Below are 54969 nucleotides of genomic sequence, written 5' to 3' on the forward strand. Positions count from 1 at the left end.
CCTTCGTCGGCGTGCAAACCCATCAGGCGGTGATCTCTGAAGTGATCCGGCGCTACGCCCTGACCATCAACATTCTGCACGGCAAGATCAGCCACACCCTCAACGGTTCGTTCGGCGAACTGTACATCTACGCCGAAGGCAACGAACAACAAGTCGCCGACATGCTCAAGTTGCTGAACGAAAGAAACATCGCCGTCGAGGTTATCCAACATGATTGAATCCCTGTTCCCCCACCTGTGTCTGGACCAACTGTGGGACGCCACCTGGGAAACGCTGTACATGACCGGCATCGCCGGTTTGGCCACGCTGGTGCTGGGCATCGTGCTCGGCGTGCTGCTGTTTTTAACCTCGAAGGGCCAGCTGTTGCAGAACCGGGCGGTCTACTCGCTGATCTCCGTGTTGGTCAACGTCTTCCGCTCCATTCCGTTCATCATTCTGATCGTGCTGCTGATCCCGTTCACCAAGTCGCTTATCGGCACCATTCTCGGCGCAGATGCGGCCCTGCCGGCGCTGATCGTCGGCGCGGCGCCGTTCTATGCCCGGCTGGTGGAGATCGCGCTGCGCGAGGTCGACAAAGGAGTGATCGAAGCGGCGCGCTCGATGGGCGCCAAAAACCGCACCCTGATTTTCCGCGTATTGCTGCCGGAAAGCTCGCCGGCGCTGGTTTCCGGCATCACCGTCACCCTGATCGCGCTGGTGAGCTACACCGCGATGGCCGGGGTGATCGGCGCCGGCGGACTGGGCAACCTGGCCTATCTGGAAGGCTTCCAACGCAACCACAGTGACGTGACGCTGGTGGCGACGCTGACGATCCTGCTGATCGTTTTCGTCATTCAGTTCATTGGCGACACCCTGACAAGAACGCTCGATAAACGTTAATTAACCAAGGAAAACGATGATGAAAAAGCACCTACTGATGTTGGCTTTCGCCTCCGTCGCCACTCTGGCTTCTTTTGGCGCCGCCGCGGCGACCAAGCTGGTGGTCGGCGCCTCCAACGTGCCGCACGCCGAGATCCTCGAACAGGCTAAACCGATACTGGCGAAGGAAGGCATCGATCTGCAAATCAAGCGCTTCCAGGACTACATCCTGCCGAACACTGCGCTGGCCAGCCATGACATTGACGCCAACTATTTCCAGCACGTGCCTTACCTGAACTCGGTGCTGAAAGACCACGCCGACGACAAGAGCTACGACTTCGTCAGCGCCGGCGCGATCCATATTGAGCCTATCGGTATCTACTCGAAGAAGTACAAGAGCCTGAAAGATCTGCCGGAAAACGGCAAAATCATCATGCGCGACGCGGTGGCGGAAGAAGGCCGCATCCTGTCTATTTTTGAACGGGAAGGCGTGATCAAGCTGAAGCCGGGGGTGAGCAAAGTGGACGCGCGCATCACCGACGTGGTGGAAAACCCGAAACACCTGAAGTTCCAGGCCAACGTTGAGGGCGCGCTGCTGCCACAGATGTATAACAACAACGAAGGCGACGCGGTGGTGATCAACGCCAACTACGCCATCGACGCCGGGCTGAATCCGACCAAGGATCCGATCGCGGTCGAAAGCGGCGAAAACAACCCGTACGCCAACATTATCACCGTGCACAAAGCCGACGTGAACAAGCCGGAGATCGTGGCGCTGGTCAAAGTGCTGCACTCAAAACCGATTCAGGACTTTATTCGCGAGAAGTACCAGGGCGCGGTGATCCCGGTCAATCAGTAATGGGTTAAACGGCCCGGTAAAAGCCGGGCCGGTTGTCACACCTTATTGCCAATCTGGCTGAGCCGCGGCCACACCAGCATCAACGCCTCCAGCAACCGCAGCAGATCGCTGCGGCTTGCCCCTTCGCGCGCCTGCACCGACATGCCTTCAATGGTGCAAATGACGTATTTCGCCAGCAGCGCGGTGTCGGTCTTCGCCAGCAGTTCACCCTGCTGCACCTTGCGATCGAAACAGGCTTTCAGCGCCGCTTCCTGGGCATGATGTTTTTTGCGCAGCATCTGGGCGACGTCGTCGGACGCGGACGACAGCGCGGCGGAGGCGCACACCATAAAACAACCTGACGGCGTATCGGGATCGGTAAACACTTCGACGGAAGAACGCACGTAGGCCTCGACGATCTCGGCCACCGGCAACGCCTGTTCCAACAGTTGGTTGGTGCAGGTGGTGTATTTTTGCAGATAGCGTTCCACCGCCGCGCGGAACATCCCTTCCTTGTTGCCGAATTCCGCATACAGCGTCGGCGCTTTGGCGCCGGTCACTTCCACCAGATCGGCCAGCGAGGTGGCTTCATAGCCGTGCCGCCAGAACAGATCGAGCGCGCTTTCCAGCGCCCGGTCGCGATCAAATTGTTTCGGCCTGCCACGGCTCTTTTTGCCGCAGACCTCTTCATTGATGCTCATCATTCTCTCCTGTCCCGCTCCACAGCAGGGTTAGCACAAATAACTTAACGATCATTATAAAAAAATATTGCGCCCTCGTCGAGAACCGATTAGCATTTAGTTATCGATCGTTAAGATAATTTAGCGAAGCGGATTAAACCCCTCTATTCACCGTTATCGGAAAGGAATTAACATTATGAAAAACTTAAAATTAACCTTAGCAGTCCTCACTCTGGCCAGCATTTCCTTCGGCAGCTTCGCCGCTGATTTGGTCCAGAACCAACCGGCTGGCCAGCAGAAAGTGGGCGTCATTACCGTCAGCGGCGCATCCGATCTTACCTCGCTGGAAAGCAGCCTGGCCGCCAAAGCCGATCAGGCCGGTGCAAAATCCTTCCGTATCATCGGCGCCGGCGGTAACAACCAGCTGCACGGCACCGCAGAAATATATCAATAACAATGAATTAAACCAGCGGATCGCGATAAGTTTTGCTCCCGACGCCAGGGCGTCAAAAAAAATTAATTAACGAGTATTAAAAAAATACTTGCAATCCGTCAAACCGGCATCTAACATTAAATTATCGATCGTTAATTAATTTGACGACCTTACAAAACAAACATCGTAAAGAACAAAGATAGGAAATAAGACCATGAAAAACCTGAAAATGACCATCGCCGCCATCGCACTGGCTTCCGTCTCCTTCGGCAGCTTCGCCGCCGAACTGGTTAACGCACAACCCGCCGACCTGCAAAAAGCCGGCGTCGTCACCGTCAGCGGCGCGTCCGACCTGAGCAGCCTGGAAAACAAACTGGCGGCCAAAGCCGATGCGGCGGGCGCAAAATCCTTCCAGATCATCGCCACCACCGGTGACAATAAACTGCACGGCACCGCGATCATCTACAATTAATGGCCGGATCGGCAATCGTGCAAAAGGGCGGCTCAGGCCGCCTTTTGCTTGCTTTAACGCCAACGTTCTGTTGTAAGCTGTAGCGACCTTTTTCCGCTGAGCCGAGCAACGCCATGACTCCCCTGCTGTTCCACAAATATCACGGTCTGGGCAACGACTACCTGGTATGCCACCGTTCGGTCGCCGATCGGCTGAGCCATGAACAGATCCGCCTGCTGTGCCACCCGCATTACGGCATCGGTTCCGACGGCCTGCTGATCGACAGCGGCGACGCCGTCAATCCCACCCTGCGCATCATCAACCCGGACGGTTCCGAAGCGGAGAAGAGCGGCAACGGCCTGCGTATCTACGCGCGCTATCTGTTTGACAGCGGCCGCGTGGGCCATCAACCGTTTTTGGTGCACACCGCCGGCGGCGACGTGCGCTGCCAGGTGGCGCAAGACGCGCATCAAATAACGGTGGAAATGGGGCGCGCCAATTTCAGCCCGGCGGCGCTGCCGGCGTTGATCGATCTGCCGGAGGCGCTGAACTATCCGCTGCCCCTGAGGGAGGAGACGTTAAGCGTTTCGCTGGTGTCGATGGGCAACCCGCACTGCGTGGTGCCGGTGGAAAAACTGGATCTGGCGCAGGTGCATCGGCTCGGACCGCAGATTGAACGCCATCCGCTGTTCCCGAAACGCACCAATGTACAACTGGTGGAAGTGGTCGATCGCCAGACGCTGCGCATCGGCATCTGGGAGCGCGGCGCCGGTTTTACCCTCGCCTCCGGCAGCAGCAGCTGCGCCGCCGCCAGCGTGATGCGCAAGTTGAGACGAGTCGGCGATCGGGTTAGCGTGCGGATGCCGGGCGGCGAGCTGCAGATCGCCTTCAGCGGCGATTTTCAGGTCAGCATGCGCGGACCGGTGCATAAAATCGCCACTCTGACGCTGGACGAAGATTGTTTTGCCGGCGGCGCAGGGCTGTTTACGGGATCCACCCCAGCAGTCTGAACCACAGATAATCCAACGGCACCAGCAGCGCAAAGCTGAGCGCGGCCAACAGCAGGCACAGCTTCAGCCCCTCGCGCGCCGGCACTTTGCCCATCCCCATCGCCACCACGATCGGCGAAGCCTGATACGGCAGCAGCGGCGTGGCGTAACCGATTACCTGGGTCATCAGCACCGTCAGCAGCGGCAAGCCGCTGCCTGCGGACAACGCCTGCGCCAGCGGAGTAAACAGCGCCGGCACGCCGTTGGCGGTCACCACGAAATTCAGCAACGAGGTGATCCCCACCAGCGAACCGAACGCAGCGAACGGTTTGCCATGCAGATCCGGCATCATCGCCAGCAGCGCACCGCCCAACCGATCGCCGAGCCCCGAGTGGCTGACCAATGCGGTCAGCCCCAGGATCCCCGCCACGTAGATACAGGTGCGCACATTAACCCCGGCGGCGAACTGCTCGCCGTTGAGAAACCCGATACGCGGCAACAGGCAGAAACAGGCTGCCGCCAACCCCACCCAGGCGGGAGCGATGCCGTGCCAGCTGTCGGTCATCCACAACAGCACCGTGGCGCCCAACAGCGCGATCAGCCGCCATTCGGCGGCGCTGAGCGGGGTTTGCGCCGCCTCGGCCGCCACCGGCTGCGGTCGCGCACGGAACAGGCCGCAGATGCACAGCGTCAGCAGCGCGCCTTTGGCGATCCCGAGCACCGGGGCGTGCAACAGCAGGTAAGAAAGATAAGCGAAGTGGCTGCCATAGGCGCTTTCCGCCGCGCCGCTCATCACCAGATTGGGCACGTTGGCCGGCAGGATGCTGGCGGAGAGCTGGAAGGTGCCGAACCCCACCGCCAGCGCCAAACCGATGCGGCCGCGCGAGCCTTCCGCCAGACCGGCGCGATTGGCCAACGCCATAACGATCGGCATCAGCAGCGTAATCCGCCCCATATTGGATGGCATGACAAACGCCAGCGCGTAGCTTATCGCCACCACGCCGCCCACCAGCCGGGGCCAGGAACCGGCCAGATGCGGCAAGAGTCGGTTGGCCAGGCGATCCGCCAAACCGGTGCTGCGGATGGCGGAGCCCAGCACAAAACCGCTGAGCACCAGCCAGAATGCGGAAGACGCGAAACCGGAAAAGGTCACCGCGGCGGGCACCAGCTGCAAGACCATCACCGCCGCAAAGAACAGCAGCGCGACCACATACTCCGGCAAGCGGGCGCTGGCCCATAGCGCGATGACCACCAGCGTGACCAGCGCGGGCAGCGCCATCGGATCCCCCAACATAGTTTCCTCCCTGATAAAACGTTGTGATTGTTATCAAACGGTTAACAGGGTGACACAAGGCGCGGGCGCTAACCTTGAAACCGCTCACATATCGTCGCTCTGGAGATTTTTCAGCATGCATACGTTGCAGCCGTGGTGGCCGGTATTGCCGCGCCGTTCCGTCAACAGCGTGAACCCCAGCGCATAGTACAACCCGATCGCCTCTTTCAACTGTTCGGTGGTTTCCAGGTAGCAGTAGCGATACCCCGCCGCCCGCGCCGCCTTCAGCGCCTGCACCACCATATGGCGCGCCATGCCCAGCCCGCGCGCGCCGGGTTTGAAAAACAGTTTTTGCAGCTCGCAATAGCCGGGCTCTTCGCCGGCCAGCGGCGCCATGCCGACGCCCCCCACCACCTGTCCGTCCCGCTCCAGCACCCAGTAGTGGCCGCCGTTGTCGCGATACAGACCGGTCAGCCGATCGAGATCCGGATCGTGCAGACTGACCCCTTCCATTTTGTCCATGCCGTACTCGCGAAACACATCGCGAATGATCGCCGCCATCGCCGCATCGTCGCGCTCGGCGATCGGCCGCACCCGCAGATTGGCGTCGCGCTGTTTGCGCGCGCTGCGCAGCGCCGCGGTCATCTTTTTCATCGCCGCAGTGGTGCTCACCAGCTCATCGTCGTCCAACTGCGCCAGCGCCGCCTGCATAAAACCGTCGGCGTCGCTCTCGATGCCGGCCAGCGTCTTGCCGCCCTGTTTACTCAGCCGATGCAGGTTGTGCCGCTTGTCATCAGGATGGTCCACCGTTTCTATCACGCCGGCGGCCACCAGGCTGCGCAGCGCCCGGCTGGCGCTGGCCTTGTCGATGCAAAGCCGGGCCGCCAGTTCGGTGACGCCCAGCGGCTGCTCGCTGACTTCGATCATCAGATGGATCTGCAGCGGCGAAAAGCGCGAGCCGTTGCTCTGCTTGTTCAACATGCCGAACTCTCTGACCAAATTGCGCGCCAATGCTCTGAAATCCCTGATGTTCACGGCGTTATGCTCCCCTGTTCTCCCACCTTCAGGCTACGTTGGATGGGTTATTGGTTGATAGTGTTATCTAATTTTGAACATAACGATAACGCATAAACAATTGCGAATGAATAACCAATCCGGCACCTGAATATGTCAAAATATTTCATATGACAGCATTTAAATCCAATTTAAAACAAATTAATAAAATTAAAAATCATACTAAGATTTAAAGTTGAAATAAAAATCCAATAAAAGTGAGCATAAAAACGGCAAAAGTGGGTAAAACAAAAAATAAAATAAATATCCATTTGAAATTTAAAAGATAAAATTTAAAACGTAAAAACTTGATAGCAACAATTCAAGCGCTACCTCGTCAACGTCGGTTACATATTTACGCCTGCCTTCGCGCGCTTCCCTGCACCATTGTCCCTTTTGCCAAAAGTAGCCCATGCTTTAACTGCTTCTCTCCTTCTGGCTAACCGGGACGCTGGCTCATGACGAAAAAAACCACCCTGCTGCAATTCTTCCACTGGTACTACCCCGACGGCGGCAAACTGTGGCAGGAGGCCGCCGAGCGCGCCCCGCACCTGGCCAAACTGGGCATCACCGATCTGTGGCTGCCGCCCGCCTGCAAGGGCGCTTCCGGCGGCTACTCCGTCGGCTACGATACTTACGATCTGTTCGATCTGGGCGAGTTTGACCAGAAAGGCAGCGTGGCGACCAAATACGGCGACAAGGCGGCGCTGGAACATGCCGCCAATACGCTGCGCGAACACGGCGTGGGCGTGCTTTACGATGTGGTGTTCAACCACAAGCTCGGCGCGGACGAGAAAGAACGGGTGCACGTGTTCAAGGTGGACGCCAACAACCGCAACGACATTGACGATCAGGGCTTCGACGCGCTGGCCTACACCCGCTTCACCTTCCCCGGCCGCCAGGGCGTGCATTCCGAATTTATCTGGGATTACAAATGCTTCAGCGGCGTCGACTATGTTGAGCAGCCGGACGACAAAGGGGTGTTCAAAATCGCCAACGATTATGGCGACGACGGCTGGAACGATCAGGTCGACGACGAGAAAGGCAACTACGACTATCTGATGGGCGCCGACGTGGAGTTCCGCAATACCGCCGTGACGGAGGAGCTCAAATACTGGGCGCGCTGGCTGTTGGAAACCTTGCCGTGCGACGGCTTCCGCCTCGACGCCGCCAAACACATTCCCGCCTGGTTCTTCAAAGAGTGGGCGGATCACGTGCGCGGCAGCGCGCAACGCGACCTGTTTATCGTTGCCGAATACTGGTCGCACGATCTCGGCGCGCTGCAACAATACATCGAGTTGGTGGACGGCAAGGTGATGCTGTTCGACGTGGCGCTGCACCTGAAGTTTCATCAGGCGTCGAAACAGGGCGACGGCTTCGACATGGCGCAGATCTTCACCGATACCCTGACCGCCGCCGATCCGGCCCACGCGGTGACGCTGGTCGCCAACCACGATACCCAGCCGCTGCAATCGCTGGAAGCGCCGGTGGAACCCTGGTTCAAACCGCTGGCCTACGCGCTGATCCTGCTGCGCGAACAGGGCGTGCCCTGCGTGTTTTACCCCGACCTGTATGGCGCCAGCTACCGCGACAAGGGGCGCGACGGCGGTGAATACCAGATCGACATGCCGGCGATCCCGGAGCTGGAGAAGCTGATCGCCGCGCGCCAGCGCTTCGCCAACGGCCCGCAAACCGACTACTTCGACGACAGCCACTGCGTGGCCTTCAGCCGCGCCGGCACTGCCGAGGCTCCCGGCTGCGTGGTGGTGCTGACCAACGGCGGCGAGAGCGGCAAGACGGTTACGCTCGGCGCCGATCTCGCGCACACCGCCTGGCGCGATTTCCTCGGCAACCGCCCGGAGGAAATCACCGCCGACGACCAGGGCAGCGCCCATTTCCCGGTTAACGCCGGCAGCGTCAGCGTCTGGGTGCCGGCCGCCAGCCTCTGATCGCCCGCCGCCGCGTAATGATGACGCGGCGGCAAAACTAATGTTTGCCTTTCGGGTCTAACTTACGCTATCAACTGCGCAAGCCATTCACACCGGAGCCTAAATAGGGTACAAGGCTGCATGAAAATTCCAAAACGACTCCAGCCGCTGGTGGATGACGGGTTAATCGACGACGTCATCCGCCGGTTGAAAAGCGGCAAAGAAGCCGACGTGTTTATCGTGCGCTGCGGCGATGAGATCCGCTGCGCCAAAGTGTACAAAGAGGCCGAGAAGCGCAACTTCAAGCAGGCCGTCCACTATCAGGAAGGGCGCAAGGTGCGCAACAGCCGCGACGCGCGCGCCATGAGCAAAGGCTCCAAATTCGGCCGCCAGCAGCAGGAAGAAGCCTGGCAAAACGCCGAAGTGGACGCGCTGTATCTGCTGGCCAAGGCCGGGGTGCGGGTGCCGCAGCCGGATATCTGCCTGGACGGCGTGCTGCTGATGGAGCTGATCACCGACGAAGAAGGCCTGGTGGCGCCGCGCCTGAGCGATGTCATCCTGACGCCGGAACAGGCGCGCGCCGATCACGCCCTGATGATGAACTACGCGGTGCGCATGCTGTGCGCCGGGCTGGTGCACGGCGACCTGTCGGAATTCAACGTGCTGATGGATAAAGACGGACCGGTGATCATCGATCTGCCGCAGGTGGTGGACGCCGCCGCCAACAACCACGCCAAAAGCATGTTCGAGCGCGATATCGGTAATCTGGCCGAATATTACGGCCAGTTCGCGCCGGAACTGCGCGACAGCCAATACGCCAAAGAGATTTGGGCGCTGTATCAGGAAGGCAACCTGACGCCGGACAGCGCCCTCAGCGGCCGGTTCAACGAAATCCAGAAGCGCGCCGACGTCGGCTCGGTGCTGGAAGAGATCCAGGCCGCCAGCGAGGAACACCAGCGCCGCCTCATGGCGCGCAACGCGGAAGAGTAACGGCCGCGCTATTCGACGCGAAACACCTCCGGCCGCTGCGGCGTGGCGGCCTCGTGATAAATATCCCCCAGATAGCCGGCGATCTCCTCTTCGCGCAGATCCGCCGGCAGCACGATATCGTAGCTGGGAGCATATTTGCGCTCCGGCAGCGTCACGCGGAACAGCCGCCATTCGTCCCCGATGCGCTTCACGCCCAGCAGACGGCCGAACACGTTAAAAATCATCATCCGCCATTCCCCCACTCGTCGCTTTCAGGCTATAACACTGTGATGCCGCCGCAGTGAAAAGGAAAGCGTATGAGTGAAAAAACGCCGCAGTTCTGGCGCGATCCGCAGTTGCCGTTCGTCGAAGCCCGCGCCATCGCGGATGGCCGCCAGGTGTGCTACAGCCTGCACAGCCACGAATTCTTTTCCATCGGCGCCATCACCGGCGGCGTCAGCACCTATGTCAACGGCGAACGACGCATGCAGGTCAGCGCCGGCGATCTGGTTGTCATCAACCCGCAGCAGGCGCACGCCTGCAACCCCATCGCCGATCGCCGTTGGTCGTACGTCATGTTCTATCTCGATCTCGCCTGGCTCGGCGCGCTGCAGCAGGAGCTGCTCGGCGGCGAGGGCGACCGTTTTGTTCCGTTCAGCCAGCCGCTCAGCCGCGATCCGGCGCTGTTCCACGGGCTGAACCGGCTTTATGCGCTGCTGACGGATCCGCTGTGCAGCGCGCTGGAAAAACAGATCGCCATGGTGGAGTATTTCAGCGCCCTGCAGCTCGGGCTGGGCGATGTCCGCCAGCCGGAGACGCCACCGCATACCCGGCTGGAGGCGGCAGCGGCGTTTATCGACGCGCACTGCACCCGGCCGCTGACGCTGGACGACATTTGCCGCGCCGCCGCGCTGTCCCCTTCTTACCTGATCCGTGCCTTCCGCCAGCGTTACGGCATGACGCCGCACGCCTATCTGGTCAACCGCCGCGTACAGCACGGCCATCGGCTCTTGAAAAGCGGCCTGCCGATCGCTGCGGCCGCCAGCGAAAGCGGCTTTGCCGATCAGGCGCACTTTCAGCGCACCTTCAAACAGCTGTTGGCCGCCACGCCCGGCCAGTATCAAAAACCCTCTGCCAACAGATAGCAAGCGCTGGCCGCCAGCAACGCCGCCATCGCGCGATTAAAGCGCTGCACGTTGCGCGCCTGCCTGAGCAGGCCGCGCAGCATCGCGCCGACATAGGCCCAGCAGGCTACCGAGGCATAGCAAATCACGAAGTAGAGCCCGGCGAACTGCCACAGCAGCCGAATGTCACCGTCGCCGACAAAGGCGCCGAGGCTGGCCACCGACGCCAGCCATGCCTTGGGATTCAGCCATTGCATCAGCGCGCCGTACCAACAGGAAGGCGCCTGCGCCGCGCCGTTGCCCAGTCTGCCGTCGTCAAACGCCAGCCGATAGGCCATAAACAGCAGAAAGGCCACGCCGGCCCACTGGATCAAGCGGGTCAGCCCCGGCCACAGGATCAGCAGTTGGTGCATGCCCAATCCCAGCAGCACCAGCAACAGGGTAAACCCCAGCGTGGCGCCGAACACATGGCGCTGGGTTGCGCCAAAGCCGAATTGCGCCCCGGCGCTCAATGCGACGATGTTGACCGGGCCGGGAGTGATGGAGGCCGCCAGCGCAAACGCGGCCATGGAAAGGTAGATATTCATGATGGACACCTGAGAAAATATTCACAGGCACCAGAATGCCGACCGCCGCCGACAGCGTATTGAACAGAATTACCCTATTCGGTTTAGCGCACGGCGACGGCCCGGCGGCGCGGCAGCCCGAAGGTGTTGACCGCCATGCCGGCCAGCACCAGCAATGCGCCGCCGAACTGCGCCGGCGACAACGCTTCGTCCAGCAACAGCCAGGCGGCGAACAGCCCGACCAGCGGCACCAGCAGCGTCAGCGGCGCAACGCGCCAGGTTTCATAGCGCCCCAGCAGGCTGCCCCACACCGAATAACCGAACAGCGTGGCGGCGAACGCCAGATAGGCCACCGCCAGCCAGGTGCCAACCTGCACATGGCTCAGGCTGCTCAGCACCACCTCAGGGCCGTCGAACAGCCAGCTGCAGGCCAGGAACGGCACGACCGGGATCGGCGCGCTCCACACCACCAGCGATAAGATATTACGCTGCGGGAAACCGGCCAGGATCTTCTTGTTGGTCAAGTTGCCCAGCGCCCAGGAAAACGCCGCCGCCAGCGTCAACAGCAGGCCCGCCAGAGGGACCGCGCCGCTGCCCGGCTTATGCAGGCTGGCCTGCGCCAGCACCAGCATGCCGCCGCTGGCGATAGCGATGCCGACGAAATGGTTGATCCGCAGCTTTTCTCCCATCAGCACAACGCCCAACAGCAGGGTGAAGAACACCTGCGCCTGCAGCACCAGCGAGGCCAGCCCCGCCGGCATGCCCACCTTGATGGCGACGAACAAAAACGCGAACTGCGCGAAGCTCATGGTCATGCCGTACAGCAGCAGCCATTTCCACGGAATAGTCGGGCGCGGGATAAAGAAGATCGCCGGCAACGCCACCAGTAAAAAACGCATCCCGGCCAGCAGAAACGGCGGCATACCCAGTAAACCGAACTTGATCACGACGAAATTCACGCCCCAGATCACCACCACCAACAGCGCCAACAGCCGATCGCGCAATGTCATCCTCGCCCCGCTTATCCCATTGAAAATTCGCTTTGCCTTGCAGGTTACAACCAAACCGGGCGCATGGACACCGGCAAACGCCGGCGATTATTCAGGCATCAGGCCGATAAAGGTGGTCTTCTTGCGCGGGCCGGTCATCAGCGCTTCCAGCTTCTCCACGCACTGCAGGTAGTGCGGGGTCTGCTTGTGCGCCGCCACCGCCTGCTCGTCGCGATAGGCTTCGTAGATGTAAAACCGCGTCGGGATCTGTTCATCCTGCAGCACATCGAAGCGCAGGTTGCCCGGCTCTTCGATCGCGCCCAGGTGATTGGCGCGGAAAACATCGATAAATTCGTCGATTTTGTCTTGTTTAACGTTGATCTCAACCAATGTGACGTGCATGGCAACTCCTTGTTTAAACGGCGCGCCGTAACATGGCGCTTTCCAACCATAGGTTTATTCCCGTCGATTGCCCTGCCGCAACGGCAATTTTGCCGCCTGGCTCACAAATCGCGTCGGCGACGCCCACTCCTCCCCCGGCGGGGTAAGGCGGCGGCATCTATAGTTAACATTCCTCCCCCTGAGAGCATAGGCTATGGATAACTACTTGATGGCGCTGGACGCAGGAACGGGCAGCATTCGCGCGGTGATCTTCGATCTGGCGGGTAACCAGATCGCGCACGGCCAGGCGGAGTGGCAACACCTCGCGGTGCCGGGCGTGCCCGGCTCGATGGAGTTTGACCTCAGCCGCAACTGGCAGTTGGCCTGCCAGTGCATCCGCCAGGCGATGCAACGTGCAGGATTGAGCGCTCAGGCGATCCGCGCGGTGGCCTGCTGCTCGATGCGTGAAGGCATCGTGCTGTACGACCGCAACGGCGTGCCGATCTGGGCCTGCGCCAACGTCGACGCACGCGCCAGCCACGAAGTCAGCGAGCTGAAAGAGCTGCACAACCACGGCTTCGAACGCGAGGTGTACCAGCACTCCGGCCAGACGCTGGCGCTGAGCGCCATGCCGCGTCTGCTGTGGCTGGCGCACCATCGGCCGGACATCTACCGCCAGGCGGCGACGCTGACCATGATCAGCGACTGGCTGGCCAACATGCTGAGCGGCGAACTGGCGGTCGATCCTTCCAACGCCGGCACTACCGGCATGCTGGATCTGACCAGCCGCGACTGGCGGCCGGCGTTGCTCGACATGGCCGGCCTGCGCGCCGATATTCTGTCGCCGGTGAAAGAGACCGGCAGCGTGCTGGGGCGCGTCACCGAACAGGCGGCGCAGGAGAGCGGGCTGCTGCGCGGCACCCCGGTGGTGATGGGCGGCGGCGACGTGCAGCTCGGCAGCCTGGGGCTCGGCATCGTGCGCGCCGGGCAGACGGCGGTGCTCGGCGGCACCTTCTGGCAGCAAATCGTCAACCTGCCGGAGCCGGCCATCGATCCGGAGATGAACATCCGCATCAACCCCCACGTCATTCCCGGCATGGCGCAGGCAGAATCCATCAGCTTCTTTACCGGCCTGACCATGCGCTGGTTCCGCGACGCCTTCTGCGCGGAAGAAAAACTGCTGGCGGAGCGGCTGGGGGTCGACGCCTACAGCCTGCTGGAAGAGATGGCGGCCAGAGTGCCGCCGGGCGCCTACGGCGTGATGCCGATTTTCTCCGACGCCATGCATTTCAAAACCTGGTATCACGCAGCGCCGTCGTTCATCAACATGTCGATCGACCCGGAGCGTTGCAACAAACAGACGCTGTTCCGTGCGCTGGAGGAGAATGCCGCCATCGTCTCCGCCTGCAATCTGGAACAGATCGCCGCCTTCTCCGGCGTGCAGGCCCGTTCGCTGGTGTTCGCCGGCGGCGGGGCCAAGGGCAAGCTGTGGAGCCAGATCCTCAGCGACGTCACCGGGCTGACGGTGCGGGTGCCGGTGGTGAAAGAGGCCACCGCGCTGGGCTGCGCGATCGCCGCCGGCGTCGGCGCCGGGCTGTACGCATCGCTGGCCGAAACCGGCGAGCGCCTGGTGCGCTGGGAGCGCGAGCATCAGCCGGACATGACCCACCACGCGCTGTATCAGGAACAGAAAGAAACCTGGCGGCGGATCTACGCCGATCAGTTGACGCTGGTGGACAACGGCCTGACCACCTCGCTGTGGAAAGCGCCGGGGCTGTAAGCGCCGCGCGGCATTCGGTCATAACCTTATGCCGTTTTATTCCTTTCCCCTCGGCGCGGCGCAAGCCGCGCTTTAACTCACTGCCGCGATTGTTCCCCCTCAGAAACAGTGTAACCACCGAAGATGGATTTATCCGCGACTTGCACCTGCCGTAGATTGTGACTTCGGTCACACCGCGCCCCGCGCGCGGCCTGCGCATTCACCTGAGACGAGCGGCATTATGCTGAATAATAAAGATAACCCTGCATCATCCCCGTGGCCGGCGATCTTCTCGCTGACGGTCGCCTGTTTTGTCATGGTCACCACCGAGTTTCTGCCGATCGGCCTGCTGACCAACATCGCCCCTTCGCTCGGTGTCAGCACCGGCACCGCCGGGTTGATGGTCACCATGCCCGGCATCGTGGCGGCGGTGGCCGCACCGGTATTGAGCCTGGCTTCCGGCCGGCTGGACAGACGCCTGCTGATGCTGGGGTTGTCGCTGCTGCTGATGGTGTCCAACCTGGTGGCAGCGCTGGCCGTCAACTTCCCGATGATGCTGCTGGGCCGCGTGCTGCTGGGCATCTGCGTCGGCGGCTTCTGGTCGTTCGCCGCCAACTACGGCCGCCATCTGGTGCCGGAAGCCAGCCAGGGCCGCGCCACCGCGCTGATCCTCAGCGGCATCTCGGTCGGCGCGGTGTGCGGCGTGCCGGCCGGGGCGCTGATCGGCGATCTGTTTGGCTGGCGCGCCGCCTTCTTCGGCGGTGCGGCGCTGGCGGTCGGCGTACTGTTGGCGCAGCTGCGTTTGCTGACCTCGGTGCCACCGTCCCGGCCGGTCACACCGCGCGATCTGGTACTGCCGCTGCGCCTGCCGATGGCGCGCATCGGCCTGATCGCCATCGTGCTGCTGTTCATCGGCCACTTCGCCGCCTACACCTATCTGCGGCCCCTGCTGCAGCAGGTGTTCGTGCTCAGCCCGTCGGCGATCTCGCTGCAGCTGTTGGCCTATGGCGCCATCGGCCTGCTGGGCACTTTCCTCGGCGAGCGTCTGGGGGAATACAGCCTGCGCGCCACCTTTATTCTGATCGCCGCCATGCTGGCGGGCATTTTGATCGTTTCGCCGCTGCTCAGCGGCCTCGCCGGCGCCACGCTGATGGTGTTGGTGTGGGGGCTGGCCTTTGGCGCCGTCCCGGTGTGCGCCACCAACTGGATGTTCGCCGCGGTGCCGCAGGCGCCGGAAGCCGGCCAGGCGCTGTTGGTGTGCGTCATCCAGATCGCGCTGGCCTCCGGCGCGCTGCTGGGCGGCGAGGTGGTGGACTGGCAGGGCGTCAGCAGCGCCATGCTGTTCGGCGGCGCGCTGATCCTCTCCGCCACGCTGGTGTTCGGCCTCAGCTTGCGCTCCGGCGCGATTGGCGCTAAACAGTGTTAATCATTATCTATCTGCAGAAACATGCCCCGGTCACCGCCGGGGCATGGCGTTGAGAACCCTATGGACCATCATTTGCTCGCTATCCGGGTATTTAACCGCGTGGTGGAAACCGGCGGCTTTACCCGCGCCGCCGATTCGCTGGGCATGCCGAAAGCGACGGTCACCAAGCTGATCCAAAATCTGGAGGATCACCTGCAGACCAAGCTGTTTCAGCGCACCACTCGCAGCGTGTCGGTCACCCGCGAAGGCGAATGCTATTACCAAAATACGGTGAAATGGCTGGCGGATTTGGAGCAGATGGAGGGCTGCCTGACCGAGTCGCAAAGTTCTCCGCAGGGCGTGCTGCGCATCGACACCGGCAGCGGCACCGCTCGCCAACTGCTGTTGCCGGCGCTGCCCGGCTTTTTGGAACGCTACCCGCAAATCCAAATCGATCTCAGCATCGGCGATCGCGTTATCGATCTGATCAGCGACAGCGCCGACTGCGTGATCCGCAGCGGCCCATTAGCCGACTCCAGCCTGATCGCCCGGCGTCTGTTCGATCTGGACTGGGTCAGCTGCGCCACCCCGGCCTATCTGGCGCGCCACGGCACCCCGCGCCACCCGTGCGATCTGGAACAGGGCTTTCCGATGGTGCACTACCGCCATCCGGTCAACGACCGCATCCATCCGCAACGCTATGTCGAGCGCGGCAAAGAGATCGCCATCCAGCAGCGCTACCCGGTCAGCATCAATGAAGGCAACGCGCTGCTGGCGGCGAGCCTGGCCGGATTAGGCATCATCCAGATTTATCGGTTTATGGCGCAGCCACACCTCGAGCGCGGCGAGCTGGTCAGCCTGCTGCACGACTGGCAGCCGCCGCCGGAGCAGATGTACGTGGTCTACCCGTCCAATCGCCACCTCAGCGGCAAGCTGCGGGCGTTCATCGACTGGGCGGTGGAGACGTTTCATTAACCGATCGCCCCGGCTATAGTGGCTTCTCTTACGGACAATAAAAACGGGCAAACCATGCATATCGAACCGCTGCTTGCACATCGTCAGCGCATTGACGAACTGGCCGAATTACTGCATCAGGAATGGGGCGCCTTTGCGCAGTGGAGCAACCGCGACGCCATCAGCCGGCGGCTGGCTGAACGCTGTGCGCCCGAGAGCCAAGGCGTCGTGTTGCTGGCGCTGTCGCCGCAGCAACAGATCGTCGGCACCGCCAGTTTGACGCGGTATGAATTGACAGATAAACCGGAGCGCCAATACTGGCTGAGCGAAGTCTTTACCCACCCGCAGCACCGCGGCCAAGGCATCGCCCGCAACCTGATCGCGCGCTGCATCGAGCACGGCCGAACCCAGGGCATCAGCGAACTGTATCTGTATACGCCCGACCAGCAGACGCTGTATCAGAAACTCGGCTGGCGCCCTCTGGAGCAACGCCAGATCGCCGGTGAAACCGTCACGGTGATGAGCCGCACGTTGTAGCCGCACGCACTGTGGTATTATTGGCCGCATATTGATTCCCGACGGACAACCACCATGGCCTATATCCCCAAAAACTATGCGAAGCTGGAAACCGGCTACCGCGAAAAAGCGCTGAAACTGTTCCCCTGGGTGTGTGGGCGCTGCTCACGCGAATTCGTTTATTCCAACCTGCGCGAGCTGACGGTGCACCATATCGATCACGATCACAGCAACAACCCGGAAGACGGCAGCAACTGGGAAATGCTGTGCCTGTATTGCCACGACCACGAACACTCGAAATACACCGAGGCCGATCAATACGGTTCGACGGTGGTGGCCGGTGAAGATGCGCAAAAAGATATCGGCGTCGCCACCCACAACCCGTTCGCCAACCTGAAGGCGATGATGAAGAAATAATGTCTACAACAGCTTAATGAGCCACTAACTTATTAAGCTGTTAAATTAATAAAATCCCCCTCCGCATCGCCACTTCCCAGAGAATTCCTACTTACCCATCCGGGCCATCCAGAGCAAAATAAGCTGCACAGTTAACGACATACTGGCTTGGCAAGCCGCCGCAGTTGGTGCATATTGTTCGCGAGTTGTTCTTGTTAACCTGTTTGATTATCAACCTAATAAGCGCATTAACTTAATAAGTTACCTGCTTAATAACTTGAGAGATGGCAGCATGATTGTTCTGATTGGCTCGCAAAAAGGCGGTGTCGGCAAGTCGACGAAAGCGGTGAATATCGCCGGGTATCTGATTCTTAAGCAAGGCAAGACGGCGATCATCGTCGATGCCGACGACCAGAAATCGATCATGACCTGGTACAACGACCGTCAGAACGTCGAGGGGCTGCCGCACATTCCGGTGGTGGCCGCGTCGGGCAAAATCAAGGAAACGCTGCTGGAGCTGGATCGCCATTACGACTACGTGATCGTCGACACCGCCGGCCGCGACAGCGCCGAACTGCGCTCCGGCCTGCTGGCCGCCGATCTGTTCCTCTCGCCGCTGCGCCCTTCGCAGATGGATCTCGACACCATCGGCTACCTGTCGGAGATGTTCTCCACCGCGCAGGAATACAACGAGAAGGTCAAAGGCTACATTGTGCTGAACATGTGCCCGACCAATATCTTCATTAATGAAGCCAACGAAGCGGCGCAGGTGCTGAGCGAATACCCGGAGTTCACCCTGGTGAGCCACCGCCTGTGCGACCGCAAAATTTACCGCGACGCCTGGGGCGAAGCCATCACCGTGCATGAGGCGAACAACGAAAAGGCGCAGGCCGAGATCGAATGCCTGGTGAAAGAGGTGATCCTGTGAAGAAGCGCACCCCCACCCACCGCATGTCGGAAGACGAATTCATCAACAGCGCCACCTCGCATACGTTGCCGGTTGCGGCGCCCGCGCCGGAAGCCAAGCCGGCCGGCCGCAAGCGCACCTATAAGGCGATTTCCGTCAGCCTGACGGACAACCACATCGAAGCCATCGATGAGGTGATCGTGCAGGCGGCGCGCAACGGCATTGTGCGCATCACCCGCTCAGACATCATCAAGCTGGCGATCGACGGGTTGGCAGAAAAAAGCGAAGCGCAACTGCTGGCATTGCTGAAAAAGCTCTGACCGCACGGCAGCCGCCGGCTGACCAGGCCGGCGGGCCGTTAAACGGATGAAAACCGGCGCGGGAACGGCATAGTACGATAGGTTTTGCCTGTAGCCTTATGCAGCGCGCTGGCCATCGCCGGGGCGACCACCGCAGTCGACACTTCCCCGCATCCCTGCGGCGCACGCGCGCTGTCGAGCACGACCACTTCCACCCTCGGCATTTCAGCGAGCGCAAGCAGCGGATAACGATCGAAATTCCCTTCCACCACGCCGCCCCGTTCGAAATGCAGTTCGCTGTGCAGACAGGTGGTCAACGCGAAACCGATGCCCCCCTCTACGTTGGCGCGCACCAGATTCGGGTTTATCACTTTGCCGCAGTCAATCGCACATATCGCACGGAGCACCCGCAGTCGCCCTTCCTGAATGGCGATTTCAATCACCAAACCGACGTAGGTGGTGAAAGCGTTATTGCGGCCGACCCAAATATTGCACGACATACCGCGATAAACGCCCGGCGGCGGTTCGTGCTGCCAACCTGCCGCCGCCGCGGTCGCGTCCAGTACACGCAACGCTTCCGGGTTGTCCTGCAACAGATGCCGCCGATATTGGTACTCATCCCGGTTGGCCTTATAGCTGAGTTCGCTGATGAAGCTTTCCAAAAAAAACAGGCTGGCGACGCTGCCGACGCCGCGCAGATAGCTCAGGGAGATCGGCTGTTCGACGATGCCGGCCTCTACCTTCAGGTGAGGGATGCGATATGGCGTGCTGTAAACGCACTCCACCATACTTTCATCCCATCCACCGGCCTCGTTTACCGTTTCGCGCCGCATTTGCCAGAAGAGCGACTGCCCGGCATAGCGCGCCCACAATGCCTGCGGGTAGCCGTTTTCATCCAACAGCGCCCGATAATGGCTGATGCAGGCCGGACGATAGTATTCATGCCGCATGTCGATCTCGCGCGGATAGATCACTTTGACCGGTTTTCCTACCGCCCGTGAGGCGGCGGTAGCATGCATCACGGCATCCGGCAGATATTTGCGCCCAAAGCTGCCACCCAGGTAGGTCGTATTCACCACCACATCCGAGGGCGTCAGCCCAAACATTTTCGCCAGAACGTTGCGCACCATATCCTGTCCCTGGAAAGGGCCCCAGGTTTCGATACGGCCCTCGCCGTAATGACTGGTGGCGTTGCAAGGCTCCATAGTGGCATGCGCCACATAAGGCGCGCTGTAACGAGCCTCATGCAGGCACGCCCCCCGCTCAGCGTCGTGGATCAACGCCAACGCCTCACCGCGATCGACCGCCGACACCAAGGTATCGCCGTCCAGCATCGCCAGATTTTCCGCCGCAATCACATTGTCGGTCAGCGCTTGTCCTGCCCCCGGCAACCAGTCGACCTCCAGCAAATCCGCCGCCTTTTTGGCCTGCCAGTAGCTCGCCGCCACCACGATCACCGTATTGAGCGACATATCGTGATCCAAACCGACCATATTGTTCATCGACCACTGCCGGGTCAGCACCAGATCCACCACGCCCGGCATGGCCCGAACCTGTCGTTCATTACGCACGGCAACCAGCTTTCCGCTGAGGTCGGGCACCATCCAGGGAACGCCGATCAGCATCTCAGGCAGGTCGATATCAATACCGTAAATCGCGCTGCCGTCCACTTTTTCCGGCGTATCGACCCGCAATAGCGGCTGACCAATAAAGCCATCCCGCTCTTGCGCCTCGCTCTTCAATCCCGGCTGCGGATCCAACGGCAGCTCGGCGGCATAGCGCACCAGATCGCCATAGGCGACCTTGCGTTGCCCGCCCTCTTCAATCACCCAGCCTTTCTCCGTGCGGCACTGCTGCGGTGAGAGCGCAAAATGTTTTGCGCCGGCACGCAGAAAGAAATCTCTCGCCTGCGCGCCGGCCAACCGGGCGCGCTGATAAAATTTGGTCATTGAGGTTGAGGCGGCGACAAACTGTGCAAAAGCCTCGCCCCCGGCAACCTGACGGTAGGCGTCACGACCGGTGACGAATTTCACCGTCACCTGCGCCCAATCGGCATCCATCTCCGCCGCCACCACCTCGGCCAGGCCGGTATAGATCCCCTGCCCGACCTCGCATTGCGACACGCCGATGACGATGCGCCCTTCACGATCGATCCAGATCCAATCGTTCAATTCATACTGGTTGTCCGGAGGCGCCGCGTCCTGCGAAACCACGGCCGCCACGCTGCGCGTCGATATCGGCAACAGCATGGCGGCCACCGCCAACGCGCTGCCTTTAATCAAGGTTCTGCGGGTGATCGCCATGCTTAGGGTTCTCCCTTGTCGGCGGCGCGATGCACCGCCGCGCGGATTCGATGGTAGGTGGCGCAGCGGCACAGATTGGTCAGGCCCGTATCTATCAGCCGGTCGTCCGGCCTCGGGTGCTCCGCCAGCAGTGCGCTGACCGCCATGATCATGCCCGATTGGCAGTAGCCGCACTGCGGCACATCCTCCGCAATCCAGGCCTGCTGCACCGGATGACTGCGATCGGTGGACAACCCTTCGATGGTGGTCACCTGCCGATCGCGCACCAATTGCAGCGGATAGCAACATGAACGCACTGCCTTACCGTCGACATGTACCGTACAGGCACCACAGGCGCCGATACCACAGCCGAACTTGGTGCCGGTTAACTTAAAATGTTCCCGGATCACCCACAGCAGCGGCGTATCCGGCTCGCCGTTAAATTCGACCGCCTGGCCGTTCAGATTGAACTTCATGCCATCCTCCCCCCAATCAATGCTTCATCCGACGTTTCACCCACGCCCCGATGACGATCAATGTCAGCAATACACCGCCCCAGAACACATAAGGCAGTGACGCGATCAACAGCGGTTTCTCACCGCCAGCCCGCAGCTGACCCACCTGCTCCGGCGTTATCCTGACTGCCGGATTGCCGAATTGCTGCAATACATAGTTGCCCAACTCAGCCAGTTGCCGATCATCCAGGCTATCGGCGAATCCCGGCATCCAGGTTTGCAGCGTCTCTCCCTGGCGCTGCACGCCATGCAGCATTACCATGACCAGGTTATTGGCCCGCTCGCTGCCGACGGTGGAATTGTGAGTCAAAGAAGGGAAATGGCCGTCGTAGGCGCCTTCGCCGCCCAGGCGATGACAGCTGGCGCAGGCAGCGGCATACAGCGCCTGCCCGGCTGCACGGCCTTCACCACCGCCCCCCTGGTATTGATAGGCCGCTTTCGTTCCTTGCACGGTGACGATCGGCGGCGTCTGTTTAAGCCAGTCGGCGATGGCGTCGAGGTCGTCGTCACTCAGGAAACGCAGGCTATGCTCCACCGCTTCCGCCATGCCGCCGGCCGCCTGGGCTTTGTCATTGCGCCCGGTGCGCAGATACTGCACCAATTCTTTCTGGCTCCAGCCGCCGATGCCGCTGACGGGATCCGAGGTGATATTCGGCGCGATCCAACCGCCGGCCTCCCCTCCAGCCAGATAGCGATCGCGGCGTTCCGCCATCAGCCCGTTACGCGGGCTGTGACACGCCGAGCAATGCCCCAAAACATCTACCAGATAGCGACCACGCGCCTTCTTCTGCTCTTCATCGATGGGCGTTTTTTCCAGAAACAGCCAGTTCCAGCCGTGAATCGCATAACGCCAGGAAAAAGGGAACGCCAGTTGGCTCTCAGGCACCGCACGATCGACCGGGGCAACCCCGGCCATAAAATAGCGATACAGCGCGTGCAGATCGTCATCGCTCAATCCCCGATAAGCGGTATAGGGCATGGCGGGATACAAGGGTTGGCCGTCCCGCCGGATACCCTGCGTCAACGCGCGGCGAAACTCTTGCTCACTGTAGTCGCCAATGCCGGTCCCCTTGGCGGGCGTGATATTGCTGGCGATGATATCGCCCATCGGCGAAGCGATGGCATAACCGCCGACATAGGGGGCGTCCTGTTGGGCGCTGCCGCGGTGACAAGCCGCGCAATCTGCGGCGATAGCCAGATATTTTCCGCGTGCGATGAGCTGTTGGTCATTGTGGCTGGCGAAGACCGGGCAGGAAAAGATCCCCAACACGATAACGCACAGCTGTCGTGCTCTCCGCCAGCGGCCGTTCACGCTTCACCCTCCGGTTTCATCGCATCCGCTCGTTCCTCCGCCAACAGCGCAAACTCGTCCGGCAACAGATTTTCCTGTTCGAGCATCGCGACCGCGTTATGCTTGATGCCAAACAATACGCGGTAAAAAGCCTCCAGATCGCCGGCCGAAATGCCGTTAAGCAATTTTTGGCGCGCTTGTTGGCTGGAATGATCCAACTGCGCCAGCATCTCCTGCCCGGCCTCGGTCATTCTCACCCCTTTGGCGCGTTTATCTTCGGACAGGGCATCGCGAGCGATAAGCCGGTTTTTTTCCAGAAACAGCAGCGCGCGCGACATCGTCGAGACTTCGGCGTTCAAATGCTGCGAAACGTCTTTCAACGTGCAGCCATCACCCAGATCGGCAATCGCACTCAGCGCCAGCCAATGCGGGCGCGTCAGATTGGTCATTTTCACCGACTGGTCCATCGCCGTGCGCCATAGACGGTTGGTGACATCCAGATGGATGCCCAATGCAGCAGGAAGTTTACGTGGTTGAGACATATCGGATGGCTCTCGATTATTTATTTGCTTGTGCAAACAAATAGTAGATCGAACGTTCTGATGGGATCAAGCAGATGTCGCAGAATAAAATAAAATGTAATTAATACAGATCGATATAACGTATTTTAACGGATTCACTCCCCGACAACGGGGAGCGATAAGAAAACTCAGTTCCCCGCCACCGCGCAGTGGTAGTCCTGAATTTCACCGGCCGAGCCCAGATTCAGGTCGGTCAGCTTCAAACGGTTCGCCAACAGCAGCATCTCGCCCTGTGGGCTGACCGCCAGCGCCAGGCCATAGTTACCGATGCTGTCACCCTGTTCGACCACATAGTTGTTCAGCAAACGGAAAGGATCTTCCTGGGTTAAATCGGTGCCCGCCAATTTTCTGGCCAGGTATTGATGGCCGACCAATTTCACCGCCAGCGGCCGCCACTGTTGATCTAATTGCTGCGCCTGCTCACCCAACGCGTTATAGACATCCTGGCGCAAACAGGCAACGTGAATATGCAGCTGATCCTGAGAGCGACCATATTTCGAATTGACCGCCAGAGACATCCACGCATCTTTTAACGGTTTACCCAGCTCGCCGGATATATGTTCACGGTTATTCCAGGCCTGAGCGAAATAAGGCGGTGCGTGCTCCGTCTGCAATGCCGGGCTCTCGATACCGCTGACCTTTTCAGTCGGCATCACCAGATCGTGGTAAGGGCCTTTGCTATCCTTGAAAAGCACATAACCCTCGGTTAAATCAACCTTTAAGCAAGGCGCCGGATCGTTGTTCTGCTGCTGATTAGGCACGCACTGTTGGCTGACGATTTGCCACAGCGCATTCGGATTGCCGCGCCCGAAAAACCACCACAGCACCGCCGCCAGCAGCAAAATGGCAAGCAAAATAATTAATAGTCTGAAAAGTCTTTTCATCGCGACGTCCTGTTTATCTATTCCATACCGAAAGGAGCGCCAGCATAAACCAAGGCGCTTATCGTCACCAGAATATTATCCTTAGCGTCACCTTTCATTGACGTCTTGTTATCAAGAGAAATTAAAAATAAGGGTTTACCTAAGTAATTTAAGGTAAATTAATACCGCAGGTTGAATATGAGTGTGATATAAGCAGCCGAACTCTCTTTATATAAGGAACCGACAAGATGCCAACGATGGGCAAATCCCTGCATTATCTCGACGTGGGCTCAGGCTTTCCGTTGCTGCTGGGCCACAGCTATCTGTTCGATCTGAACATGTGGGCACCGCAGTTCGAGGCACTGGCCAAACGTTACCGCCTGATCGTGCCTGATCTGTGGGGCCACGGCGACTCCCCGGCGCTGCCGCCTGAGCGAAACAGCCTGTCGGATATCGCCGCCGATCATTTGGCGCTGATGGATCATTTGGATATCGCAGAGTTCGGCATCGTCGGCCTGTCCGTCGGCGGCATGTGGGGCGCGGAACTGGCGGCGCTGGCACCGGAGCGGGTGAAAGTGTTGGCGCTGCTGGACAGCTACCTGGGCGACGAAACGCCGGAGGCACGGCAGCGCTATATGGGCATGCTGGCCGCCGTGGAACAGGCCGGTGCCATCACGTCGCCTCTGCTGGAATATATCGCCACGCAGTTCTATTCCGACGAGGTGCCCGATGCGCTGTCACAGCCATTGCTGGCCCATCTGCAGAACCTGCCCGCCGATCGGCTGCGCGACAGTATCGTGCCGCTGGGCCGGATGATCTTCGGTCGCCCCGACAAGCTGGCGCTGCTGGAAAACATCACCGCCGCCAGTATCGTCATCACCGGCGCGCAGGATAAACCGCGTCCACCGACGGAAGGCCAGCGCATGGCGGATCTTCTCGGCTGTCGGCATGTGCTGATCCCCAACGCCGGCCATATCAGCAACAAAGAAAACCCGACGGCGGTCAACGAAACGCTGCTGGCGTTTTTAGCTGAAAACACCACTCCGCTGTTTTGGTGAGATTCTCCGGGCCGTCAGGCCCGGCGAGTCATGCCTGGCGCCGCATAAACCCGTGCCGGCTCAATATTTCCTGCCCCTGTTCGCTCAAGATAAATGCGGCCAACCGCTGCGCTTCTTCATCCAGCAGGCATAGGCCGTAATCCGCCTCGATGTCCAGCGGCGGCGGCAACGTTCGCACCACCAACGTCGGGTAGGCCGCCAACGCCGGGGCATAGCTGGCGTAGCCGAGAAAAATGTCCGCCTGCCCGCTGGCTATCAGATACTCCGCCGCCAGTCGGCCCGCCGGTACCGGTGCGGAATCTATCCCGCCAACCAGCGGCAACGCCCGCCGGCGCAGCGCTTCCCCTTGCCCCGGCCAGGATTGTTCACAGCGTTCGAAAAGCCGCTGCGCATAATCGCCGGAGGGATCGGCTCCCGGCGTCGAGGTGGCAAGCCGCCAGCGCGGATCGCACAACACCTCAGGTAGCGGACGCTCGGTTAATGTCGGCACGTTGCGCACCGTGGCGCATAGCCGATTGTGCGCAAAAATCTGCACCGCGCCCGCGATACCGAGATCCGCCAACCTTTGCGGATGCGCCACGTTGGCCGAGGCGAACAGCTGCGGCCGCTCACCGTTCTCTATCCGTTGGCGCAATAGCCCCGCCGGGCCGAATTCCGCCGAGACCTTTTGCCCGGTGTCGCGCTGAAACGCCGACAGCAGCGGCGCAAACGCCAGCCGCAGGCTGCCGGCGGCAAACAGCAGGATATCACTCATCATGTCGCTCCAATTGGCTGCGATACAACGGCACCAGCGTCGCGTAACGGCGGCCCGCCACCGTCAACGGCACCCGTTCGATCGCCAGTTCAAACAAGGGCGACAGGGATTGCGCCGTTAACACCTCGCGGCAGGCACCGAGCTGGCTACGCCCTTCCTTGCCCAGCAGCAAAGCCCGATCGGCCACCGCGTGAGCATGGTTGGGCTGATGGGTGGAGAACGCCACCGCCAACTGCTGCTCCCGCGCCAGGCGCGCCATCAGGCTCAACACCCGATCCTGGTAATGCAGATCCAGCGCCGAAGTCGGTTCATCCAAAATCAACACCTCGCAGCGCATCGCCAACGCGCGGGCGATCATCACTAATTGACGTTGACCGCCAGATAGGCTGCCGAACTCTCGCGCCGCCAGCTCTTGTAAACCCAACGTTTGCAACGCTTCTCTCGCCAGTCGATGATCTTTGGCTGACGGTGAACGGAACAGGCCGACATGGCGCGCCCGCCCCATCAATACGATATCCAGCACCCGATAGGCAAACGGCGGCGAAAAGTGCTGCGGGACAAAGCCAATCTCACCGTAGCGCTCAATCTCGCCGGATTGCGGCGTCAGGCTGCCTAACAACAGCTGCAGCAGCGTGCTCTTGCCGCGCCCATTGGGGCCCAATACCGCCAGCACTTCGCCGCGCCGCAGCTGAATGTCCAGGTGTTGGAACAGCGGTGCCTCACCCGGCCAGGCGAAGCTCACCCCCCTGGCGGCCAATAAGGTGTCAGTCATGCCAGCCTCTCACTTGCGCGCGGCGCAGCAGCAGCGCGAACAGCGGCGCGCCAATCAGCGCGGTCAGAATGCCCAGCGGGATTTCACCGCTGCTCAGCGTGCGCGCCAAATCGTCGATCAACAGCATGTACAGGGCACCCAGGCAAAGCGAAGCCGGCAGCAGACGCCGGTGATCCGGCCCCACCAGCCGCCTCGCCACGTGCGGTATCACCAGACCGACCCAACCGATGCTGCCGCTGACCGCCACTTGGGCGGCCACAATGGCGGCGCACAGCGTCAAAATCAGCCAGCGGGTACGCTCAACGTTGATGCCCAATGCACCGGCATCCTCATCGCCCAACGACAGCAGATTGATGCGCCAACGCAGCGCCAGCAGCAAACCGCCGGCCAACAGCAAAGGCACAAACAGCGTCAGCAGCTTTTGCCGATCGGCGGTGGCAAAGCTGCCGAGCAGCCAGAACACGATGCTCGGCAGCTTTTCTTCGGTATCCGCCAGATATTGCATCAGGCTGACGCAGGCGGAGAAAAAGCCGCTGAGGATCACCCCCGCCAGTACCAAAGAGAGAATATTGCGCCGCGCAATGGCGCTGGTGAGAGTGAAAATCAGCAGCAGCGCCGCCATGCCGAAAACAAAAGCCGACAACAGCAGCGCCGCCAACGGCAGGCTGAGCAGGATAGCCAGCGTGCCGCCAAAGGCGGCGCCGGACGACACGCCGATAATATGCGGATCGACCAGCGGGTTGCGAAAGACGCCCTGCAAAGTCGCGCCGCACAGGGCCAGCGCCGCGCCGGCGCCCATCGCCAACAGCACCCGCGGCACGCGCACCCCGAGGATCACCTGGCGCTGAATGGCGTCGATGCCTGCATAATGCTGCCCAGTGAACGGCTCCAGCAGGATCATCAGGCTGTGCGTCATCGGCACCTGAAAGCGGCCGACGCCAAGCGAAAACAGCGCGCAGCACAGCGTTAGCAGCGCCAGCCACCCCAGCCTCATTGCCCGCTCTGGCAGCAGGTGGCGCGATAATAGCGTTGATAATAAGCGTCGACCCGCTGCTGCAGATTGATATCGGCAAAACGCTGCGGGTAAAGCTTTTTCGCCATCCACAATTCACCCAGCGCCATCGCCTCCGGCATCGGATATCCCCAGGCTTTGGCGTACTCCGGCATCAGGTAGACCCGCTTATTCTTCACCGCGTCGATCGGCTGCCACTGCGGCTCCGTCAGGATCTGTTTCACCACGTCCGGGTAACGCTCCTGCACGAAGATCACCGCCGGATCCCAGCGCAACACATCTTCGATAGAGACCTGCTTAAACCCCTGAATATCTTTCGCCGCCACATTGAGCGCACCGGCGTGCCGCATCATCAGCCCGGTATATTTACCGGCGCCGTAGGTGGTGAGATCGGGGTTGGCCATATACACCCGCACCCGCTGGTCTTCCGGCAGATCGCGCAGCCGTTCGGCGACCAACGCGCGCTGTTGAATGACGTCCTTGATCAGCGCTTCAGCCTGAGGCTGCCGCTCCATCACCTCGCCAATCAGGCGAATTCCGTCCTGCAGGCCCAACGTATAGGCCCGATCCTCATCGCTCAGCTGTGGATTCATTTTGCCCGCCTGATCGGCCGCTTCGCGACGCAGCGAAATCGCCACCACCGGAATCCCCGCCCGTTCGATCTGCGCAATCATTTCCGGCGGCGCATAGTTGGCCACGAACACCACCTGCGGATGCAGGCCGAGCAGGCTTTCGATATTCACCGAAGTCAGGTCGCCCGGCATCGGCAAGGTTGCCAACGTCGGTGCCAGCCGTAGGTAGTTTGGCCCCAGCTGCTTTTTCCAACTGCTGAGCACGCCGACCACCTGCGGCATCGCATCAAGCTGCACCAGCAGGTTCAGCGTCTGATGTTGCAGCACCACGGCGCGGGTGATGTGATCGGGCAGCGTGACCTGGCGGTTGAGCTGATCGGTGACCTGGCGATCCGCCAGGGCGGCGGTGGAAAACAACGCAAGCGCCAACAGCAGGCGCGGGAGAGAGTTAAACATGGCAGTGACCGGTTGACTATCGTTATATAGCTAATGATATAGCGATGAGCATGGCGAAACAATCAGCGAGATCAAGCCTCACGCCATGTGTACAGGAAGAAAAGTGAGGGGGAACATTGACTAAAGCAGCGCTCCGCCGTAACGCCGGCGGAGCCTGAGAGCGCAAAGAATGCGTGAAAAACGCTTATTGACCGATAGACGTCAGACCCTGGCGGATCCCTTCGTCAGCCTGCTGGCACCATGTCTGCAGACCCTGTGGCGCTTCCTTTTCCAACGCAACCACTTTGCCGTCGTCGTTCAGCACATTGCCTTCACGGCCCATCGCTTCACGCTTGTCACCGTCGCGGGTGTCGACACCGCCGGGAATGGCGGCCACGTAGGCCACCATTTTCTTGGCGTTGTCGATGCTGTCCGCTTTCAGGAAACCTTTATCGACGCAATAAGACATCAGCCCGCTGGTATTACGCGTAATGTCATAGACGTTTTTCAATGCAGCAGGGTCCATCCCTTCGGCATTAGCGGTATTGAACAGGCCCAGAGTCGCGGCAATCATGCCGGTCAGAATGCTCTTTTTCATTGTTATCTCGTTTTAATAATGAATTATTTAGCTTTGAATTATTCACAAAAAATAATGTGAATGTCGGTACGGTATAACGGCGGCTCAGATTAACACAACCCTAACGCGTTAATAACTGTGATTAAGTTAACCTCCAGTAAAATAAAAATGCATGATGGGGTTATTACTCCGCCCGACGTCAGTTTTTACGTTCGACATTAACCGTACCCAATTCAATTTTAAAATAGTATCACCAGGGAATTATTTACAACGTAAGCGTTGGCCTGCGGTCAATCGCGCCCCCGCCCTTTGCTAAAACCACAGGCGTAACATAGCCTGTTAAGACGCGCCATGCCTTAGTGGGAGGGGATTCACATGAACCATTCCGTCCGGCCGCCGCCATGCGACGACAAAACCATTCTCGATATCACGATGAATTTATATCTCTATCCGGCGGCGCTTATTGCGCACCGCCTGGGCATCTTTGAATTTATTGCATTGCGCCCCCGCAACCTGACCGATATATGCGCTCAGGCCAATGTGGAAAGACGCCCGGCAGAGACGCTGGTCATGGCGCTAGTGGCATTGAAATTGATAGACAGAGACGGCGAAACATTCTCTCTGACGCCGGAAGCGGAAACCTTTTTGATAAAAAACAACCCGCATTATTTCGGCTATTTTTGGGATTTGATGATTGAAAACAGCGAGATTTTCACGCTGAAAAACCTGGAAAGCGCCATCAGAAAGAATGCCTCGCAGGTGTACGGCGAGCAGGAGCTGTTTGAAACCCATACGCTCGACGCCGACAGAATGCGGCTGTTTACCCACGCCATGCACAGCCTGAGCATGGGCTCGGCCAGCGTTTGGCCTACGCTGTTGCCCCTCGGTGCCTGCCGCACGGCGCTGGATATCGGCGGCGCCTCCGGCGCCCATGCCATCAGTCTGGCGACCCACTGGCCGGCGCTCACGTGCACCGTGTTCGATCTGCCGGAGGTGTGCCCGCTCGCCGCCGACTACGCGCACGATCACGGCCTCAGTCAGCGCATCGGCACCCACAGTGGCGATATGTGGCGCGATCCCTACCCGGCGGCGGATCTGCACCTGTACTCCAATATTTTCCACGACTGGCCGATGAACAAGAACCGCTTCCTGGCGCAAAAGAGCTATGCGGCCCTCCCGCCCGGGGGCAGGATCGTGATCCACGAAGTGCTGTACAACGATGACGGCGACGGCCCGCCTGCCGCCGCGGGGTACAGCCTGATGATGATGGGATGGACGCAGGGCCGCCAATACTCCGGCAAGGAAATCGGCGACCTGCTGCGCGACGTCGGCTTCGGGCCCGCTCAGGTGCTGCCGTCGCTCGGCTATTTCAGCATCGTCACGGCGCAAAAACCCCAGGCTTAGCGGTTCACCGATCTCGCCATGCGGCTGTAGGTGTGGCGCACGCCGCGGATCGCCACGCTGTAGGCGAAGATGTTTTCCGGCAGCGCCAACCCCAGATAGCCGGTATCGCCGATATGGTGCAGATCCGCCCCGGCCATTTTGCTCATCAGCGCAATCTGCCGCACGGTCTGCACGTCGGCCCCCTCTTGCGAGGTGCCGATCGCCGTCATCGCCAGCGCCCCCTGCCGCTGGGCAAAGGCGATCAGCGCCGCCACTTTCTCCTGCGACATGCCGGGAATGGTGCCCGGAGCAGGCAACAGCACGATATCCGCGCCGTTCTCCACGAACAGCGCGATGTCCTGCTCGCCGATCAGTTGGCTGCCGCTTTCGCGCACGATGCCGGCGCCGTGCATTTTGCCGGTCACCAGCACCATCTCGTCGCCCACTTCCTCGCGGATCGCTTTCAGCGCGGCGGCGATCGCCTGATTGCTGACGCCGTTGTTCGGGTTGCCGGTCAGCACCAGCATGCGCGCGCCGAGCTGATACAGCTTGCGCGCATTCTCGGCGGTGGCGGCGCGGCCCGCCGTCATCTGCCAGAAGTCGTTATGTTCGATGGCGAAGGCCGGATCGACGGCCTCCAGATTCACCCCGATCACTCGCCCGGTCAGCCGCTGCAGCGTGCGTAGCGCCTCCTGCGGCGGCACGTCGGCGGGCAGGCCCGCGATATGCGGATGATCGACGTCGAACAGGTTCAACAGCAGCAGATCGGCGCCCTGGCTGGCCGCCAGCTCGGCGTTGGTGACATTATTGAGCAGCGGCTGAGTGACCGCAATGGTTTCGCTGACCAGAATGCGCCCTTCACTGGCGCGGATGGCATAGAGCAGATCGGCTTTGCCGATATCGGCCAGATCGCTGGCGCTGCAGTCCAGATACCGTTTCATGAGGCAAGCTCCGGTGACATGAGCGGAAAGGGATAGTGCCCCTCTCCCACCGCAGTGAAAGAGGGGGAAAAAGTTACTTCAGGGTAAAACTTTGCGCCTGCACGTTGTCGGAATCCAGGCCGACGAACACGTTGAATTTGCCCGGCTCCGCCCCCCATTTCAGGCTGGCGTTGTAGAACTTCAGATCCTCTTCGCTAATCGGCAGCTCAACCTGCTGCGACTGGCCGGCCTTCAGCGTCACTTTCTTGAAGTTGCGCAGCTCTTTCACCGGCCGGCTGACCGACGCGGTGACGTCCTGCAGATACAGCTGCACCACCGTGGCGCCGTCGTACTTGCCGGTATTCTTCAGCGTAACGCTGGCGGTTAGCTTGCCGTTGCGCGCCATCGTCGGGCTGGATAATTTCAGATCCGACAGGCTGAAGGTGGTGTAGCTCAGGCCGTAACCGAACGGATACAGCGGGCCGTTCGGCGAATCGAAGTAGCGTGAGGTGTACTTGCCCGGATTCTCCTTGCCGAACGGACGGCCGGTGTTCAGGTGGTTGTAGTACATCGGGATCTGGCCGACCGAGCGCGGGAAGGTCATCGGCAGTTTGCCCGACGGGTTATAGTCGCCGAACAGCACGTCCGCCACCGCGTTGCCGCCCTCGGTGCCGCTGTACCAGGTTTCCAGCATCGCGTCCGCCTGCTCGCTCTCCCAGCTCAGCGCCAGCGGCCGGCCGTTCATCAGCACCAGCACCAGCGGCTTGCCGGTGGCTTTCAGCGCGGCGATCAAATCACGCTGGCTCTGCGGGATCGTGATGTCGGCGCGGCTGGAGGCCTCATGCGCCATGCCCTGCGATTCCCCCACCACCGCCACCACCACGTCGGCCTTGTTCGCCGCCTGCACCGCTTCGTCGATCATCTGCTGCGGCGAGCGGGTGTCGAACGCCACCGCCGGCTCATACTCGTTGAGATAGTCGATGATGCCTTTATCCTGCGTGACGTTGGCGCCCTTGGCGTACAGAATGCGCGCCTTGTCGCCCACCGCCCGCTCCAGCCCTTCGCGCAGGGTGACCGACTGCTTGACCACCCCGGCGGCTGACCAACTGCCCATCACGTCGCGCTGGCTGTCGGCCATCGGCCCGACCAGCGCGATGGTCGCCTGCTTGCTCAGCGGCAGCGTCTGCTTATCGTTCTTCAGCAGCACCATCGTCTTGCGCGCCACCACCCGCGCTTCGGCGCGGTGCAGACGGCTTTCGGCGTTGGTGTCCTGCGGATCGGAACCCGCCGGGCCCAGATGCACATACGGATCCTTGAACAGCCCCATGTCGTATTTGGTGTTGAGCACGTCGCGGCAGGCGCGGTCGATATCGCTTTCAGGCACCAGCCCGTCCTTCACCAGACCCGGCAGGTATTTGTCGTAGAACTCGTCGCTCATGCTCATGTCAACGCCGGAGGTGATCGCCAGGCGCACCGCGTCACGCGCGTCGGCGGCCACGCCGTGTTTAATCAGCTCTTTGATCGCGCCGTGGTCGCTGATGGTGATGCCTTTAAAGCCCCACTGCTCGCGCAGCAGATCTTTCAGCAGCCACGGGTTGGCGGTGGCCGGCACGCCGTTCACCGAGTTGAGCGACACCATCACTCCGCCGCTGCCGGCGTCCACCGCCGCTTTGTAAGGCGGCAGATAGTCCTGATGCATGCGCAGCGGGCTCATGTCGACGGTGTTGTAATCGCGGCCGCCTTCGACGGCGCCGTACAATGCAAAGTGCTTGACGCTGGCCATCACCGAACCGGGTTTGGCCGGATCGCCGTTCTGGAAACCGTCGACCATCACTTTGGCGATTTTCGAGACCAGCCAGGTGTCTTCGCCGAAGCCTTCGGAGACCCGGCCCCAGCGCGGATCGCGGGTGATATCGACCATCGGCGCGAAGGTCATGTTCAGGCCGTCGTCGCTGGCCTCCTGCGCCGCCACGCGGGCACTGAGCGCAATGGCTTCCAGATCGAAGCTGGCCGCCAGCCCCAGGCTGATCGGGAACACGGTGCGCTGGCCGTGCACCACGTCATAGGCAAAGAACAACGGGATTTTCAGGCGGCTGAGCTGCATCGCCTGATCCTGCATCACCCGGATATCCGGCCGGGTGACGGTATTGAAGATGGCGCCGATCTGCCCTTTGCGGATCCCCTCGCGGATCGCTTCTTTCGGGTTATCCGGCCCGACGCTGATCAGCCGCAGCTGGCCGATCTTCTCTTCCAGCGTCATCTGCTTCATCAAATGGGACACGAAGGCGTCGCGCTGCTGGGCGTGAATGCCCTGCGTTATCGGCGTTTCCTGCGCAAAAGCCGGGCTGAGGGCCAGACCGGACAACATACTCACCACACAAAGCCATTTCATCTTGTTTTATCTCAGGCGTGTTTCCGCCGCCAACGCCGCGGAGTTTAATCGGAGTGAAGAAACAGTTTGCCACACTCTGTTTCATCGCCAAGAGAATTCGCATCGCTAATGTTTACAAAGCATTACAGGTTATCGGCAGATAATTCTGCAGCCGGGCGCGGCTGTCGGCGGCCTCCGCCGCCAGAAAATCGACCAGCGCGGTTAACGTCGGCGGCGCCACCGTGCGTTCAGGATAGACCAAATAATAGGCCGCGCCGCTGCTGACGCAGAGCGGGAACGGCGTGACGATGCGCTGCGCCTGAATATCCTCCTCCAGCAGGCACAGATCGCCGATGGCGATGCCGAATCCCTGCAGCGCGGCGCTCATCGCCAGATCGAGGGTATCGAAATGCTGGGCCTTACCGGACGGCAGCGCATCGGCGCCCGCCGCCTTCAGCCAGCGCAGCCAGTCGCGCCGATCGCGCGTCGGGTGCAGCAGAGTTTTGTCCGTCAAGTCCGTCAACCGGGCCGCCGCCGGCAGGAACGTCGGCGTGCAGACCGGCGTGAGGATTTCATCGAACAGCAAGTGCGCGGTCAGCTTTTTACCCGGCGGCCGGCCGAATACCACCGCGGCGTCAAACTGCTCGGTACTGAAATCCAGGCCGTGCGACACCGAGGCGGTCAGCTCGATATGCATGTCCGGCCGTTCATTTTGCAGGCGAATGATGCGCGGCAGCACCCAGCGCATGGCGCAGGTCGGGCATTTGATGCGCAGCGCCCCCGGCGGAGCGGCGGCCCGCGTCAGGGCTTCATCCAACTGCCCCAGCGCCTGCTGTACCGGCGCCAGCAGCTGCGCGCCCTGCGGCGTCAGCGCCAGACCGCGCGCCTGGCGGCTGAACAGCGGATAGCCCAGACGCTGTTCCAGCCCGAGGATTTGCCGACTGACCGCCCCCTGCGTCAGGTGCAGCTGCCGGGCGGCATGGGTAAAGTTGAGGCGTTGCGCCACCACCACGAAGGTTTTCAACACGTCGAGCGACGGCAGGGATATCGGCATAGCGAGCCTCGATTAGCTATGATCACAGTGCATGGCAAGTATGACAAACTTTCCCTTGTCCGCCTACGCCGGCTGATGCTTAATCGCTCAACACTTCCCTGTTTGCCTGGAGCCCATCATGCAGAGCGCCTGCTCATCCCGCTCGAAGCTGCCGGACGTCGGCACCACTATCTTCACCGTCATTGGCCAACTCAGCGCCGAATATCAGGCCCTCAATCTGTCGCAGGGCGCGCCCAACTTCGCCGGTGACCCGCAGCTGATCGAGGCAACGGCGCAAGCCATGCGCACAGGTCATAACCAATACGCGCCGATGAGCGGCGTGGCGGCGTTACGTGCTGCCCTGGCGGAAAAAGCTGAACGATTGTACGGCGCGCGCTATGACGCCGACGAAGAAATCACGGTGATCGCCAGCGCCAGCGAAGGGCTGTACTCGGCGATCAGCGCGCTGGTGCACCCCGGCGACGAGGTGATCTATTTCGAACCGGCATTCGACAGCTATGCGCCGATCGTGCGCCTGCAGGGCGCCACGCCGGTGGCGATCAAACTGTCGCTGCAGGATTTTCGCGTCGACTGGGACGAAGTGGCCGCCGCCATCAACGGCAAAACGCGCATGATCATCGTCAACACGCCGCACAACCCGACCGGCGCGGTGTTTGACGCGCAGGATATCGAACGCCTGACCGCCCTGACCCGCGACACCGACATCGTGATCCTGTCCGACGAGGTCTACGAGCACGTGGTGTTCGACGGTGAAATTCATCACAGCATGGCGCGCTATCCGCAGCTGGCGGAACGCAGCGTGATCGTGTCGTCGTTCGGCAAAACCTACCACGTCACCGGCTGGCGCGTCGGCTATTGCCTGGCGCCGGCGGCGCTGATGGACGAGATCCGCAAGGTGCACCAGTTCATGGTGTTCTCCGCCGATACGCCGATGCAGCACGCCTTCGCCGCCGCGCTCGCCAACCCGCAGAGCTACCTGGGGCTGGCGGCGTTTTACCAACAAAAGCGCGATCTGCTGGCCAGCGCCCTGCAGGATTCGCGCTTTGAGCTGCTGCCCAGCCGCGGCAGCTTCTTCATGCTGGCCCGCTTTAGCGGCTTCAGTCACGAAAGCGACAATGATTTCGCCGTGCGCTTGATCCGCGAAGCGAAGGTGGCGACGATCCCGCTGTCGGCGTTCTACAGCGACGGCACCGATACCGGCCTTATTCGGCTGAGTTTTTCCAAAGATAACGAGACCCTGCTGGAAGGCGCGCGCCGCCTGAACCAGGTGTAATTTTTTGTCCGACCATGGGAAAGGGGCACTGCCTATGAAAGCTTTGAAAACGCTGTTCGCCGCCGGATGCCTGCTGGCCGCCGGCTCTTCTCTGGCGGCGGAAAACAGCCTGCGCTTCGGCCTGGAAGCGCTGTATCCGCCGTTCGAATCCAAATCCGCCAGCGGCAAACTGGAAGGGTTCGACATTGAACTGGGCGACGCGGTGTGCGCCGCCGCGCAGTTGCAATGCAGCTGGGTGGAAACCTCGTTCGACAGCCTGATCCCGGCGCTGCAGGCGCGCAAGTTCGACGCCATCAACTCGGCGATGAACGTGACCGAACAGCGGCGCCAGGCGATCGCCTTTACCGACGCCATCTATCAAGTGCCGAACCGCCTGATCGCCAAGGCCGACAGCGGCCTGCTGCCGGACGCCAAAGCGCTGGCGGGCAAACACGTGGGCGTGCTGCAAGGCTCAATTCAGGAGATCTACGCCAAAACCCATTGGGCGCCGGCGGGCGTGGATGTGGTGTCTTACCAGGATCAGAATCAGGTTTATCTCGATCTGGCGGCCGGTCGGCTCGACGCCACGCTGGTAATGGCGCCGTCGGGGCAAAGCGGCTTCCTGTCGCAGCCGGACGGCAAGGGCTTCGCCTTCGTCGGCGAGGCGGTGCGCGACGACAAAATCCTCGGTGAAGGCATCGCCTTCGGCCTGCGCAAAGGGGATGAGGCGCTGAAGAAGAAACTGGATGCCGCCATCGCCAAAGTGAAACAGCAAGGCACGGTGGCGGCGCTGTCGAAGAAGTATTTCGGCGATATCGACGTGACGGTGAAGTGATGGACGGGGGCGGCACCGCCGCCCCCTGCCGCGTTTAGCGATCGAACACCGAGCTGTTCAGCGCGCGATCCTGCTGGTGGCGCTCCAGCGCCAATTCGATCAGGCGCGTGATCAGCGCCTGATAGCTGACACCGCTGGCAGCCCACAGCTTGGGATACATGCTGATGTTGGTGAAGCCCGGCAGCGTGTTGATTTCGTTGATTACCACCTGGTTGTCCGGCGTCAGGAACACATCCACCCGCGCCAACCCGAAGCACTCCAGCGCGCGGAACGCCTTCAGCGCCACCTCGCGGATGTGGTCGCTTACTTCCGGCGCGATCGCCGCCGGCACCACCACCTGAGCGCCCTGCTCATTGATGTATTTGGTGTCGTAGGAGTAGAAAGCGTCGCTCAGCACGATCTCGCCGCATACGCTGGCCTGCGGATCGTCGTTGCCCAGCACCGCACACTCGATCTCGCGGCCGACGATCGCCGACTCCACCAGCACCTTGTGATCGAAACTGAAGGCCAGCGCCACCGCCGCGTCAAACTCGGCGCGGTTTTCCACCTTGCTGACCCCGACCGACGAGCCCTGGTTGGCCGGCTTGACGAACAGCGGCAGGCCGAGGCGCTCGCTCAGTTGCTCAAACGTGAACCCGGCGCGGTTGGCGCGCGTCAGGGTGACGAACGGCGCCACCGCCAGCCCGGCGTCGCGCAGCAGGCGTTTGGTCACGTCTTTATCCATGCTGACCGCCGAGCCGAGCACCCCGGCGCCGACGAACGGCATATTGGCCATGCGCAGCAACCCCTGCAGCGAGCCGTCTTCCCCCAGCGTGCCGTGCACGATCGGGAAGATGACGTCGAGCTGGCCCAGCGCGCCGGCACTGCCCGCTTCGATCAGCTGCTGTTTTTCCTGGCCCGGGATCAGCGCCACGTTCTTGTTCGAGCGGTTCAGCGCGATCAACGCCGGGTTCTCGGCATTGAGCAGATAGTTGGAGGCGTCGTTGATGTGCCACTGCCCCTGTTTGTCGATCCCCAGCAGCGTGACGTCAAACTTCTCTTTGTCGATTGCATCCACAATGTTTTTGGCCGACTGCAGCGACACCTCATGCTCCGCCGATTTACCGCCAAAAATCACCCCAACACGTAGTTTAGTCACGCCTTAAATCCTTCTGAAAAATCATGGCAAAAAAGTCGTTTATCACAATAAACGCATTGCCTGGCGGCGGCAATCGTTGTTGCCAGAATCTTCTTACGCCACAGAATGCCACATCGCGACCATCCAAAACGTATACACTTCGTATATTGTTAATTTATGGAGACGCCGATGGGCATCGTAAAAATTTCGGACGCGCTGCATGACGATCTGCGCCTCGCCAGCCTGACTATGACGCGTTCGATCAACGCGCAGGCCGAGTACTGGATCAAGATCGGCATGCTGGCGGAGTTCCATCCGGAACTGACTTACCCGCAACTGGTAAAAAAAATGATGAAAGATAACGCGCTGACGCTGAAGGAGATTGTCGGGTGAAACAGATTGTGATTAAAACGCCGGAAGAGATTGCCAAAATGCGCCATTCCGGCGCTCTGTTGGCTAAAGTGTTTGCTATGCTCGATGAGGTCATCGTCGAAGGCATCTCCACCATGGAGATCAACGACCGCGCTGAGGCGTTTATCGTCGAAGAGCTGAAGTCGCGCCCGGCCAGCAAGGGGCAGTATGATTTCCCCTATGTGCTCAACACCTCCGTGGACGACGTGGTGTGCCACGGGGTGCCGTCGGCCAGCAAAATCCTGCGTTCCGGCATGATCGTCAACGTGGATATCACGCTGGAAAACGGCGGCTACATCGCCGACTCCAGCAAAATGTACTGCATCGGCCAGGTGACGCCGCTGGCCAAACGGCTGGTGAACAACGTCTATGAATCGATGTGGCAAGGCATTCGCGCAGTCAAACCGGGCGCCACTCTGGGGGATATCGGCCACGCCATCCAGCGACACGCCGAACAGGCCGGCTACAGCATCGTGCGGGAATATTGCGGCCACGGCATCGGCCGCGACATGCACGAAGAGCCGGCGGTGCTGCACTACGGTCAACCCGGCAGCGGCATGGCGCTGCAGGAAGGCATGGTGTTCACCATCGAGCCGATGATCAACCAGGGCGACCGCCGCATCAAGCAGAAGAAAGACGGCTGGACGGTGGTGACGCGCGACAAAAAACTGTCGGCGCAGTGGGAGCACACCGTGGCGGTCACCGCCGACGGCGTGGAAATCCTGACGCTGCGCGACGAAGAGCGCCGGGCCGGCTACGCCGAGCGCTACTAAACCCACAAGCCATTAGCTTAATAAGTTATTTAATTGATAGCCTCTTAGCTTATTGCGCGGCACCGGCGCCGCGGTTAAGGCGACGGGGATGACAGGGAGACAGGCAGCATGCAGTCAGGCAATCAGACGTTTATCAATCAGCTCAAGGACATCGTCGGCGGCCCGCAGCTGTTGACCGGCGATCGCAACACCGAACGGTATCGCAAGGGCTTCCGCTCCGGCGAAGGCCAGGCGCTGGCGGTGGTGTTTCCCACCAGCCTGCTGCAGCTGTGGCGCATTCTGCAGGCCTGCGTGGCCGCCGACAAAATCGTCATCATGCAGGCCGCCAATACCGGCCTGACCGAAGGCTCAACCCCCAGCGGCAACGACTATGACCGTGATATCGTCATCGTCAGCACCCTGCGCCTCGATCATATTCAGGTGCTGGACAACGGCAAGCAGGTGGTCGGTTTTCCCGGCAGCACCCTGCACCACCTCGAGAAATTGCTCAAACCCTACGGCCGCGAACCGCATTCGGTGATCGGCTCTTCCTGCATCGGCGCCTCGGTGATCGGCGGCGTGTGCAACAACTCCGGCGGCTCGCTGGTGAAACGCGGCCCGGCCTATACCGAAATGGCGCTGTACGCCCAGCTAGGGGAAGACGGCCAGCTGCGCCTGGTGAACCATCTGGGCATCCGGCTTGGCGACACGCCGGAAGAGATCCTCACCCGGCTGGAAAAAGGCGACTATCGCCCGGAGGACGTCGAATACGGTGAGCTGCGCGCCTCGGATAACGAATACGCCAGCCGGGTGCGCGACGTCGATGCCGACACCCCTTCCCGCTTCAACGCCGACAAACGCCGCCTGTACGAGGCCTCCGGCTGCGCCGGCAAGCTGGCAGTGTTCGCGGTGCGGCTTGACACCTTCGAGAAAGAGGGCAAAGAGCAGGTGTTCTATATCGGCACCAACGACACCGCGGTGCTGACCGAACTGCGCCGCCACATGCTGAGCAAATTCGAAAACCTGCCGGTGGCCGGTGAATACATGCACCGCGATATCTTCGACATCGCCGAGGTGTACGGCAAAGACACCTTCATGATGATCGACAAGCTCGGCACCGATCAGATGCCGCGCTTCTTCACCCTGAAAGGCCGCATGGACGCCAGCCTCAACAAGCTGCCGCTGCTGCCGCACAACCTGACCGATCGGCTGATGCAGGGCCTGAGCCATCTGGCGCCGAGCCACCTGCCGAAGCGCATGAAGGAATACCGCGAACGTTTCGAACACCACCTGCTGCTGAAGATGGCCGGCCCCGGCGTAGACGAAGCGCAGCGCTACCTGACCGACTATTTCGCCCAGGCCGAAGGCGCCTTCTTCGCCTGCACGCCTGACGAAGGCAAAAAGGCCTTCCTGCACCGCTTCGCCGCCGCCGGCGCCGCGGTGCGCTACCACGCGGTGCACGCCGACAAGGTGGAGGATATTCTGGCGCTGGACATCGCCCTGCGCCGCAACGACACCGACTGGTTCGAAACGCTGCCGCCGGAAATCGACAGTCAGTTGGTGCATAAGCTGTATTACGGCCACTTTATGTGCCACGTCTTCCACCAGGACTACGTGGTGAAAAAAGGCGTGGACAGCCATGCACTGAAAGAAAAGATGCTCGAGATCCTCAACCGGCGCGGCGCCGAGTACCCGGCGGAGCATAATGTCGGCCACCTGTACCACGCCAAACCGGATCTGCAGGCGTTCTACCGCACCGCCGATCCGACCAACAGCTTCAACCCCGGCATCGGCAAAACCAGCAAACGCAAAGGCTGGGCCGAAGACCCCCGCTAAGAGCGCCCGATTGGCCTGCCGAGGCGGGCCACCTCACCTTCCTGTTGACCTTCAATGGCCCATTCAGCGTTCCGCACGCAGCAGCAAGGAGACGATGAACGCGCCCCCCAGCCCCGCCGTAATGATGCCGATGGGCAGCTCCTGATTGGGGATCAGGCTGCGGCTGAGCATGTCGCCGCCGGTCAGCAGCATCGCCCCCAGCAGGCCGCACATCGGCACGGACAAGCGGTGGCGCACGCCCACCAGGTGCCGTGCCAGATAAGGCACCATCAGCCCGACAAAACCGATCACGCCCGTCAGCGAAACGAGAAACGCCGTGGACAGTGCGCAGCACAGAAAGGTCTCGGTGCGCAGGCGCGCGACGTTGACCCCCATCGAATGGGCGGTGTGCTCGCCCGCCAGCAGCGCGTCCAGCGCCCGCCAACGCAGCGCCGTAAACCCGGCCAGCAGCACGAAACTCGCCAACGGAATGAACAGATTATCCCAACGCGCCAGCCCCAGCCCGCCCAGCGACCAGAACAACACCGAGCCGGCCGCCCGCTGATCGCCGGAAAACACCAGGTAGCTGGTGAGTGCGCTGAACAAAAACGAGACCGCCAGGCCGCAGACGATCAGCTGCTCGGCGCGCCTGACCCGGCTGACGCGAAACAGGATCATCACCGCCATCGCGGACAAAATGCCGCCGGCGAAAGCGGACAGCGGCAACGTCAGCGCGCCCAGCGCATCGCCGAAGCGCGTGATGACCAGCACCGCGCCGGCGGAGGCGCCGGAGGAGAGCCCAAACAGAAAAGGATCGGCCAGCTCATTGCGGGTGGTAGTCTGCAGTAACGCGCCGGTCATCGCCAGCCCGGCGCCGGTCAACGCCGCCAACAGGACTCTGGGCATTCGCAGTTGCACGACGATGGTATCCAGCATGCCGGAGAGGGGCGCCGAACCGAGCCCTAACGCCGCCAACGCCTGCCGCCATGACAGCGCGACACTGCCCATCTGCAGGCTCCAGATCATTAGCCCACACAATACCGACAGCGCCAGCGGCGCGAGCAGCATAAATCGCCGGGTCGGCGAGTTCATTCAGCCTCCGGCGCGTACAGCGCCCGCGCCAGCTTTTCCACCGCGCCGATGTTGGCCGGCCCCGGCGTCAGCTCCGCATACTGCAGTTTCAGATAACGGTGGTGCCGTACCGCGGGGGTCAATTTCATCAACGGGTGAGACTCGAGGAAACGCCGCAGCGCATCGGCCCCCGAACCGGTCTGGTAATCCAGCAGAATAATGAAGTCGGGCTCGGCCGCCGCCACCGCCTCCCAGGACGCCGTCGTCCAGCTCGCCGGCAAACCGTCCATCACGTTGCGGCCGCCCGCCGCTTCGATGATCGCCGTCGGCATGGCGTATTTGCCGCTGGTAAAAGGCTTCTCCTCCCCCGAGTCATAGACGAACACCTTGAGCGGCGTCTGACCCGCCGTCCTGACTGGCAGCGCAGCCAATCGGCGGCGCCAGCCTTCAACCAGCGCGGCGGCCTCTTGCGGCTTGCCGAAAATCTTGCCGAGCTTTAGCTCATCGTCATACAGCAGGTTCATATCGGCCTTCTGCGGCCGCCCGCCGGCCTGCACGCAGCTCTCGCTCAACACCAGCGTTTTGATGCCGAACGGGGCGAGCTTCTCCGGCGTGACGTCGCCGCCGATCTTCATACCGTAATTCCAGCCGGCGAAGAAGAAATCCGGCTGCGCCGCCAGCAACGTTTCCAAAGCGGGATATTTCGGCGCCAGTTCGGGAATGGCGCCCATCGCCGCCTTGAAGTCGGGCGTCAGTTTGTACCAGCCGGTGATGCCGGTCAGCCCGACAATGCGATCCTGCAGATGGAGCGCAAAGACCATCTCGGCCATGTTGATGTCGTTGATGACGGCGCGTTGAGGCGCCTGGTTGAAGGTGATCGGCGAACCGCAGCTGTCTACGGTGACGGGAAATTTTTCGGCCGCCGCCGCCCCGCCGGCCAGCAGCAGGAGCAGGGGGAATACGCGTGTGTTCATATTTCTCTCTGGTTTATCAAGCGCAATGGGGAACGTCAAAAATACGCAGCGTTTTCCCGCTGACGGGGTGCGCCACCTTGAAACTGTTCATGCCGAACACCGGCAAAATCACCGGGGTCTGCAACACCGCCTCGGGCGTACCACAGGCTACCTGGCGGCTTTCGTTGAGCACCAGGATCCGATCGGCAAACGCCTCCGCCACGGGCAAATCGTGCAGCACCGCAATCACGGCGATATCTTTATTTTTCACTAACGACAGCAGCGCCGAGCGCCCGGGCGGATCGAGGTGATTGGTCGGTTCATCCAGCAACAACAAGTCGGGAGACTGCGCCAACGCCCGGGCCAGTGCGGCGCGCTGGCGCTGGCCGCCCGAGAGCCGCCCCAACGGGTGGTGCCTGAGCGGCGCCAGCCCGGTTTCCCCGATGGCCTCATCAACGATGCGCTTTCCCGTCGCAGAGCGTTCGCCATGCGGTAAACGGCCCAACGCCACGTAATCCTCAACCGACAGCCGCAAATCCGGCAGATCGTTTTGCGCCAGAAAGGCGATGCTTCTGGCGCGCTCCGCCGCCGGCCACGCGGACAAGGCGCGCCCTCGCCAGTAAATGCCGCCGCTGTCCGGCCGCGTTTCGCCGATCAGGGTGCGCAACAGGCTGGACTTGCCGCTGCCGTTGGGGCCGATCACCGCCAGCTTCTCACCGGCGCGGAGCGCGAAATGGATGTTGTCGAGTATCAATGCCCCGCCGTGTCCGGTCAGGCTAACTCCATCAACATGGAGGATGTCGTGAGCTGAATTCATCATGCACAAATTGTTACATTATAACATATCAGTATTTTTACCACGATTGCTCGCCTTCTGCAAAAGCGAATCGCAAACTCTTATGCCGCACGCGCTGCGTGAAGCAAGGCAGAGGGCAAGCCGCGCCCTGCGTCAAAACGGCGTGGTTAAAGCAACATAGCACACCTTTTTATTAATGATAATGATTTTCATTATCATTAATGTCTCTGTGATTTCCGATTGCACGCCCCGCTGAACTTGGTTATGTTTAAAGCGACTGGTTTCATTCACGGTTTTCAGGAACTCACATGACCTATCTGGCGCACAGCACAGATCCGACAAACGCGACCGTTCCGGCCGTCGTTTTGCTGTGTGCTTCCTCCGCCCCACCCGCCGTTTCTTCTGTCGTTTCTGCGGTTGCCGCTTACCCGCCACGCCTTGTGGTTGTGCGTTAAGCCAAACCGACTTTTTACCTCCGGCTTAGTGATCTGTTGCGTTCAGGCGTAGACCGCCGCGCGCGCCGGAGCCTGTAATTTTCACGACAGGTGAAATTGATATGCGATTACCTTCTCTCTGGGCCAATGCCGGCCTGGCTACGCTGTTCGTCCTGCTCTGGAGCAGCGGCGCGATCATCTCCCGTTGGGGATTGGAGCACGCCTCCGCCTTCGCTTTTCTGTTCTTCCGCTGCGCCATCGCGCTGGCGGTGCTGTTGGCCATCGGCCTGTGGCGGCGCCAGTGCCTGCCCGCCGCCGGCACCCGCCGGCGCGTCGCGCTGATCGGCGTGTTGATGATCGGCAGCTATCAGATCTGCTATCTGCTGGCGTTGGAACAGGGCATTACGCCCGGCGTGCTGGCCACATTGCTCGGCGTACAGCCGATCCTCACCCAGTTCATCACCGAACGGCGCTGCACCGGGCTGCGCGCATTCGGGCTGGCGCTGGCGATGGCCGGGCTGACGCTGGTGGTGTACCAAAGCCTGATGGTGGCCCATTTCTCGCCGAGCGGCATGCTGTTCGCCTTTATCGCATTGGGGAGCATGACCGCCGGCACCCTGCTGCAAAAGGGCATGACGCAGCCGCCGCTGGCGGTCTTGCCGCTGCAGTATGCCATCGGGCTATTGATGTGTACGCTGGCGCTGCCGTTTGAGCCGCTGCGGGTCGACTGGCGGCCTGAGTTCGTGCTGCCGCTGCTGTGGATGGCGGTGGTGATCTCGGTGCTGGCGACGTTCTTGCTGTATCGCCTGATCCAGCGCGGCAACCTGGTGCAGGTCACCAGCCTGTTCTATCTGATCCCGGCGGTGACCGCCCTGCTGGATTATCTGCTGCTCGGCCACGCGCTGGCCGCGCTGAGCCTGCTGGGGATGGCGGGCATCGTGCTCGGCGTGATGCTGGTTTTCCGCCGCGCATAAAAGCAAAAGCCCCCGCGCCGTTCCACCGGCGCGGGGGCGACAACAACAGCCGTTAACTCAGAATAACCAGGAACCGTACCCCCACAGCAGCACCGTCACCCCAAGCAGCAGCTCGAGCAACAGAATGCCGATAGCGAAGGTCGAGCTGGAGAAGATGAACCCTTCCTTACTGTCGATATTCAGGAAGTGCGGGATCCCCAGATTCAGCAGATAGCCCGAATAGCACAGGCCGATAATGCCGACAAACAGACACAGCCAGACGACCGGATAGAGCGCCACAATCCCGCTGAGGAACATCGGGGTCGCCACATAGCCGGCGAACACCATGCAGCGGTGCAGGCTGGGGCGCGATTCATAACGCCGCGCCATCCAGTGAATGACTTTCCCCATGGCCGCTACGCCCGCCAGCATCAGCAGGTAGAACGCCACGGCGGTATAAAGCGCGGTAAACATGTCGAGCCTGATGGCATGTCCCTCGCCGGAGAGCCAGCCCAACTGGGTGGTGCCGATAAAGGCGCAGACCACCGGGATGGCTGCCAAGAGCAACACGTGATGGGTGTATAGGTGCGAGACGCTTTCATTCTCGCTTTTGATCTGTTCGAACTCGGCGCTGGGATGCGCCAGAAGTCCCCAAACATGACTGACCATGAGACACCTCCAATCTCGCCGTAGGCCGCGATCGGCGAACGAATTTCACACCTCTGACGGACTGCTACCCGTGCGAGGATTGCGGCCACGGGGCTCTCTCCCCTGTACTCATTATAGTCTTTCGGCGAAAAAACGTGCGGAAAGCGCAACGCCGCGGCGCTTTGTCTTATACTCCCACCATGAAAACCAGGCTGTGAGGAAGGTCATGTCATCCGTTATCACCACCCGCCAGGCGGGGATCGTCGACGTCGAAGCCGGGCGCAACGTTACCGTGATCGAACCCTGCAATCTGTACGGTTGCCGGCTCGGTGACGATGTTTTCGTCGGCCCGTTCGTCGAGATCCAGCGCCACGTCAGCATCGGCGCGCGCAGTAAAATTCAATCGCACAGCTTTATCTGCGAATACGTCACCCTCGGCGAAGCGTGCTTTGTCGGCCACGGCGTCACCTTCGCCAACGATCTGTTCAAAGACGGCGCGCCCAATGCCGATCCGGCCAGCTGGGGGCGCACCTGCATCGGCGATCGGGTGTCCATCGGCTCCGGCGCCACGATCCTGGCGGTGGAGATCTGCAGCGACACGGTAATCGGCGCCGGGGCGGTCGTGACCCGCGACATCACCCGCAAGGGGATTTATGCCGGCAATCCGGCGCGCCTGCTGCGGGAGCTGCCGTAATGATCCCGGCCATCCGCATCGCGGCCATTGAGGCGCTGCCCGATGATTACCTGACGCGCGGCGATTTCGGCTTTACCATCGCCTGTTACGCCCTGCCGCAGTTCGACAGCCCGGTCGACAGCTGGCCAACCCGCCCGGTGGCGCCGTTTCGTAAGCAGTATCCGCTGGCGCCGTTCGCCAACGAAGACAGCGTGACCTTCCTGGCGTATCGCCAGGACGACGCCGTTGGCCATATTACGCTGAGCAAAAACTGGAACGGCTACACCCTGATCGACGAGATCGCGGTCAGCGCTGACGCGCGCCGCCAGGGCATCGCCGGGGCGCTGCTGGACTGCGCCAAACAGTGGGCGCGGCAGCAGGAAACCTCGGGTATGATGCTCGAAACGCAGAACAACAATCTGGCGGCCTGCCGCTGCTACCAGCATTACGGGTTTATTCTCGGCGGCATCGATCGTTTGCTGTACCGCGCCGAGCCGGAGATCGCCGATCACGAAATCGCGCTGTTCTGGTATTTGCCGTTCAATAGCGAAATCGGTTACTGATTTATCGATTGCCATTGAGGCTATGTTTACTTTTTAACCCCTACCATCGGATGAGAACTGTTATCACTTACTCTGATAAGCCAGCGACACCCATGGAGGGCCGTATGAACAAGAACAAGGTTGTTTTACTGATGTTAGCTATCGCCATGAGCGGATGCGCCGAGCGCCCCACCCCCGCAACGCCGCCGACCGACGCCGCCGTTGCGCCGCCGAGCGTGCAGCCGGAGATGGACGCCAGCACCCGCAGCAAGCTGCGTGAAATCCTCGCGCTGCGCGCCGGTTGGCCCGCCGCGCAGCCACATGGCCGCACCGTCGATTTGATTTCGCGCGAGTTTCTCGGCACCCCCTATCTCGCCAATCGCCTGATCGGCTCGCAGAACACGCCCGAGCAGCTGGTGATCGACTTTCGCGGGCTGGATTGCTTCACCTACATCGATTATGTGGAAGCGCTCAGCACCGCCCACAGCGAGGGCGAGTTCGTACAGCGGCTGATAGACATCCGCTACGTCGACGGCAACATCGCCTTCCCGCAGCGCAAGCACTTCTTCACCGACTGGGCGCAGCGGCCGCACCAGGTGGCCGAAGACATCACCGCGCAGCTCAGCCCGCACGCCGTCACCCTCGTGAAAAACCTCAACCAGAAGGCGGACGGCAGCTACTACCTGCCCGGTTTGCCCAACGTACAGCGCAGCGTGACCTACATTCCCAGCGACAGCGTCGACGACAAGGTGCTGTCCCAACTGCGCACCGGCGATTACATCGGCATTTACACCAACCTCGCCGGGCTGGACGTGACCCACACCGGCATCTTCGTGATGACCGACAACGGCCCGGTGCTGCGCAACGCCTCTTCGCGCAAAGCCAACATGCGGGTGGTCGATTCGCCCTTTATGGATTACGTGATGGCTACGCCGGGCATCGTGGTGCTGCGTTCGCTCAGCCGATAACTCCCCGCCGCATAACGGCTATAAGCTATAGCCGTTTATGCTGAACGAGCGTTTGACTTCATCGGCGGTTCAGGCTTAGCTGTAAGAACAAAAACCAACTGATTTTATTGTTCTTTTCAGGGAGACTTCGATGACCTTACGCTGGCGTATCACCCCTCTGGCGGCGGCCTTCGCCGCCGTATTGGCGCTGCAGGGCTGCGATCAAAAAACCGACCAAAACCATATCAAAGTCGGCGTCATCAACGGCGCGGAACAGGACGTGGCGGAAGTCGCCAGGCAGGTGGCGAAAGAGAAATATGGGCTGGACGTCGAGCTGGTCGGCTTCAGCGGCTCGCTGCTGCCGAACGACGCCACCGACAAGGGCGAACTGGACGCCAACGTGTTCCAACACCGCCCATTCCTCGAACAGCAAAACAAAGATCACGGCTATAAGCTGGTGGCGGTCGGCAATACCTTCGTCTTCCCGATGGCCGGCTACTCCAAAAAGATAAAATCGCTGAAAGAGCTGCCGGACGGCGCGGTGATCGCCATCCCGCTCGATCCGACCAACCTGGGGCGCGCCCTGCTGCTGCTGGAAAAAACCGGGCTGATTAGCCTGAAGCCTGGTAAGGGGCTGCTGCCTACCGCCCTGGACATCAGCGCCAACCCGCATCGTTATCAGATCATGGAGCTGGAAGGCGCGCAGCTGCCGCACGTGCTGGACGATCCGAAAGTCACCGTCGCCGTCATCAGCACCACCTACATCAACCAGACCGGCCTGTCGCCGACCAAAGACGGCATCTTCATCGAGGATAAAGACTCGCCGTACACCAACATCATCGTCACGCGCGAAGACAACAAGGACGCGCCGAACGTGCAGAACTTCATCAAGGCCTATGAGTCGGATGAAGTGGCCAAAGCCGCCGAAAAAATCTTCAACGGCGGCGCGGTGAAAGGCTGGTAAATTCGGCCACCATCAAGGCGGATTCTGCGTACGAATCCGCAATATTTCACTTCCATTCCCCGTTTCCTTACGCCACACCTTTCTCTAAAAGCAAAACGCCCGCATGCTCATTCCTCCATAACACGGATTGTTCACAACAAAGGAGTGTCTCGATGCCGATCAAATTTGCCCCCAAGGTCGGGGAAATTCTTGAGTGCAACTATGGCAACTATCCCCTATCAGTCTGCCAACCGCATGAAGCCGGCTTTTATGATGGCCACATTCCACCAGAAATGGTGAAGAACCGTTCAGTTGTTGTGTTAAATGGCAAAATTAACGGCAACGCCTGCATTATCGTACCGCTGTCGACCACCAGAGATTCGAACAAGATCGAACGGGGATTGCACATCGAAATTACGCGTGAACTCATCGAAGATATGAGATTCTTTCATCCGCAAACCCGCTGGGCAAAGGGCGATCTGGTGCAGCAAGTCAGCCGCCAACGGCTGAACAGAGCCCGTAAAGAGAGAGGCTTTCTTACCCAGTGTCTGTCGCGCGAGCTTGTTGCTGACATACAACGCGCCGTCATTAAGTCGATCAACGCCAAAAATATGCTGTTCTGACCAGTACGCTGTTGTTGACAAAACAGACAAATCAGGTGAAATTGTCGCCGTAGCCGATAAAGGCCCTTATGCTATACCCTCCCTTTCAGGGACCTGCGAAGCCCAGCCATCCAGCTGGGCTTTTGCCTATCAAGCGCCCACCGATTTCTTATCTTTCCGCTCTTGCCCCCTCAGCCTTTCTACCCTGACCGATGCGCGGCGAACGTTCCCATAGGGTTTTCTTATCTCACCATAAGAAAACCCGATTTACCCCGGCGGCGAGCGGCGCGCATAATGCCGTTTATCCGCTGATTTTCAAGGTGAACAGACCCGCCATGACGCTCTCCGCTCCCGTACTCAGTCTCCTTGACGCCACGCCGGACGATATGGCCGCCGTGCAGCATATTTACACCCACCACGTGCTGCACGGAGCGGCCTCGTTTGAAGAACAACCGCCGACGCGGGCGGAAATGCAGCTGCGCCTGAGCAAGGTGCGGGAGGCCGGCCTGCCCTGGCTGGTGGCGAAAAGCGAAGGCCGTATTGTGGGCTACTGCTATGCCACGCCGTATCGCCCCCGGCCGGCCTATCGCTTTACCGTGGAAGACTCGGTGTACATCGCCGAAGGGCAGCAGGGCAAAGGCGTCGGCAAGGCGCTGCTGAGCGCGCTGATCGCCCGCTGCGAGCAAGGCCCCTGGCGCCAGATGCTGGCGATCGTCGGCGATTCCGCCGCCAACCGCGGCTCGCTGGCGCTGCACCAGTCGCTCGGCTTTACCAGCGTCGGGACGTTAAAGGCCGTGGGATTCAAGCTGGGGGAATGGCGCGACACCCACATCATGCAGCGCGCGCTGGGCGCGGGCGACAATCAGCATCCTTGAAGGCATGGCGACGCACGATAAGGAGTTAGCGTCTATAGTGAAGAGTGATTTCATTGAGTTAGCGCCAATCGCGCGCCACCTTTAACCGGTAAGGGAGAATCAAATGAAAATTATTCTGTGGATAGTCGCCATCATCTTTATCGTGGGTTTGTTGACGATTACCGGCGTTCTCAAACTGATCTTTTAATGCGCTTAATACGTCCCGCCCCTTCCGGGGCGAGACTTTTCATCATGCCTTGAAACGCGCGCGTACCGCCCCCAGCGCCGATACCACCGCCAGCACCACGCCGCCGGCCACCAGCCCGAACGCCACGTTCAGCAGGGCCGGAACCACACCCTGCAAAAGATGGCCAAACGTCGGCACCACGGTGGTGTATGAGGCCCAATCTTCGAACAGGTGATGCACCGGCGGCAAACCGTGGGTCAGAATACCGCCGCCGACCATAAACATGGCGACAGTGCCGACGATCGACAGCGTTTTCATCAGATAAGGCGCGGCGCGCACGATGCCGCTGCCGATGGCGCGCGCCAACGCGCTGCCTTTGCGGCTCAGATACAGCCCCAGATCGTCCAGCCTGACGATGCCGGCGACAATGCCGTACACGCCGAGCGTCATCACGACGGCGATGCCGCACAAGACGATCACCTGCTGGCTGAAGGTGGCGCCGGCGACGGTGCCCAAGGTGATGGCGATAATCTCGGCGGACAGCACAAAATCGGTGCGTATCGCCCCTTTCACCTTGCGCTTCTCATAGGCTGCGGCATCCTCATTGGCGCCGGGCCCGTCCGATTTTTCCTCCTGCGCCGCCTTGCCGTGGCTCAGGCTGTGAAACACCTTTTCGAACCCTTCGTAACACAGGTAGGCGCCGCCCACCATCAGCAGCGGCGTAATCGCCCAGGGCGCGAAGGCGCTGATCAAGAGCGCCAACGGCACCAGGATCGCCTTGTTGATCAGCGAGCCTTTGGCGACGCTCCACACCACCGGCAGCTCGCGGTCGGCTTTAACGCCGGTGACCTGCTGCGCGTTGAGCGCCAGATCGTCCCCCAGCACCCCGGCGGTTTTTTTCGCCGCCATCTTGCTCATTAAAGAGACATCGTCCAACAACGAGGCGATGTCGTCGATAAGGGTAAGTAAACTACTTCCTGCCAAAATGATTCATCCTTTTCATATTCACGGGCCATTCTATGTTTAGCATAGCGGTAAAGCGTCATAAAAGGATATGGGAGGATCGCGGAAAACGCCGGGTGGACGTTAAAACCTCTCGCCTGGCAGCCCCTCATCGGATCCGATAGCGAACGCGCGCGAGATATGTTGAAGGACAAGGCGATGGGCATCAAAGACGCACGATAAATGCGTACTCCCCTCAAGCAAACCCAATGCCACATGCACGCTGCCATGCTGTTCAACGAAACGCTGCATCGCTTGCGCATTGAACAACTCGTCCTGCGCGGCCGCCAGCAGCAAAGTCGGTAATCGCAGCGCCGCCAGTTGCTTGGCCGGGGCGCGAGGCGTCAAGGCGTTAGCCATATTGACGCTGTATTGGCAGACAAAATCGGGGGAGGTGGCCAGCACGGCCGGGGGAAAATTCAGGCTGACCGCCCGAGATTGCCCGAACCATCGCCCACCGCTGAGCGCATTGGCCACAAAAGGCCATTGACGCACCTGGGCAAAACGAGCCGCCGCCAGATCGCGGGCTATGCCGGAAAATGGCCCCAGCTCGGGCGCCAGCAGGATCAGGCTATCCGCCTGCTGCTCGCAAGGATAGCGGGTCAGGTAGTTGAGCAACATCCCGGCGCCGCTCGAATGGCCCAGCAGGTGCCTGCGCGCCAACGGAAACCGGCGGCGCATTTCCGCCAGGATGACATCGACATCGCGCCAAATACGCTCAGGCCGCTCAACCGTCCCCCGCTCTCCCGTGGAATCGCCATGTCCGCGAATATCGACCAGGCACACCGCGAGCGTTGGCTCGGCCGCCAACTGGCGCGCAAGAACGTCATACCCGGCGGCGCTGTTAACCCCGCCGCCGTGATACACCACCATCACGTCTGCACTCGCGGCAGTTTGCCGATACAGGAGATAGCTCAATCCCTCAACGCGACCGGACGACATCTCCACGTGCCCGCCCGGCCACTCGCCGTAAGACTTCGCTTGCTCAACATAGCGGTCAAAATCAATCAAAGCGCACCTTTCCATGAATGTTGTCGGTATTGCCCACGGCAGAATTCCCTGCCACCACGGGGGTAAGCATATGAAACAACCGCAGGCGCTACCATCCCTTTTGCACGCCCTTGGCGTCAGGGCAGATCCCCCGCCGGCACATTGAGCTGCCAGGAGAGGCCGAAACGATCGTTCAGCCAACCGAACCGGGCGCTGAAGCCGTAGTCATCGAGCGGCATCAGCACCTTGCCGCCTTCCGCCAGCCGGTGGAACGCCCGCTCCAACGCTTCTTCGTTAGGCAGGTTGATGAACAGCGACACCGCCGGGGTGAAGCTGAAGTCATGGCTGATCGGGCTGTCGATGAACACCAGGTTCTGCCGGTCGAAATCGATGGACGCATGCTTGATCAACCGCCGGCCGTCCGGCGTCGGATCGTAATGCTGCACCTGCATGAGCCGAAAACGCTCGAACACTTGGCTGTAAAGGTCGATCGCCCGCTGCGCCTCTCCCTGGAACATGACAAAGGTCGAAACCTGACTCATAACATCCCCTCCGACAATCGTTGTGGTATTAATGGAGGATAGCGGATTACCGTTGAAGCGGCGGAAAGGAGCAATCATGAGCATCATTCATCGCCTGGCGCAGCCGGACGATCTCAACGGCCTGTTAGCCTTGTATCGCGAGCTGCGCCCGCAGGACGCGCCGCTGCGCGCCGATGACGCGCGCCGCACCCTGCAACGCCTGCTGGACGATCCGGCGATCCGCCTGGTGGTAGCGGCGGACGAGGAACAGCCGATCGCCACCTGCATGCTGGCGCTGATCCCGGGGCTGGCGCACCAGGCGCAGCCGTTCGGCGTCATCGAACACGTGGTGACGGCGGAGCCCTACCGCGGCCACGGCGTAGCGCTCGCCATGATTGAATACGCGCTGCAGCTGGCCTGGCGTAAAGGCTGTTACAAGGTGATGCTGCTGTCGGGGCAGCAACGCACCGGCGCGCACCAGCTTTATCTCAAAGCGGGTTTCGACGGCGATCGCGAGCGGGGATTTGTCATCAGACGGCCCGAGGGCCGATAGCGGCCTGCTGCAAACGAGCAGGCCGTCAGGCGGGTTATTCGCTGTCGTTCTTCGCCAGACGGGCGTCTTTTTGGCGGCGATAGTCACGGGCGGCGGCCGGGATCGGCGTCACCTTGCCCGTTTCAATCCAGCTGCGCAGACGGTTGGCGTCGGCGAAATGGGTGTATTTGCCGAAGGCGTCCAGCACCACCAGCGACACCGAGCGGTTACCGATCACGGTGCGCATCGCCAGGCAGTGCCCCGCCTGGTTGGTGAAGCCGGTCTTGGTCAGCTGAATGTTCCATTTCGGGTTGTACACCAGGTGATTGGTGTTGCGGAACGGCAGCGTGTAGTTCGGATCCTTGAAGCTGGCCATGCGCTCAGTGGTGGTGCTGAGCTGGCCGATCAACGGATATTGCTTGGTGGCGATCAGCAGTTTGGTCAGATCGCGCGCCGTCGACACGTTATGAATAGAGAGCCCGGTCGGTTCCACGTAATGGGTGTTGGTCATACCCAGCGCCCTGGCCTTGGCGTTCATCGCCTTGATGAAGGCGTTGTAGCCGCCCGGATAGTGGTGCGCCAGGCTGGCGGCCGCGCGGTTTTCCGACGACATCAGCGCCAGCAGCAGCATATCCTTGCGGCTGATTTCGCTGTTCAGCCGCACCCGTGAATACACCCCTTTCATCTCCGGCGTCTGGTGGATGTCCACCGACAGCATCTCGTCGAGCGGCAGGTGCGCGTCCAACGTGACCATGGCGGTCATCAGCTTGGTAATCGAGGCGATCGGCACCACTTCATCCGGGTTGCGCGCGTACATCACCTTATGGGTTTGCATATCGACGACCATCGCGCTGCCGGAGGCCAGCTCAGGCTGGGTGGCGTGCAGGGCGGCAGCGTTGTCGCTGGCCAGCGCGCGCGGCGCAAAGCCTGC

The 54969-nt window shown here is 60.8% G+C and carries 60 protein-coding genes (2 of these 60 cut by a window edge); 31 read left to right on the plus strand and 29 right to left on the minus strand.

Annotation, left to right across the window (positions count from 1 at the left end; translation table 11 throughout):
* The 3 genes in view from ACMGF7_RS01080 to ACMGF7_RS01090 are tightly spaced (at most 19 nt apart) and all read left to right on the plus strand, a layout consistent with a single transcriptional unit that may run on beyond the window.
* Positions 1–218 carry the end of a methionine ABC transporter ATP-binding protein gene (locus ACMGF7_RS01080; RefSeq protein WP_049239922.1) on the plus strand. Its footprint begins 808 nt before the window's first position, so 218 of the gene's 1026 nt are visible here — the last part of the coding sequence; its start codon lies beyond the left edge, outside the window; its stop codon occupies positions 216–218.
* Positions 211–879 (plus strand): methionine ABC transporter permease, encoded by a 669-nt coding sequence (locus ACMGF7_RS01085; protein ID WP_420286337.1) that lies wholly within the window; start codon positions 211–213, stop codon positions 877–879. The genes ACMGF7_RS01080 and ACMGF7_RS01085 overlap by 8 nt, the downstream gene beginning before the upstream one ends.
* A gap of 19 nt (positions 880–898) precedes the next feature.
* Positions 899–1717 (plus strand): MetQ/NlpA family ABC transporter substrate-binding protein, encoded by an 819-nt coding sequence (locus ACMGF7_RS01090; protein WP_004939506.1) that lies wholly within the window; start codon positions 899–901, stop codon positions 1715–1717.
* Between the two features lie 35 nt (positions 1718–1752).
* Here the strand turns inward: ACMGF7_RS01090 and ACMGF7_RS01095 are convergent, their stop codons facing one another.
* The gene (locus ACMGF7_RS01095; RefSeq protein WP_004939509.1) at positions 1753–2397 is read right to left on the minus strand and encodes a TetR/AcrR family transcriptional regulator; all 645 of its coding nucleotides are present in this window, start codon (positions 2395–2397) and stop codon (positions 1753–1755) included.
* A gap of 175 nt (positions 2398–2572) precedes the next feature.
* Here ACMGF7_RS01095 and bhsA (ACMGF7_RS01100) point away from each other — a divergent pair, with 175 nt between their 5' ends.
* The 3 genes from bhsA (ACMGF7_RS01100) to dapF all read left to right on the plus strand — a co-directional run bounded on the left by bhsA (ACMGF7_RS01100) (position 2573) and on the right by dapF (position 4270).
* Positions 2573–2830 (plus strand): multiple stress resistance protein BhsA, encoded by a 258-nt coding sequence (gene bhsA / locus ACMGF7_RS01100; protein WP_049239923.1) that lies wholly within the window; start codon positions 2573–2575, stop codon positions 2828–2830.
* Positions 2831–3023: 193 nt separating this feature from the next.
* Complete coding sequence (gene bhsA / locus ACMGF7_RS01105; protein ID WP_004939517.1) at positions 3024–3281, plus strand: multiple stress resistance protein BhsA; 258 nt, start codon at positions 3024–3026, stop codon at positions 3279–3281.
* A gap of 113 nt (positions 3282–3394) precedes the next feature.
* On the plus strand, positions 3395–4270 hold the full coding sequence (dapF, locus tag ACMGF7_RS01110) for a diaminopimelate epimerase (RefSeq protein ID WP_049239924.1): 876 nt from the start codon (positions 3395–3397) through the stop codon (positions 4268–4270).
* Here dapF and ACMGF7_RS01115 read toward each other — a convergent pair.
* Together ACMGF7_RS01115 and ACMGF7_RS01120 are read right to left on the minus strand one after the other, a co-directional pair.
* The gene (locus tag ACMGF7_RS01115; protein ID WP_164095285.1) at positions 4245–5543 is read right to left on the minus strand and encodes an SLC13 family permease; all 1299 of its coding nucleotides are present in this window, start codon (positions 5541–5543) and stop codon (positions 4245–4247) included. The two genes, dapF and ACMGF7_RS01115, sit on opposite strands and share 26 nt — an antisense overlap.
* 84 nt (positions 5544–5627) lie before the next feature.
* Positions 5628–6533 (minus strand): bifunctional helix-turn-helix transcriptional regulator/GNAT family N-acetyltransferase, encoded by a 906-nt coding sequence (locus tag ACMGF7_RS01120; RefSeq protein ID WP_164095339.1) that lies wholly within the window; start codon positions 6531–6533, stop codon positions 5628–5630.
* Between the two features lie 500 nt (positions 6534–7033).
* Here ACMGF7_RS01120 and amyA point away from each other — a divergent pair, with 500 nt between their 5' ends.
* Both amyA and ACMGF7_RS01130 read left to right on the plus strand, forming a co-directional pair.
* On the plus strand, positions 7034–8524 hold the full coding sequence (gene amyA, locus ACMGF7_RS01125; protein WP_273875094.1) for an alpha-amylase: 1491 nt from the start codon (positions 7034–7036) through the stop codon (positions 8522–8524).
* 120 nt (positions 8525–8644) lie between these two features.
* Positions 8645–9493 carry a PA4780 family RIO1-like protein kinase gene (locus ACMGF7_RS01130; RefSeq protein WP_049239927.1) on the plus strand — a complete coding sequence of 283 codons (849 nt, stop codon included), beginning with the start codon at positions 8645–8647 and terminating at the stop codon, positions 9491–9493.
* 8 nt (positions 9494–9501) lie between these two features.
* On the opposite strand, the gene ACMGF7_RS01135 is transcribed toward ACMGF7_RS01130, so the two are convergent.
* Positions 9502–9720, minus strand: a complete 219-nt coding sequence (locus ACMGF7_RS01135) for a DUF7661 family protein (protein ID WP_015377079.1) — start codon at positions 9718–9720, stop codon at positions 9502–9504.
* A gap of 69 nt (positions 9721–9789) precedes the next feature.
* On the opposite strand from ACMGF7_RS01135, the gene ACMGF7_RS01140 reads away from it, so the two are divergent.
* Entirely contained in the window at positions 9790–10617 is an 828-nt protein-coding gene (locus ACMGF7_RS01140) for an AraC family transcriptional regulator (RefSeq protein WP_015377078.1), read from the plus strand.
* On the opposite strand, the gene ACMGF7_RS01145 is transcribed toward ACMGF7_RS01140, so the two are convergent.
* From ACMGF7_RS01145 to lsrG, 3 genes are all read right to left on the minus strand, one after another.
* The gene (locus tag ACMGF7_RS01145) at positions 10593–11183 is read right to left on the minus strand and encodes a LysE family translocator (protein WP_015377077.1); all 591 of its coding nucleotides are present in this window, start codon (positions 11181–11183) and stop codon (positions 10593–10595) included. The genes ACMGF7_RS01140 and ACMGF7_RS01145 overlap by 25 nt on opposite strands.
* Positions 11184–11266: 83 nt before the next feature.
* Entirely contained in the window at positions 11267–12172 is a 906-nt protein-coding gene (locus ACMGF7_RS01150) for an EamA family transporter (RefSeq protein ID WP_049239929.1), read from the minus strand.
* Positions 12173–12259: 87 nt separating this feature from the next.
* A complete protein-coding gene (lsrG, locus tag ACMGF7_RS01155; RefSeq protein WP_004939559.1) occupies positions 12260–12553 on the minus strand; it encodes a (4S)-4-hydroxy-5-phosphonooxypentane-2,3-dione isomerase in 294 nt (97 codons plus the stop codon).
* 193 nt (positions 12554–12746) lie between these two features.
* On the opposite strand from lsrG, the gene lsrK reads away from it, so the two are divergent.
* The 7 genes from lsrK to ACMGF7_RS01190 all read left to right on the plus strand — a co-directional run bounded on the left by lsrK (position 12747) and on the right by ACMGF7_RS01190 (position 18789).
* On the plus strand, positions 12747–14312 hold the full coding sequence (lsrK, locus tag ACMGF7_RS01160; RefSeq protein WP_015377075.1) for an autoinducer-2 kinase: 1566 nt from the start codon (positions 12747–12749) through the stop codon (positions 14310–14312).
* Positions 14313–14532: 220 nt separating this feature from the next.
* A complete protein-coding gene (locus tag ACMGF7_RS01165) occupies positions 14533–15717 on the plus strand; it encodes an MFS transporter (RefSeq protein WP_033633813.1) in 1185 nt (394 codons plus the stop codon).
* A 60-nt stretch (positions 15718–15777) separates the two neighbouring features.
* Positions 15778–16671 (plus strand): LysR family transcriptional regulator, encoded by an 894-nt coding sequence (locus tag ACMGF7_RS01170; protein ID WP_015377073.1) that lies wholly within the window; start codon positions 15778–15780, stop codon positions 16669–16671.
* A 54-nt stretch (positions 16672–16725) separates the two neighbouring features.
* Positions 16726–17187: a GNAT family N-acetyltransferase gene (locus ACMGF7_RS01175; protein WP_049239930.1), complete on the plus strand. Its 462-nt coding sequence runs from the start codon at positions 16726–16728 to the stop codon at positions 17185–17187.
* Positions 17188–17241: 54 nt separating this feature from the next.
* Positions 17242–17583, plus strand: a complete 342-nt coding sequence (yajD, locus tag ACMGF7_RS01180) for an HNH nuclease YajD (protein WP_004939576.1) — start codon at positions 17242–17244, stop codon at positions 17581–17583.
* Between the two features lie 271 nt (positions 17584–17854).
* Positions 17855–18490, plus strand: a complete 636-nt coding sequence (locus tag ACMGF7_RS01185; protein WP_015377071.1) for an AAA family ATPase — start codon at positions 17855–17857, stop codon at positions 18488–18490.
* Positions 18487–18789 carry a hypothetical protein gene (locus ACMGF7_RS01190; RefSeq protein ID WP_033642294.1) on the plus strand — a complete coding sequence of 101 codons (303 nt, stop codon included), beginning with the start codon at positions 18487–18489 and terminating at the stop codon, positions 18787–18789. Before ACMGF7_RS01185 ends, ACMGF7_RS01190 begins: the two co-directional genes overlap by 4 nt.
* A gap of 38 nt (positions 18790–18827) precedes the next feature.
* On the opposite strand, the gene ACMGF7_RS01195 is transcribed toward ACMGF7_RS01190, so the two are convergent.
* The 5 genes from ACMGF7_RS01195 to ACMGF7_RS01215 all read right to left on the minus strand — a co-directional run bounded on the left by ACMGF7_RS01195 (position 18828) and on the right by ACMGF7_RS01215 (position 24321).
* Complete coding sequence (locus tag ACMGF7_RS01195) at positions 18828–21071, minus strand: xanthine dehydrogenase family protein molybdopterin-binding subunit (RefSeq protein ID WP_049239932.1); 2244 nt, start codon at positions 21069–21071, stop codon at positions 18828–18830.
* A 2-nt stretch (positions 21072–21073) separates the two neighbouring features.
* A complete protein-coding gene (locus ACMGF7_RS01200; protein ID WP_019453919.1) occupies positions 21074–21526 on the minus strand; it encodes a (2Fe-2S)-binding protein in 453 nt (150 codons plus the stop codon).
* Between the two features lie 16 nt (positions 21527–21542).
* On the minus strand, positions 21543–22877 hold the full coding sequence (locus ACMGF7_RS01205; RefSeq protein WP_197763657.1) for a c-type cytochrome: 1335 nt from the start codon (positions 22875–22877) through the stop codon (positions 21543–21545).
* Entirely contained in the window at positions 22874–23398 is a 525-nt protein-coding gene (locus ACMGF7_RS01210) for a MarR family winged helix-turn-helix transcriptional regulator (RefSeq protein WP_025160011.1), read from the minus strand. Before ACMGF7_RS01210 ends, ACMGF7_RS01205 begins: the two co-directional genes overlap by 4 nt.
* Positions 23399–23565: 167 nt before the next feature.
* A complete protein-coding gene (locus ACMGF7_RS01215) occupies positions 23566–24321 on the minus strand; it encodes a CDP-diacylglycerol diphosphatase (protein ID WP_025160012.1) in 756 nt (251 codons plus the stop codon).
* A gap of 236 nt (positions 24322–24557) precedes the next feature.
* On the opposite strand from ACMGF7_RS01215, the gene ACMGF7_RS01220 reads away from it, so the two are divergent.
* Positions 24558–25358, plus strand: coding sequence for an alpha/beta fold hydrolase (locus ACMGF7_RS01220; RefSeq protein ID WP_164095337.1), 801 nt, complete (start codon positions 24558–24560; stop codon positions 25356–25358).
* Between the two features lie 28 nt (positions 25359–25386).
* On the opposite strand, the gene ACMGF7_RS01225 is transcribed toward ACMGF7_RS01220, so the two are convergent.
* The 5 genes from ACMGF7_RS01225 to ACMGF7_RS01245 all read right to left on the minus strand — a co-directional run bounded on the left by ACMGF7_RS01225 (position 25387) and on the right by ACMGF7_RS01245 (position 29501).
* Positions 25387–26112, minus strand: a complete 726-nt coding sequence (locus ACMGF7_RS01225) for a substrate-binding domain-containing protein (RefSeq protein ID WP_154746739.1) — start codon at positions 26110–26112, stop codon at positions 25387–25389.
* Positions 26105–26884 (minus strand): ABC transporter ATP-binding protein, encoded by a 780-nt coding sequence (locus ACMGF7_RS01230; protein ID WP_063918967.1) that lies wholly within the window; start codon positions 26882–26884, stop codon positions 26105–26107. Before ACMGF7_RS01230 ends, ACMGF7_RS01225 begins: the two co-directional genes overlap by 8 nt.
* On the minus strand, positions 26877–27878 hold the full coding sequence (locus ACMGF7_RS01235; RefSeq protein ID WP_319860844.1) for an iron ABC transporter permease: 1002 nt from the start codon (positions 27876–27878) through the stop codon (positions 26877–26879). Before ACMGF7_RS01235 ends, ACMGF7_RS01230 begins: the two co-directional genes overlap by 8 nt.
* Positions 27875–28924 (minus strand): ABC transporter substrate-binding protein, encoded by a 1050-nt coding sequence (locus ACMGF7_RS01240; protein WP_049239938.1) that lies wholly within the window; start codon positions 28922–28924, stop codon positions 27875–27877. Before ACMGF7_RS01240 ends, ACMGF7_RS01235 begins: the two co-directional genes overlap by 4 nt.
* 184 nt (positions 28925–29108) lie before the next feature.
* Positions 29109–29501, minus strand: coding sequence for a hypothetical protein (locus ACMGF7_RS01245; protein WP_004939596.1), 393 nt, complete (start codon positions 29499–29501; stop codon positions 29109–29111).
* A gap of 354 nt (positions 29502–29855) precedes the next feature.
* Here ACMGF7_RS01245 and ACMGF7_RS01250 point away from each other — a divergent pair, with 354 nt between their 5' ends.
* Positions 29856–30884 (plus strand): methyltransferase, encoded by a 1029-nt coding sequence (locus ACMGF7_RS01250; RefSeq protein ID WP_015377067.1) that lies wholly within the window; start codon positions 29856–29858, stop codon positions 30882–30884.
* Here ACMGF7_RS01250 and ACMGF7_RS01255 read toward each other — a convergent pair.
* The 3 genes from ACMGF7_RS01255 to ACMGF7_RS01265 all read right to left on the minus strand — a co-directional run bounded on the left by ACMGF7_RS01255 (position 30881) and on the right by ACMGF7_RS01265 (position 35208).
* Positions 30881–31804, minus strand: coding sequence for a hypothetical protein (locus ACMGF7_RS01255; RefSeq protein ID WP_004939601.1), 924 nt, complete (start codon positions 31802–31804; stop codon positions 30881–30883). The genes ACMGF7_RS01250 and ACMGF7_RS01255 overlap by 4 nt on opposite strands.
* 73 nt (positions 31805–31877) lie before the next feature.
* Positions 31878–34175: a beta-glucosidase BglX gene (gene bglX, locus ACMGF7_RS01260; RefSeq protein WP_031299711.1), complete on the minus strand. Its 2298-nt coding sequence runs from the start codon at positions 34173–34175 to the stop codon at positions 31878–31880.
* Between the two features lie 112 nt (positions 34176–34287).
* Entirely contained in the window at positions 34288–35208 is a 921-nt protein-coding gene (locus ACMGF7_RS01265) for a LysR substrate-binding domain-containing protein (RefSeq protein ID WP_044031695.1), read from the minus strand.
* Positions 35209–35326: 118 nt separating this feature from the next.
* Between ACMGF7_RS01265 and ACMGF7_RS01270 the strand changes: the two genes are divergently transcribed.
* Entirely contained in the window at positions 35327–36481 is a 1155-nt protein-coding gene (locus ACMGF7_RS01270) for a methionine aminotransferase (RefSeq protein ID WP_049239941.1), read from the plus strand.
* A gap of 34 nt (positions 36482–36515) precedes the next feature.
* Positions 36516–37295, plus strand: a complete 780-nt coding sequence (locus ACMGF7_RS01275) for an ABC transporter substrate-binding protein (protein WP_015377062.1) — start codon at positions 36516–36518, stop codon at positions 37293–37295.
* Between the two features lie 34 nt (positions 37296–37329).
* On the opposite strand, the gene ddlA is transcribed toward ACMGF7_RS01275, so the two are convergent.
* Positions 37330–38433 carry a D-alanine--D-alanine ligase gene (ddlA, locus tag ACMGF7_RS01280; RefSeq protein WP_015377061.1) on the minus strand — a complete coding sequence of 368 codons (1104 nt, stop codon included), beginning with the start codon at positions 38431–38433 and terminating at the stop codon, positions 37330–37332.
* A 168-nt stretch (positions 38434–38601) separates the two neighbouring features.
* Here ddlA and ACMGF7_RS01285 point away from each other — a divergent pair, with 168 nt between their 5' ends.
* The 3 genes from ACMGF7_RS01285 to dld all read left to right on the plus strand — a co-directional run bounded on the left by ACMGF7_RS01285 (position 38602) and on the right by dld (position 41411).
* Entirely contained in the window at positions 38602–38805 is a 204-nt protein-coding gene (locus tag ACMGF7_RS01285; protein ID WP_006324220.1) for a ParD-like family protein, read from the plus strand.
* A complete protein-coding gene (map, locus tag ACMGF7_RS01290) occupies positions 38802–39596 on the plus strand; it encodes a type I methionyl aminopeptidase (RefSeq protein ID WP_033642282.1) in 795 nt (264 codons plus the stop codon). Before ACMGF7_RS01285 ends, map begins: the two co-directional genes overlap by 4 nt.
* Before the next feature lie 108 nt (positions 39597–39704).
* A complete protein-coding gene (gene dld / locus ACMGF7_RS01295; RefSeq protein WP_015377059.1) occupies positions 39705–41411 on the plus strand; it encodes a D-lactate dehydrogenase in 1707 nt (568 codons plus the stop codon).
* A 63-nt stretch (positions 41412–41474) separates the two neighbouring features.
* Here the strand turns inward: dld and ACMGF7_RS01300 are convergent, their stop codons facing one another.
* From ACMGF7_RS01300 to ACMGF7_RS01310, 3 genes are read right to left on the minus strand one after another with little or no spacing between them, the layout of a single operon-like run.
* Complete coding sequence (locus tag ACMGF7_RS01300) at positions 41475–42482, minus strand: FecCD family ABC transporter permease (RefSeq protein WP_420286338.1); 1008 nt, start codon at positions 42480–42482, stop codon at positions 41475–41477.
* On the minus strand, positions 42479–43435 hold the full coding sequence (locus ACMGF7_RS01305) for an ABC transporter substrate-binding protein (protein ID WP_049239943.1): 957 nt from the start codon (positions 43433–43435) through the stop codon (positions 42479–42481). Before ACMGF7_RS01305 ends, ACMGF7_RS01300 begins: the two co-directional genes overlap by 4 nt.
* 16 nt (positions 43436–43451) lie before the next feature.
* Complete coding sequence (locus tag ACMGF7_RS01310) at positions 43452–44168, minus strand: ABC transporter ATP-binding protein (protein ID WP_044031702.1); 717 nt, start codon at positions 44166–44168, stop codon at positions 43452–43454.
* Positions 44169–44766: 598 nt separating this feature from the next.
* Between ACMGF7_RS01310 and ACMGF7_RS01315 the strand changes: the two genes are divergently transcribed.
* Positions 44767–45618: a DMT family transporter gene (locus tag ACMGF7_RS01315; RefSeq protein ID WP_049239944.1), complete on the plus strand. Its 852-nt coding sequence runs from the start codon at positions 44767–44769 to the stop codon at positions 45616–45618.
* Positions 45619–45675: 57 nt separating this feature from the next.
* Here the strand turns inward: ACMGF7_RS01315 and ACMGF7_RS01320 are convergent, their stop codons facing one another.
* A complete protein-coding gene (locus tag ACMGF7_RS01320; protein WP_004939641.1) occupies positions 45676–46266 on the minus strand; it encodes a Yip1 family protein in 591 nt (196 codons plus the stop codon).
* Positions 46267–46471: 205 nt separating this feature from the next.
* Here ACMGF7_RS01320 and ACMGF7_RS01325 point away from each other — a divergent pair, with 205 nt between their 5' ends.
* The 6 genes from ACMGF7_RS01325 to ACMGF7_RS01350 all read left to right on the plus strand — a co-directional run bounded on the left by ACMGF7_RS01325 (position 46472) and on the right by ACMGF7_RS01350 (position 50827).
* Positions 46472–46939: an acyltransferase gene (locus tag ACMGF7_RS01325; protein WP_049239945.1), complete on the plus strand. Its 468-nt coding sequence runs from the start codon at positions 46472–46474 to the stop codon at positions 46937–46939.
* Positions 46939–47481, plus strand: coding sequence for a GNAT family N-acetyltransferase (locus ACMGF7_RS01330; RefSeq protein ID WP_015377053.1), 543 nt, complete (start codon positions 46939–46941; stop codon positions 47479–47481). The genes ACMGF7_RS01325 and ACMGF7_RS01330 overlap by 1 nt, the downstream gene beginning before the upstream one ends.
* 104 nt (positions 47482–47585) lie before the next feature.
* Positions 47586–48428 (plus strand): DUF1460 domain-containing protein, encoded by an 843-nt coding sequence (locus ACMGF7_RS01335; RefSeq protein ID WP_197763660.1) that lies wholly within the window; start codon positions 47586–47588, stop codon positions 48426–48428.
* A 130-nt stretch (positions 48429–48558) separates the two neighbouring features.
* Positions 48559–49371, plus strand: a complete 813-nt coding sequence (locus tag ACMGF7_RS01340) for a MetQ/NlpA family lipoprotein (RefSeq protein ID WP_015377051.1) — start codon at positions 48559–48561, stop codon at positions 49369–49371.
* A gap of 152 nt (positions 49372–49523) precedes the next feature.
* Positions 49524–49973, plus strand: coding sequence for a type II toxin-antitoxin system PemK/MazF family toxin (locus ACMGF7_RS01345; RefSeq protein ID WP_273890299.1), 450 nt, complete (start codon positions 49524–49526; stop codon positions 49971–49973).
* A gap of 314 nt (positions 49974–50287) precedes the next feature.
* Positions 50288–50827: a GNAT family N-acetyltransferase gene (locus tag ACMGF7_RS01350; RefSeq protein WP_197798573.1), complete on the plus strand. Its 540-nt coding sequence runs from the start codon at positions 50288–50290 to the stop codon at positions 50825–50827.
* A gap of 229 nt (positions 50828–51056) precedes the next feature.
* Here the strand turns inward: ACMGF7_RS01350 and ACMGF7_RS01355 are convergent, their stop codons facing one another.
* The 3 genes from ACMGF7_RS01355 to ACMGF7_RS01365 form a co-directional block, all read right to left on the minus strand.
* Positions 51057–51977: a DUF808 domain-containing protein gene (locus ACMGF7_RS01355; RefSeq protein ID WP_004939666.1), complete on the minus strand. Its 921-nt coding sequence runs from the start codon at positions 51975–51977 to the stop codon at positions 51057–51059.
* Positions 51978–52079: 102 nt separating this feature from the next.
* Positions 52080–53006, minus strand: coding sequence for an alpha/beta fold hydrolase (locus ACMGF7_RS01360; protein ID WP_273875082.1), 927 nt, complete (start codon positions 53004–53006; stop codon positions 52080–52082).
* Between the two features lie 116 nt (positions 53007–53122).
* On the minus strand, positions 53123–53527 hold the full coding sequence (locus ACMGF7_RS01365; RefSeq protein ID WP_015377047.1) for a VOC family protein: 405 nt from the start codon (positions 53525–53527) through the stop codon (positions 53123–53125).
* 76 nt (positions 53528–53603) lie between these two features.
* On the opposite strand from ACMGF7_RS01365, the gene ACMGF7_RS01370 reads away from it, so the two are divergent.
* Complete coding sequence (locus ACMGF7_RS01370) at positions 53604–54059, plus strand: GNAT family N-acetyltransferase (protein ID WP_016928647.1); 456 nt, start codon at positions 53604–53606, stop codon at positions 54057–54059.
* 34 nt (positions 54060–54093) lie between these two features.
* On the opposite strand, the gene pbpG is transcribed toward ACMGF7_RS01370, so the two are convergent.
* Positions 54094–54969 carry the 3' portion of a D-alanyl-D-alanine endopeptidase gene (gene pbpG, locus ACMGF7_RS01375; protein ID WP_048322449.1) on the minus strand. Its footprint extends 54 nt past the window's final position, so 876 of the gene's 930 nt are visible here — the last part of the coding sequence; its start codon lies off the right edge, out of view — the gene reads right to left on this strand; the stop codon is at positions 54094–54096.

It is taken from the genome of Serratia sp. BNK-17 (genome assembly GCF_048684935.1).
Classification (GTDB): Bacteria; Pseudomonadota; Gammaproteobacteria; order Enterobacterales; family Enterobacteriaceae; genus Serratia; species Serratia nematodiphila.

What these genes read in the sequence shown, in the direction of transcription:
- ACMGF7_RS01245 (WP_004939596.1), bottom strand. Translation starts at nt 29,501, where the DNA reads ATGAAAAAGAGCATTCTGACCGGCATGATTGCCGCGACTCTGGGCCTG.
- ACMGF7_RS01350 (WP_197798573.1), top strand. Translation starts at nt 50,288, where the DNA reads ATGACGCTCTCCGCTCCCGTACTCAGTCTCCTTGACGCCACGCCGGAC.
- ACMGF7_RS01230 (WP_063918967.1), bottom strand. Translation starts at nt 26,884, where the DNA reads ATGACTGACACCTTATTGGCCGCCAGGGGGGTGAGCTTCGCCTGGCCG.
- ACMGF7_RS01195 (WP_049239932.1), bottom strand. Translation starts at nt 21,071, where the DNA reads ATGGCGATCACCCGCAGAACCTTGATTAAAGGCAGCGCGTTGGCGGTG.
- ACMGF7_RS01340 (WP_015377051.1), top strand. Translation starts at nt 48,559, where the DNA reads ATGACCTTACGCTGGCGTATCACCCCTCTGGCGGCGGCCTTCGCCGCC.
- ACMGF7_RS01275 (WP_015377062.1), top strand. Translation starts at nt 36,516, where the DNA reads ATGAAAGCTTTGAAAACGCTGTTCGCCGCCGGATGCCTGCTGGCCGCC.
- ACMGF7_RS01335 (WP_197763660.1), top strand. Translation starts at nt 47,586, where the DNA reads ATGAACAAGAACAAGGTTGTTTTACTGATGTTAGCTATCGCCATGAGC.
- ACMGF7_RS01365 (WP_015377047.1), bottom strand. Translation starts at nt 53,527, where the DNA reads ATGAGTCAGGTTTCGACCTTTGTCATGTTCCAGGGAGAGGCGCAGCGG.
- ACMGF7_RS01185 (WP_015377071.1), top strand. Translation starts at nt 17,855, where the DNA reads ATGATTGTTCTGATTGGCTCGCAAAAAGGCGGTGTCGGCAAGTCGACG.
- ACMGF7_RS01235 (WP_319860844.1), bottom strand. Translation starts at nt 27,878, where the DNA reads ATGAGGCTGGGGTGGCTGGCGCTGCTAACGCTGTGCTGCGCGCTGTTT.
- ACMGF7_RS01170 (WP_015377073.1), top strand. Translation starts at nt 15,778, where the DNA reads ATGGACCATCATTTGCTCGCTATCCGGGTATTTAACCGCGTGGTGGAA.
- ACMGF7_RS01215 (WP_025160012.1), bottom strand. Translation starts at nt 24,321, where the DNA reads ATGAAAAGACTTTTCAGACTATTAATTATTTTGCTTGCCATTTTGCTG.
- ACMGF7_RS01165 (WP_033633813.1), top strand. Translation starts at nt 14,533, where the DNA reads ATGCTGAATAATAAAGATAACCCTGCATCATCCCCGTGGCCGGCGATC.
- amyA (WP_273875094.1), top strand. Translation starts at nt 7,034, where the DNA reads ATGACGAAAAAAACCACCCTGCTGCAATTCTTCCACTGGTACTACCCC.
- ACMGF7_RS01225 (WP_154746739.1), bottom strand. Translation starts at nt 26,112, where the DNA reads ATGAGTGATATCCTGCTGTTTGCCGCCGGCAGCCTGCGGCTGGCGTTT.
- ACMGF7_RS01135 (WP_015377079.1), bottom strand. Translation starts at nt 9,720, where the DNA reads ATGATGATTTTTAACGTGTTCGGCCGTCTGCTGGGCGTGAAGCGCATC.
- bglX (WP_031299711.1), bottom strand. Translation starts at nt 34,175, where the DNA reads ATGAAATGGCTTTGTGTGGTGAGTATGTTGTCCGGTCTGGCCCTCAGC.
- ACMGF7_RS01330 (WP_015377053.1), top strand. Translation starts at nt 46,939, where the DNA reads ATGATCCCGGCCATCCGCATCGCGGCCATTGAGGCGCTGCCCGATGAT.
- ACMGF7_RS01200 (WP_019453919.1), bottom strand. Translation starts at nt 21,526, where the DNA reads ATGAAGTTCAATCTGAACGGCCAGGCGGTCGAATTTAACGGCGAGCCG.
- ACMGF7_RS01175 (WP_049239930.1), top strand. Translation starts at nt 16,726, where the DNA reads ATGCATATCGAACCGCTGCTTGCACATCGTCAGCGCATTGACGAACTG.
- ACMGF7_RS01115 (WP_164095285.1), bottom strand. Translation starts at nt 5,543, where the DNA reads ATGTTGGGGGATCCGATGGCGCTGCCCGCGCTGGTCACGCTGGTGGTC.
- ACMGF7_RS01140 (WP_015377078.1), top strand. Translation starts at nt 9,790, where the DNA reads ATGAGTGAAAAAACGCCGCAGTTCTGGCGCGATCCGCAGTTGCCGTTC.
- ACMGF7_RS01265 (WP_044031695.1), bottom strand. Translation starts at nt 35,208, where the DNA reads ATGCCGATATCCCTGCCGTCGCTCGACGTGTTGAAAACCTTCGTGGTG.
- ACMGF7_RS01255 (WP_004939601.1), bottom strand. Translation starts at nt 31,804, where the DNA reads ATGAAACGGTATCTGGACTGCAGCGCCAGCGATCTGGCCGATATCGGC.
- bhsA (WP_049239923.1), top strand. Translation starts at nt 2,573, where the DNA reads ATGAAAAACTTAAAATTAACCTTAGCAGTCCTCACTCTGGCCAGCATT.
- ACMGF7_RS01305 (WP_049239943.1), bottom strand. Translation starts at nt 43,435, where the DNA reads ATGAACACACGCGTATTCCCCCTGCTCCTGCTGCTGGCCGGCGGGGCG.
- lsrK (WP_015377075.1), top strand. Translation starts at nt 12,747, where the DNA reads ATGGATAACTACTTGATGGCGCTGGACGCAGGAACGGGCAGCATTCGC.
- ACMGF7_RS01270 (WP_049239941.1), top strand. Translation starts at nt 35,327, where the DNA reads ATGCAGAGCGCCTGCTCATCCCGCTCGAAGCTGCCGGACGTCGGCACC.
- ACMGF7_RS01090 (WP_004939506.1), top strand. Translation starts at nt 899, where the DNA reads ATGAAAAAGCACCTACTGATGTTGGCTTTCGCCTCCGTCGCCACTCTG.
- ACMGF7_RS01220 (WP_164095337.1), top strand. Translation starts at nt 24,558, where the DNA reads ATGGGCAAATCCCTGCATTATCTCGACGTGGGCTCAGGCTTTCCGTTG.
- yajD (WP_004939576.1), top strand. Translation starts at nt 17,242, where the DNA reads ATGGCCTATATCCCCAAAAACTATGCGAAGCTGGAAACCGGCTACCGC.
- bhsA (WP_004939517.1), top strand. Translation starts at nt 3,024, where the DNA reads ATGAAAAACCTGAAAATGACCATCGCCGCCATCGCACTGGCTTCCGTC.
- dld (WP_015377059.1), top strand. Translation starts at nt 39,705, where the DNA reads ATGCAGTCAGGCAATCAGACGTTTATCAATCAGCTCAAGGACATCGTC.
- ACMGF7_RS01085 (WP_420286337.1), top strand. Translation starts at nt 211, where the DNA reads ATGATTGAATCCCTGTTCCCCCACCTGTGTCTGGACCAACTGTGGGAC.
- ACMGF7_RS01130 (WP_049239927.1), top strand. Translation starts at nt 8,645, where the DNA reads ATGAAAATTCCAAAACGACTCCAGCCGCTGGTGGATGACGGGTTAATC.
- ACMGF7_RS01150 (WP_049239929.1), bottom strand. Translation starts at nt 12,172, where the DNA reads ATGACATTGCGCGATCGGCTGTTGGCGCTGTTGGTGGTGGTGATCTGG.
- ACMGF7_RS01325 (WP_049239945.1), top strand. Translation starts at nt 46,472, where the DNA reads ATGTCATCCGTTATCACCACCCGCCAGGCGGGGATCGTCGACGTCGAA.
- ACMGF7_RS01320 (WP_004939641.1), bottom strand. Translation starts at nt 46,266, where the DNA reads ATGGTCAGTCATGTTTGGGGACTTCTGGCGCATCCCAGCGCCGAGTTC.
- ACMGF7_RS01370 (WP_016928647.1), top strand. Translation starts at nt 53,604, where the DNA reads ATGAGCATCATTCATCGCCTGGCGCAGCCGGACGATCTCAACGGCCTG.
- ACMGF7_RS01285 (WP_006324220.1), top strand. Translation starts at nt 38,602, where the DNA reads ATGGGCATCGTAAAAATTTCGGACGCGCTGCATGACGATCTGCGCCTC.
- lsrG (WP_004939559.1), bottom strand. Translation starts at nt 12,553, where the DNA reads ATGCACGTCACATTGGTTGAGATCAACGTTAAACAAGACAAAATCGAC.
- ACMGF7_RS01250 (WP_015377067.1), top strand. Translation starts at nt 29,856, where the DNA reads ATGAACCATTCCGTCCGGCCGCCGCCATGCGACGACAAAACCATTCTC.
- ACMGF7_RS01345 (WP_273890299.1), top strand. Translation starts at nt 49,524, where the DNA reads ATGCCGATCAAATTTGCCCCCAAGGTCGGGGAAATTCTTGAGTGCAAC.
- ACMGF7_RS01145 (WP_015377077.1), bottom strand. Translation starts at nt 11,183, where the DNA reads ATGAATATCTACCTTTCCATGGCCGCGTTTGCGCTGGCGGCCTCCATC.
- ACMGF7_RS01300 (WP_420286338.1), bottom strand. Translation starts at nt 42,482, where the DNA reads ATGAACTCGCCGACCCGGCGATTTATGCTGCTCGCGCCGCTGGCGCTG.
- ACMGF7_RS01315 (WP_049239944.1), top strand. Translation starts at nt 44,767, where the DNA reads ATGCGATTACCTTCTCTCTGGGCCAATGCCGGCCTGGCTACGCTGTTC.
- dapF (WP_049239924.1), top strand. Translation starts at nt 3,395, where the DNA reads ATGACTCCCCTGCTGTTCCACAAATATCACGGTCTGGGCAACGACTAC.
- ACMGF7_RS01095 (WP_004939509.1), bottom strand. Translation starts at nt 2,397, where the DNA reads ATGAGCATCAATGAAGAGGTCTGCGGCAAAAAGAGCCGTGGCAGGCCG.
- ACMGF7_RS01210 (WP_025160011.1), bottom strand. Translation starts at nt 23,398, where the DNA reads ATGTCTCAACCACGTAAACTTCCTGCTGCATTGGGCATCCATCTGGAT.
- ACMGF7_RS01240 (WP_049239938.1), bottom strand. Translation starts at nt 28,924, where the DNA reads ATGTTTAACTCTCTCCCGCGCCTGCTGTTGGCGCTTGCGTTGTTTTCC.